Raw genomic sequence first — 41,994 nt, 5'->3', positions numbered from 1 at the left:
GGGTGGGGACTTTTATCTGGCCACCAGCGGGGACCTCGACCTGGCCACCAATGGGGACTTTCTCACGGCCATGGACAGCCGAGCTGTGTTGGCGTAACCGATTGTCGAGGTTTCGCGTGCTTCCGACGTAGTACTTCCCGTCCGCGCACTCGAGGATGTATACCCATGCCATCGCAGTATCGTCGAAGATTCTGGCAGCCCGAGGAACGTATGTACCCCTGCCTGTGGAGAGTTCGCGGCAGCTCGCGTCGCCTGTTTACTCCGACTTGCGGTGCCCTTCGTGGCTCGTCGCTTGCGCTCCTCGCACCTCAGGGAGCATGGGAAAGCGTCGCGCCTCAGGGAGCATGGGGAAGCGTCGCACCTCAGGGAGCCATCGGGTAGCTCCGCATCTTCGGTCTGCGGCCAGGTGCCGACCGGGGCTCGCCCTTCAGTACACGTCCCGCACATAGCGTTTGTCAGCTGCGAGTGCCTTGACGTACGACTCGGCGCTCGCGGGGGAGCGGCGACCGTACTGCGCGACAATGCCTTTCAGTGTTGCGTCGACGTCCTTGGCCATCCGAGTCGCGTCGCCGCAGACGTAGACGTGAGCGCCGTCGTGCAGCCACTGGTAGAGCTCTTCACCGTGTTCGCGCATCCGGTCCTGGACGTAGATCTTGCGATCCTGATCGCGCGAGAACGCGACGTCGAGGCGGGTGAGCAGTCCGTCGCCGAGCATGGTCGTCAACTCGTCGCGATAGTAGAAGTCGGTCGCCGAGTACTGCTCGCCGAAGAACAGCCAGTTCTTCCCGGTGTGCCCCAGGGCCTCGCGTTCGCGGAGGAAACCGCGGAACGGGGCGATGCCGGTGCCGGGGCCGATCATGATCATCGGGGTGTCGGGATCGGCCGGCGGCCGGAAGTGGCTCGTGGAGGTGACGAACACGCCGATCTCCTCGTCGGCGCGGTCGGCCAGGAAGGTCGAGCAGACTCCACCGCGCGGCGTGCCGAACAGGTTGTAGCGCACGGCCGACACCGTCAGTTGGATCTCGTCAGGACTCTCCAGGGGGCTCGATGAGATCGAATACGACCGGGGGGCGATCGATTTGAGGACCTGCATCCACTCCGCGGCGTCAGCGCTGACGGGATGATCGGCCAGGACATCGACCGACTGTCGCCCCCATGCCCAGTCGTTGAACTGCTGTTTGTTCCCGGGTGCGATGAGCGTCTTGAGGTCGGCGGAACCGGTACGGTCGGCGACGAAACGGACGAGATCCGGTGTCACGCGCGCGAATTCGATGCGGTCGCGCAGGGCGGTGTGCAACGCGACCTCATCGCCGCCCACGGTCACCGACGCGTCGGCGTCGAGGCCGGTACGGTCGAGGAACTCCTCGACGAGCGTTGGGTCGTTGCGCGGCCAGACCCCCAGCGCGTCCCCGGCCTGGTACGACATCGTGCCGGCGGGCAGGTGGAACCCGAAGTTGCGCACGTCCTTACCGGACCCCTCGGAGTTGAGCTTGACGTTCCGCACGAGCGAGGTGAGCAGCGGCTTCTTCCGCGAATAGGCCGGCGCGGAACGTACCGAGGGTGCCGCCGCGGAGTCGGCCGGTTCACTGACCACGGTCACCCGGTCGCCGGTCACCCCCGAGGTGGGTGCCCGGTTCGACATGCTGATCGCCCGGATGACCTCGGTCAGCCAGCCGCCCGCCGTCTCCTCGAAGTCGGGTTCGCAGTCGACGCGCTCGAGTAGGCGACGGCCACCCAGTTCGCCGATGCGGGTGTCGAGTTTGCGTCCGTGGCCGCAGAAGTCGTCGTAGTTGGAGTCGCCGAGCGCCAGCACCGCGTAGTCGACGCCGGACAGGTCGGGTGCGTCGTCGGAGTTCAGCGCATCCCAGAACGATGTACCGTTGTCCGGCGGATCGCCGTCCCCGGTGGTCGAGGTGACGAACAGGGCCGTGCCCTTCAGTTCGCCGACCTCGACATCGTCCATCGACCGGGCGTCGACCCGGAGGCCGCTGGCCTTGACGCGCTCGGCTGCTTCTGCGGCGAGCTCCTCGGCGTTGCCCATCTGCGAGGCCCAGAGCACCGTCACCGTGTCGGTGTCCGGTTCCGACGACGATGAGTCCGACCGGGGGACAGCGGGATCGGGTGCGGCGGCCGCGCGGGAGTACAGGCCGGCGAGAACACCCGACACCCAGATGCGGAGCTCGGCCCCCAGCGGCGCATCGGCCGGGACGACCGGACTGCCCACGGGCGAATCGCCCACGCCGGCCACGAGACCGGCCAGGTAGAGGCGCTCGGCGGGGGTCATCGCAGGCGCCTCGACACCCGAGACCCCCAGTGCGACGCCGAGGTCCGTCGAACCCGCGGCGACGACCGGCGCATCGTCGACGTCACCGCGCGAGCCGGGCACCCGGATCAGGGTCACCGCACAGACTTTCAGCTCCGGTTGCTGCGACAACGGATCCACCGCGTCGGAGGTGACGGCGTTGATCGCCAGGTGTTCGCCGAAGACGTCGTTCCAGTGAAACGGTACGAAGCAGTTGCCGGGTCGCACGCGGTCGGAGATCCGCGCGGGCAACACCGCCCGGCCGCGACGGGACGCCACCTCGACCTTGTCCGCGGCGGTGATGCCCAACCGGTCGGCATCGTCGGGATGTATCTCGACGAAGGGCTCCGGGTTGAGTTTGTTGAGCTTGGCCACCCGGCCGGTCTTGGTCATGGTGTGCCACTGATGGGGCAACCGGCCCGTGTTCAGCAAGAAGGGGTAGTCGTCGTCGGGCATCTCGGCCGGGTCGAGGTGGGGACGGGCGAAGAACTGGGCGCGGCGGCTGGGGGTGGCGAACGCGAGGCGCGGTGTCGACCCGTCGTCGAGGCGGTGGAGCGTCTGACTGCGACCGTCGTTGAGATATCGGATCGGGTTGCGGGCACCGGTGTCCACCGGATCGGGCTCGCTGTCGTCGGCCGGCGGGCACGGCCATTGCATCGGAGTGCGGCGGAGCCGGTCGTAGGTAACCCCGCGCAGGTCGTAACCGGTGTTCGGGTTCGCGAACCGTTTGATCTCCTCGAACACCTCCTCGGCGCTCGCATAGTCGAAGGCGTCGGCGTACCCCATCTCGGCGGCGATGCGCGCGATGAGCTGCCAGTCCGGGATCGCCTGTCCGGGGGCGTCGAGCGCGGGTTCGAACAGGGTGAGGTTGCGTTCGGAGTTGACCATCACACCGGTCGACTCCGACCACAGCGTCGCGGGCAGCACCACGTCGGCGTACTGGTTGGTCTCGGTGTCGACGAAGGTGTCCTGGGTGATCACGAGCTCGGCGCGCTCGAGTCCCTCGATGACGGTCTTGCGATTCGCCACCGAGGCAACGGGATTGGTGCAGATGATCCAGCACGCCTTGATCTCGCCGTCGGCCATCCGACGGAACATGTCGATGGTGCCGCCGCCCACGTCGGTGCGCAGGGTCCCGGCCGGAACACCCCAGACACCTTCCACGAACTCACGGTCCGCCGCGGACACGACAGCGCGCTGGCCGGGCAGTCCCGGGCCCATGTAACCCATCTCGCGCCCGCCCATGGCGTTCGGCTGTCCGGTCAGTGAGAACGGTCCGCTGCCGAGCCGGCAGATCGCGCCGGTGGCGAGGTGGAGGTTGATGAGCGCGTTGGTGTTCCAGGTCCCGTGGGTGGACTGGTTGAGGCCCATCGTCCAGCAACTCATCCAGTTGGCTGCGTCGCCGATGAGCTCGGCCGCGGCCCGCAGGTCCGACGCCGCGATCCCGGTGATCGATTCGACGACATCCGGCGGGTACTGGGCGGCGAAGTCGGGGATCTGGTCGAAGCCGTCGGTGAACGACTCGATGAACTCGGTGTCGGTGTGGCCGTTCTCGATGAGCAGGTGCAGCAGGCCGTTGAGGAAGGCGAGGTCGGTCCCGGACCGGATCTGCAGGAACAGGTCGGCCTTGTCGGCCGTCGCCGTGCGTCGAGGATCGACGACGATCAGCTTCGCCCCGGCCTTGACCCGGTCCATCATGCGCAGGAACAGGATCGGGTGACAGTCGGCCATGTTGGCACCGATGACCAGGAAGACGTCGGCGTGGTCGAAGTCCTGGTACGACCCGGGCGGCCCGTCGGATCCGAGCGACAGTTTGTATCCGGTCCCGGCGCTCGCCATGCACAGCCGCGAGTTCGACTCGATCTGATTGGTGCGCAGGAATCCCTTGGCCAGCTTGTTCGCCAGGTACTGCGCCTCCAGCGACATCTGGCCCGACACATACAGGGCCACCGCGTCGGGCCCGTGCTCGTCGACGATGTCGCGCAGGCGTCGCGCGGTGTCGGTGACGACGGCGTCGAGTGCGGCGGGCCGGAGCTGGCCGCCCCGATCGTCTCGGACCAGCGCGGTGGACAGGCGCCCGCCGGCGGCGAGCATGTCCGCGGTGGTGGACCCCTTGGTGCACAGTCGCCCGAAGTTCGTCGGATGATCGGGCCGGCCGATCGTCCTGGTGACGCGGTCGGAATCGTCGTCGAGCTTCATCTCCATGCCGCAACCGACACCGCAATAGGCGCACAGCGACATCACCGATCGGGACACGACAGATCGAGTCGGGGCAGACAGGGTCACGGGTTTCAGCGTCGGAGGTCGATGTTTCGCGACCCGAAGCCCGGCGTTACGCATCCATCAATTTGACCTCACAGAACTCGGTCCCCGATGTGAAAGGCCGCCGGAACCGCAGGTGAACGCCGACTCCGGCACTTGAACGGGTGGGTTTCGGCGTTGCTCAGCCGGATCTCAGCCGGGGTGGATAAGACTGTAGCCATGCGCATCCTCGTGGTCGATGACGATCGGGCCGTCCGGGAGTCGTTGCGACGGTCGCTCACCTTCAACGGCTACAGCGTCGAGACCGCGGGCGACGGCATCGAGGCACTCGAGAAGATCCTGGCCGACCGGCCGGACGTGGCGATCCTCGACGTGATGATGCCCAGGCTCGACGGCCTCGAGGTGTGCCGCCGACTCCGCTCCGCCGGTGACGACCTCCCCATCCTGGTGCTGACCGCACGCGACTCAGTGTCCGAGCGGGTGTCCGGGCTCGACGCCGGAGCCGACGACTACCTGCCCAAGCCGTTCGCCCTCGAGGAACTCCTCGCCCGGTTGCGGGCGCTGTTGCGCCGTGCCTCGCCGGACGAGGACGCGGATTCGGAGACCCTGACGTTCGCGGATCTGTCGCTCGATCCCGTCACCCGCGATGTCACCCGCGGCGAGCGCTCGATCAGTCTGACGCGCACCGAGTTCGCCCTGCTCGAGATGCTCATGGCCAATCCGCGCCGGGTGTTGTCGCGCAGCCGCATCCTCGAAGAGGTCTGGGGCTACGACTTCCCGACGTCGGGTAATGCGCTCGAGGTGTACGTCGGCTATCTCCGGCGTAAGACCGAGGCCGACGGCGAACCGCGACTGATCCACACCGTGCGCGGGGTCGGGTACGTCCTGCGGGAGACGCCGCCCTAGTGATCGGCAAGTCGTCGAACTCGACGTCGCGACACCCGAAGACCCGGGATCTCCTCCGCGACCGCCTCACCCGGGCGATCACGGGGCACACCACCGGTGTCGGGTCGGACGAGAAGGAGATGCGGGCGCCGATGCCGCTGATGCGCGCGGTGTCGCTGCGTACCCGCGTGACGATCCTGTCGGCGACCGTCGTGCTGGTCTCGGTGAGTCTGATGGCCGCGGCCGCGTATTTCGTCGTGTATCGCGCGATGTACAACGATGTCGACCAGCAGCTCGAGAGTCGCGCCGACGGGATGGCCGCGCTCGCCCGCGCGGGGGTCCTGCGTACGCAACCCGAGCAGCTGGTGGCCGGAACGGTGTTCTCCACCAACATCTCCATCGCGCTGGTGACCCCCAGCGGCGAGACGTATCTCATCGGTCAGGTGCCGTTCGACGACGTCGAGCGCGGCATCGTCCGGTCGCCGTCCGTGCCCGGTTCCACGCAGCAGAGCCTGCGCACCACGCGCAATCAGCGTGTCCTGACCCGCAAACTCGACGACGGCAACACCCTCGTGCTCGCACAGAGCCTCATCCAGACCGACCGGGTGCTCAAGCGTCTGGCCTGGGTGCTCTTCGTGGTCGGTTGCGGCGGGGTCGCCCTCGCCGCCCTGGCCGGGACGACGGTGGCGCGCGCCGGGTTGCGGCCGGTCTCGCGTCTCAACCGCGCCGTGGAGCGGGTCGCGCGGACCAACGACCTGACGCCCATCCCGGTGACCGGCAACGACGAACTCGCCAAGCTCACGGTCAGTTTCAACGCGATGCTGCGCGCCCTCGACGAGTCCCGGGATCGGCAGGCACGTCTGGTCGCCGACGCCGGACACGAGCTGCGGACCCCGTTGACCTCGTTGCGGACCAATCTGGAGTTGCTGATCGCCGCGAGTCGTCCCGGGGCGCGGGCGGTGCCGGAGGAGGACATGGTCGATCTCCGTGCCGATGTGATGGCGCAGATCGAGGAATTGTCCACGCTCGTGGGCGATCTCGTCGACCTCGCCCGCGAGGACGCGCCGGAAGTGGTCTACGAGGAGGTCGATCTCGCCGAGATCGTGGAGCAGGCCCTCGAACGAGTTCGACGCCGCCGCAACGACGTCGAGTTCGAGGTCGACCTCGCCCCGTGGTTCGTGTTCGGCGAGGCACATGGACTGTCGCGCGCGGTGCTGAACGTGCTCGACAACGCGGCGAAGTGGAGTCCTCCCGGCCGCACGGTGCGCGTCGGCCTGACCCAGATCGGGATGTCGACCGCGGAGCTCAACGTCGCCGATGCCGGTCCCGGAATCCCCGAGGAGGACCGAGGTCTCGTCTTCGAGCGGTTCTATCGGTCGACGCAGTCGCGGTCGATGCCGGGATCGGGTCTGGGACTGGCAATCGTGCGTCAGGTGGTCGAACGACACGGCGGCACCGTGGTCGCCGACACGTCGCCGCTCGGGGGAGCGCTGATCCGGATGACCCTGCCGGGCCGGGCAACTGCGGCGGAACCATCCCCGCAGGTGATTCGTCAGTAGAGGAGAAGCGGGTGGCGCCGGGCCGACGACTCGGTTGTCGACGACTGCGAACAGCCTTGAACTCGCCCGGTGTGACCTGGTCTCGGATCACCTAGGGTTGACCGAAGGCGCAGTTCGGGTACGACGATGCCGAGGTGTTGCGGTCCCGGCCCGGCCACTGACAACAAGCACCGGCGCATGGCCGGGCCGACGAGGAAGAGACGAAGATGACGACTGGCGGTTCGCACGGTGACAGCTCCTACGGGGGCGGTCAGCACGGCGGTGGTCAACACGGCGGTGGTCAGCACGGTGGGGGCCAACCGGGCGGGGGTCACCGCGCGGCGTCGGGCAACGAGGCGTCGGGACAGGGCGGTCCGTTCGGTCCGCCGTCGGGCTCCTTCCCCGCACCGGGCGGCCAGGGCTACCCGGGTACCAACGCGTCGACATCGTCGTACGGCAGGCCCGGGACGAGTCCGTTCCCGCCACAGGGCAACTACGGTCCGGGTCCCGCGTACGGACAGTCGGGCCAGCCGCCGTTCGGCTCCCAGCCCGGCTTCGGGAACCAGGGCCCGGACGGCCCCTCGGCCGCACCCGCCAAGAAGAAGAGTGGCGGACGCCTCGTGGCGCTGGGGGTGGCCGGACTCGTCCTGGCGTTGGTCGCGGGCGGTGTGGGTGGCGTGGCCGGATACAACCTCGCCGAGTCCGACGCTGGTTCCAGCTCCAGCAACGGTCCGCTGGGCGGCGATCCCGGCAACGACAACACGACGCCGGTCGCCGCGCCGGCCGGTTCCGTGCAGGAGGTCGCGGCCCGGGTCACCCCGTCGGTGGTCTCCATCGAGGTCGCGTCCGGCGGGGCGATGGGTTCCGGCTCGGGCGTCGTCCTCAGCGAGGACGGCGTCATCATGACGAACAACCACGTCGTCAGTGCCGGCGGCAACGGCCCGGCGTCGAGGGTCGCGGTCAACTTCGCCGACGGTTCGCGGGCCGAGGCCCGTGTCCTGGGGGCCGACCCGATCTCCGACATCGCGGTCATCAAGGTCGACCGCGACGACGTCACACCGATCACCGTGGGCAACTCGAACAACCTGGCCGTCGGGCAGGACGTGATCGCAATCGGTTCACCGCTGGGACTCGCGGGCACCGTCACCACCGGCATCATCAGTGCGCTCAACCGTCCCGTGCTGACCTCGCGTGACCCCGGGACCAACACCACCTCGGTCATCGACGCCATCCAGACGGACGCGGCGATCAACCCGGGCAACTCCGGCGGTGCCCTGGTGAACGCCCGGGGCGCGCTGATCGGGATCAACACCGCGATCGCCACCCTCGGTGGGGGTGAGCAACAGGCCGGTGGCAGCATCGGACTCGGGTTCGCGATCCCGATCGATCAGGCCATCCGGGTGGCCAGGGAACTCGAGTCCACCGGCAAGGCCAGCCACGCCAACATCGGTGTGTCGGTACGGCCGAGCGGCGCGTCCGACGCACCCGGGGCCGTCGTCACCGCGGTGACGCCCGGCGGTCCGGCTGCGAACGCGGGCATCCCCGAGGACGCGGTCATCACGAAGGTCGACGACCGCGTCATCTCCTCGGGGGACGCCCTCGTCGCCGCGGTCCGGTCGCACGCACCGGGCGACACGGTCACCGTGACCTATGTGGACAACGGCGCCACCAAGACCGCCCAGGTGAAGCTCGGCACGCTCGCGGCCGGCTGACCGACCACCACAACTGCATCGAGGAGGCTGTTCCGGCGCCCACCGCGGGCGCCGGCACAGCGCAGCACGAACGACCGTTTCGACGGTCCCACCTATCAAGAAAGGGCCTGTCATGTCCGACGCTGCTCCGCGCAACCCGGGTACCACCGCCGTCTCGGCCGAGACCGATCTCGACGAGAACTCATTGGACGTCCGCCTCGCGGGCGGGCCGGGTCCGGTCGACCCCGCCGACGTGGTCGCGGCCGACGCCGCGGCACGGGAGTTCGTCGCGCGCCACGAACAGGCCGCTCACCGCCCGCAGGGCGAAGAGATCGGTCGTGCGCTGGTCGTCGTCGTCGACGACGAGGCGGCCCACGGTGAGGACCAGCGTCTGCTCGGGCCGCTCGTGAGCGAACTGCTGGCCGAGGCGGGGTTCCACGTCGACGCCGCCGTGGTCGTCTCCGGGGACGAGGTGGAGATCCGCAATGCGCTCAACACCGCGGTGATCGGCGGAGTGGACCTCGTGGTCTCGGTGGGCGGCGTCGGCGTCGGCGCCCGGGATGTGACGCCCGAGGCCACCGAACCCCTTCTGGATCGGCGTCTGCGGGGTATAGAAGAGGCCGTCCGCAGCTCCGGTCTGGCGGCGGGAGCCACCGACGGCGGACTTTCGCGCGGGCTGGCTGGAATCTCCGGACAGACACTCGTGGTGAACCTGGCCAACTCGCGGGCTGCGGTGCGCGACGGCATGGCAACTGCCGCACCCCTCGCCAAGTACGTGATCGAGTCGATCAGCGAGTTCTGACCCGGTCGCTCCGCGAGGCCTCCGAGCGGCCCGGAAATCTGTTCAGCAATACAAAGAAAACTCCTGGTTAACAGGGTGACGGGCCACTTTCGATGGGATATCCGACCGGTGGGAACAGAGTCTTCAGAACCCCGGAAATTGCCGATGAGCAGCGATGATGACGCCGCGCAGCACCGAGCTGCGCGGCGTCGTCGTCTCGACGCGGTGTTCGGAAACACCCTTCCTGAACTGACTTCAGACGAGAGTGACGAACATCACACAGGGCGCTCTAAGGATTGGTACGAGGCGCAGCGGCCGCCGCATCACGGGTGATTTCGCTCTTTACGTACGTAGTCACATCAGCGTGTTTTCCTGTCGTTAACTTTCGCCGTTCTATCGTTGGCGAATCTGAGATTCACGCTGGTGCGTGCCCTCTTCGTGACACGGCCGAGTCCTCCTGTTGCCCGAGTTGAGACCGCTCCGATAACGTTCGGCTCGACGACGCGCGGTCCCCAGAGTCGGGGACCGGGGGAGTCCTGCGATCTGTCGCGAGTGACAACGCAGCAGTGACCACGAATTCGATGGATTCTTTACGACAGCTAAGGCATGCATAAGAGCTGGCTTGGTGGTAACTGTGTGGAAGCCCATCGAACGTCGTGGGTCATGACTTGCGGGTGTGAGTGCATTCCGCGGGGTAACAGCCGAATCCTGTGAGAGGGAACGAATGAGCAAGTTCAGCAAGCTTGGGCTGCGCCGCGCCGCGGGCGCGGTCGCGATCGCCTCGGCCGCGGTCGTGGGCCTGGCCGGCATGGGCGTCGGCGAAGCGGCAGGTGCGCCGCTGCCGAACGGTTACAAGAACGCCACCGGCATCGACGGCGAGTCCATCCAGACCTGGCGGACCGGTGAGAACGCCTACCCGATCCCCACCGTCGCGAACAACCCCGCGTCGCGTGGTTTCGTGCTTTCGGGTACTTACTCGGCCAAGGCATCTGCTGGCGTCGGCGGCAAGCTTGCCGTGAAGTACATCGTGGGCTGCCAGGTCGACGTCAGCGGCATCACGCTCGATCTGGGCGGCGTGATCAGCCTGTCTGCTGCCACGTTGTCCGGCTCGTTGAGTCTTCCCCTCGCTCCGGGGCAGGTCGCCGTTGTCGACCTCACCGACAAGGACTTCTCCGACTCAGGTGTTGCCGCCATCCAGCTGTCGCAGCTGTCGTTCAACCTCAATCAGTGCGGTGGCTTCGCCTCGGCGCGATCGGTGGCCAAGACCATCGGGGCCAAGGGCTACAGCACCGACGACGGGAAGCTCAGCGGCGAGGGCACCCTCATCCAGTCCACCCTGTACGGCAAGCCCTTCACCATCGGTTGATCCGGGCGCAGATAACAAGCTTTACCTGACTTATCTGCCCTGAGCAGATCGATATTCCACGAAGGGGAATCATGAAGAAGAACATCACGCGTCGCGTGGTTGCGGCGGCCGGTCTCGCCGGTGCCGTCGCGATGGGCCTCACCAGCCTCGGCGCCGGTGGCGCCACCGCCGGCCCGCTGCCGGGTGGCACCATCACCAAGACCCTGGTCGACGGCACGCCCGTCACCGTCCAGCTGTTCGACGAGTTCGTTAGCGTCCAGCGTCCGATCAGCAACGTCCCCACCACTCGCGAGGGCTGGTTGTCGGGCAAGGTTCGCGTGACCGTCGGCGGCAAGGCCGAGGGTGGCTCCATCAAGGTCGGCTACGACGTCGGCTGCCAGGTCCACTTCGGCGGTGGCGAGGCCCAGGTGCCTGGCGCAGAGGCCGGCATTGACTACTCGAATCCGGGTAACGTTACTGCGGGTGCAGGCCTCACGCCGATCGACGATGACGACAACCTCTTCGGCGGCGGCGTGTCGCTCGGCCCGGGCGAGGTCAAGCGTCAGTGGCTCATCAGCGAGACCTCCGGCTCGGACACGGCCTACTCGGACTACAACTTGAGTGCGTACACCTTCCAGGGGCAGAAGGGTGGCGTCGTCTACAGCCAGGAGCAGTTCAAGGTCGAGAGCTGCGCCGGCTATGCTTCGGCTCGCGCCTTCATCCAGGTGACCGTCAGCACCGACGCCGTCAAGGGTGTCGTGGCGCTCAACGGTAAGCCGTTCAGCCTCGGCTGATCGACTCCTCCACCACGCCGCGGGGCGGGAATCCGAACGGATTCCCGCCCCGCGGTCGTCATTGTGGGGCCGGTTCGGGGTCGCTGTGAGTCTCCTGTAACCGGCTGTCTGGCAGTGAAACTCATCGGTCCTCGGTCGTAGTCTCGGTGCCGGCGGTGCTCATCCCGCCGGTGAGGAGCCATCACATGTCCACCGCGACCGAGCCGCGACCGGTTGACGATCCGAGCGCGGGCGACGTGGGGCCACGCGTCCCGACGTCAGAGGTCCTACCGCCCACTCTCTCGGTGCCGGCGACCATCCGCCGTTTCGCGCCTTTGGTCGCCGGTCTGAGGTGGCGTCTCGCGCTCGCCGTGATCTGCCATCTCGTGCAGGTCGGCAACACGGTGGTCACCGTCGCGCTGTTCGCGCACATCGTCGACGACGTGCTGGTGACCGGCGATCTGAGCGCGCTGTCCACCCCGATGATGATCTGGGTGGGTGTCTCCATTCTCGGCGCCGTGTCGTCGTATGCGGGCGGGATCCTGACCGCAGGAGTGACCGAGACGGTACTGCTGCGTCTCCGGGGTCAGCTGTACGCGCACATCCAGCGACTCGCGCCGCACACGCGGGACCGGTTCGGTGACGGAGACCTGGTGTCGCGCACCACCGCCGACGTCGAGGCGGTCGACAGTCTCGTGTCGTCGGGTGTGGTCTCCGGCGTCGTCGCCACCGTGAGTCTCCTCGTCTACGGTGCCGCCGCCTTCGCGACCAACTGGCAGTTGGCCCTTGTCGCCGCCGTTCTCGCTCCGCTGCTCTGGGTGACGGCCCGCCGATTCGGCGCCGTGGTCAAACGTGCGTCGCGTCGCGAGCGGCAGGCTGCCGGCCGGATCAGTTCACTGGTCGCCGAGGGGATCGGCAACATGGTGGCGTTGCAGGCCGACAACCAGACCTCGCACCACCGAGCCCGGGTCCTGGAGCAGAACCGCCGATGGCGGGAGTCCCGGATGTCGGAGTCCCGGGCGGGGGCGGCCTTCGCCGAGGCGGTCACGGTCGTCGAAGTGCTCTGCATGGTCGTCGTCATCGCGTTCGGGGCGTGGCTCATCGCCGGCGGTGATGCGCAACTGGGCACGCTCATCGCCCTGACCGGATATCTCGGGTACCTCTATCCGCAGATCCAGGTACTCGGCGGTCTGCTCGTCGAGGTCACGTCCGCGACCGCGAGCGCCGAACGGGTGGCCGAGGTCCTCGACGCGCCGGCGGGTGTCGCCGAACCGATTGCGCCCGAATCGCTTGCGCCCGAACCAGGTGTCACTGACCCGATTCCGGCCCGTCGTCCGGTCGCGCCCGCCTCGGTTCGTCTGTCGTTGACCGGGGTGTCCTTCGCATACCCGGACAACGGGTCCCGAGTCTTCGAGGACGCCCACCTGGAGATCCGTGCGGGTGAGACAGTGGCGGTCACGGGTCCCAGTGGTGTCGGCAAGAGCACCCTGACCCGTCTGCTGCTGCGTCTGTACGACCCTGACGCGGGGTCGATCCGGCTGAACGGCACCGACATTCGCCATCTCGACGTGAGCGATCTGAGAGAGCATCTGTCGGTGCTGCATCAGCGGCCGGCGTTGATGCGCGGCACGATCGCGGACAACATCCGTTTCGGCTGCACCACGGCGACCAGAGCGGACATCGCAGCTGCCGCGCGGGCCGCAGGGGCCGCCGAATTCATCTCGCGGTTGAACGGCGGCCTCGACGCCGAGGTCGTCGAACGTGGGGAGAACCTGTCCGGTGGTCAGCAGCAGCGAATTGCGCTGGCGCGCACGATCCTTCGAAACCGCCCGGTACTGGTCCTCGACGAACCGACCACAGGTCTCGACGACGAGACCGTCAGCGGGATCCTCGAACCACTCGCCAGGGTCGCGTCACTGCGGACCACGATCCTCATCACCCATGATCCGCGTGTGCTCGAGCTCGCCGACCGGACACTCGAATTGCGCGACGGACGGTTCGCCGATGTGGCTCCGGTGGCGCCGTGGTCAGGCGAGGGCGCGCTCGTAGAACGACCACGAACGGTGCAGCTGGTCCTGCCAGTACAGCCATGAATGGGTTCCCGCGGGCGGGAGGTCCACCGTCGCCGGGATGTTCAACTGCCCGAGACGATTCAGGAGCTGGACGGTGCAGCCCAGGGTGGCGCCCTCGATGACTCCGCCCACGACGATCTGGTCGGCCAGGGTGTCCAGGTCCTTCACGTAGCGAGGATTGTCGTACTGCCCGGGCAGACCGCCGGCGTTCGAGATGTAGAGCTTCTGGCCACGCAGCTTGGCGGCGTTCACCACGGGATCGTGGGCGCGCCAGCCGGAGCCGCCGTACGGACCCCACATATTGGTGGCGTCGCCGTCCCCGCGGATCTCTACGACGAGTCTGATGTATTCCTGACCGAACGGGTCGGACGTCGTCGGACATCCGCTGTAGGAGCCGACGGCCTGGTAGAGATCGGGATGCTCGATGGCGAGGTTCAGCACCGACGTCGCCGACGAGGAGATCCCGCCGATGGCGTTGCGCCCGGAGGTGTTGTAGGTGGCATCGACGACCGCGGGGAGTTCCTTGCCCAGGAAGGTCGACCACTTGTGCACGCCGAGAACCGGATCGGGCTTCTGCCAGTCGGTGTAGTAGCTGTACTGGCCGGCGTTCGGGATGACCACGTACAGGTTCTTGTTGCGCGTGAACTCGACGATGTCGGTCTTCTCCAGCCAGTTGGCGCGATCCTCGCCGCCGCCGGCACCGTTGAGGAGGTAGAGCACCCCGCGCGGCTTGGACTCGTCGGCCGGCTTGATCACGGTCAGCGGTACATCACGGTTCATGGCGTCGGAATGCACGACGATGTCGGTCACGCGCCCGGGCGATCCGGCGTCGACGAGTCGTGGTGCGGCGCTCGCCCCGCCGGTCATTGGAGCGACGAGGGAGACACTGAGGGCGACCGCCGCTGCCATCCCGAGTTTGCGCAAACCTCTGTACACGTTTCCTCCTGATCGGGAGACGGCGGGCCGGTGGTCCGACTCGCGCTGGCTCCTGCCTTCTGTCACGGGTCCGACCTCGCGTCCGGACCGCTGGGACTGCTGCCGCTCACACTCGCGTCGTCGCCGGCCGTGGCGTCCGCCGGCGCGAGTCCGCACCGTCGGGCGTAGATCCCGCCCGCGGCGAGCAACTCCTGGTGGGTCCCTGCTTCGGCAATCACCCTATCGTCGAGGACGACGATCTCGTCGGCCAACGCCGCGGTCGCCATGCGGTGGGTGATGAGCAGGGTGGTGGTCCCCGCGCGTAGTCGGTGCAGGGCACGTTGAACGAGCAACTCGGTGCGGGGGTCGGCGGCGCTGGTCGCCTCGTCGAGAATGAGGATCTTGGGCGACGCGGCAATCGCGCGCGCGACGGTGACCAGCTGTTTCTCGCCGGCGCTGAGGTTTTCGGATTCCTGGCCGATCACGGTGTCGATGCCCTCGGGGAGTGCTGCGACGATCTGCGCGACGTGGCTGTCCGTAAGAGCCGCATCGACCGCACGGCCGTCCTCGATGCCGAAGGCGATGTTCTCGCGGACTGTCCCGGTGAACAGCCACGGTTCCTGGGTGACGACGGCCATGTCCGCCCGTACCCGGTGCGGTCCGAGTTCGACGAGATCGACGCCGTCGATGGTGATCGAGCCCCGACTGGGTGCGTAGAACGCCTGCAGGAGATTGGTCAGCGTGGTCTTGCCCGACCCGGTGGTCCCCACCACGGCGGTGGTCGTGCCGGGCGCCATCCGGAAGCTCACCGAGTCGAGAACGGGGTTGTCTTCCTCGTAGGCGAAGCCCACGTCGTCGAAGACGATCTCGGGCGGGAGCTGGTGCCGGCCGGACGAGACCGGCACCGGCTGGCCGGTGTCGGCGCCGCCGTCCTCGGGTGCTTCGAGCACCTCTCGGACCTTGCTCGCCGACACCGTTCCGGACTGGACCTTGGTGACGAAGCCGGCGAGTTCGCGAACCGCGCTCGTCAGCTGCTGTGCGAACACCACCACCACCTGAGCCGCCCCGAGACTGAGGTGCCCGTCGACCACCATGATCCCGCCGACGACCGCCAGGATCAGGAACACCAGGGCGTTGACCGCGGTGAGGACCGAGGGCAGGGAACCGCCGATCCACTGGGCAGAGCGCACCGACGCGAAGAGTTTGTCGTTGAGGTCGTCGAAGCGGCGCGCGGCGGTCGGTTCGGCGTTGTACGCCTGCAACATCCGGCGCGCGCTGAGTTCCTCTTCGATGTGCCCCGTGAGGGCGGCCGTGGTCGTCCAGCGGGACTCGAGGTGCGGTCGTGCCCGGCGGGCGAGCAGGACCGCGGCCAGCGCCGACACGGGTGCTGCGACCAAGGCGACACAAGCCAGCACCGGGGAGATGACGAACAGCACGGCGGTGACGACGACAAGCGTCAAGGCATTCGTCGGAACGGTCACCAGCACCGGTGCGATCACCGTCGCGGCGTTGTCGGTGTGGGCGGTCAGCTTGCTCACCCACACGCCGCGTGTGGTGTTCTCGAAGTAGCGCAACGGAAGACGGTGGATCTTGTCCTCAATGCGTGCGCGCAACCCGGCCACCGACCGCTGCACGGCGACGGTCAGCAACCGGCCCTGGGCGAGGCTGCAGACCGCGGCCGCCACGAACACCCCGACCTGGATCGCCAGCAGCGTCCAGAGCAGTCCCCAGTTCATCGTCGCGTCGCCGACCGTGCCGTCGACGATCACGTTGGTGACCGCACCGAACAGGATCGGCGCGACGACGCCGCCGACCGCGGCGAGGATCGCGAAGAGGGAGATGGCCGTCCCGCGTCCTCTGCTCAGGTCGAGTTGCCAGACGATCCAGCGCAGCGATCCATCGCGCCGTCGAGCCGTCGGTCGGTCTGCCGACGCCTGCTTCCCCCTCGGCCCGACCGCCGGCGCCTGCGATCTCTGGTCAAGCATTGGTCACCGCCTGCGCGTAGGCGATCTCCCGATAGATGTCGCTGCGGGACCGCAATTCCGAATCTGTTCCGAGGCCGACGATCCGTCCCGCGTCGAGCACCGCGATGACGTCCGCGTGCTGGACCGACGACACACGCTGCGCGGCGATCAGGACCGTCGCATCCGGATCGGTCCGGCGCAACCGTCCGATGATCTGGGCCTCGGTGTCGACGTCGAGAGCGCTGAACGGGTCGTCGAGGACGTACAGCGCGGGCCGGCGGAGAACGGCACGCGCGAGTGCGAGCCGTTGGCGCTGACCACCGGAGAAGTTGCGTCCCTCCTGCGCCACCGTGGCGTCGAGAGCGCCGGGGCGAGCCGAGACGAAGTCGGCCGCGGCGGCGACCTCCAGGGCGTCCCACAGCTCGTCGTCGGTGGCGGTCGGTCGGGCGATCCGGAGGTTGTCGGCGACCGTCCCGGTGATGAGCTCCGCACCCTGACCCACGAAGGCGCTGCGTGCGCGAACCCAGGCGGGCGCCAGGGCGGTCACGTCGGCGGCATCCCATCGGAGCACGCCCGACGTGGGGTCGGCGAACCGCAGGGGTAGGGACAGCAGCGTCGACTTGCCGCTTCCGGTTCCGCCGAGGACGCCGGTCACCGTGCCGGGTGCGCAGAACAGGGAGACCTGGTCGACGGTGGGGGACTCGGCGCCCGGATAGGCGACCGACACCGCGTCGAAGACGATCGCGGGCGGTGAGGGCGCCCGGCCGTCGCCGGGGTCGCCGGGGTCGAGCGGCTCGGTGTCGAGCACCTCGGTAATTCGTCCGGCGCTGGTCACCGCACGCGGGATGACCCCGGCGATCATGGTCAGCAGCGACACCGCCAGCAGGATCTGGGCGAGATAGCCGACCGTCGCGGTGATCTGGCCGATCTGCATCTCCCCGCGGTCGACGAAGATCGCACCCAGTGCGGTCACCGCGACCACGGCGAGGTTCGAGACCACGGTGACCAACGGCAGCATCAGGACCTGCAGTCGGCCGAGGCGTAGGGCCACGTGGGTGAGTTCGTCGTTCTCCACCGCGAACCGGGCGCGCTCCCGGTCCTCTCGCCGAAAGGTGCGGATGATCGCGATCCCACGCAACTGCTCGCGCAGCACCCGGTTCACGACGTCGAGACGACGCTGCAACTGCGCAGCCCACGGCACCAGACGCCGGACGAGGACGGCGACGAGGACGACCAGCACCGCTCCGGCGACCACCAGTACGGGCGCCATCCGCCAGCCCTGCGCCAGCGACAACACCAGCGCGCCGAACAGCATCAACGGCGCGGTCACCACGACGGTCAGGCTGATGAAGAGGAAGCCCTGGATCTGGCCCACATCTCCGGTGGAGCGCGTCAGCAGGCTCGAGAGGCCGATGGAATGCACCTGCGGATCGCTGAAGGCGCTGATCCGACCGTGCACGCGCGTGCGGAGGTCGCGCGCCGCCGTCGCCGAGATATGGGAGGCCAGGAATGTGGCACCGATCGACACCACCAGGTTGACCACGGCCACCACGACCATGAGCACCCCGACGCGCTTGATGGTCGCCACGTCACCGCGCAGGATTCCGTCGTCGATGATCGCGGCGTTGAGAGCGGGCTGGGCGAGCGTGGTGAACACCGACGCGAGCTGGAAGACGACGAAACCGGCGCAGGCCCAACGGGTTGTCCGGAGCGCGTCGAACAGGAGCGCGAGCAACGCGCGTACCTCATCTTTGCTCATCGAGCGGGTGACGGGCATCTGGTGAGGCTACTCCGGGTCGTCGTGACGCTGGCCTACCGTGGGTGCGGAACTCCCCACCGATATCGGTTTCGTGTGCGTGCCGTGAAGTGTTCCGAAGTCTACATGCGGCGGTTTCGTGCGGGGTGAGCCCGGATATGTGGGCCGCTGCTCTAGTCGCTTCATCGCTAAATGCGGATGAACAATACTTCGGGAGTTGCTGTCGGAACCATAACCGGAACAGACGAAACCGCCCCGGACGCGTGTCCGGGGCGGTCGAGTCTCGATTCGAGATCTACACGGGTGCTTCTTCCGAACCCGATTCGATTGAACCCGTGACCAGTTCGACGATCGCGTCGGTGATAGCGCCCTGAATGATTTCCGCCATGAGATCTCCTTCGTCAGTGATGAGATGCTGGACGGGTATCGCGTGCACGTGATCCACGCCCCCGTCGCAGACCTATGGATCATAAATGCTGAATTCGCCACAGCGCTCGACCGATTGATGAACGAATTTCAAATCTTTCGTTCATGATGTCGCTGCGTCGGCTAATCAGCGCGCAATGCCGACCCGGCCCCGGAGTGCAGCTGCGGAGCCACTTGGCATCGGGCAACTGTCAGGCAGGCGGAGGCGTCGGCTCTTCTTCCAGTGAACCGCTGAAAACGTCCTTGAACAGCTCGTTGAGGTTGATCTCGATGCCAGTGGCCATGTCGGTCTCCTTGAGTCGGTTTGCTCGTTGTGCGGGATCGGGTCGACGTCTCAGTCGACCTCGACCTCTTCTCCGTAGTTGTCATCCGAGCCGCTGAACAGCGCCTTCAGTGCGTCTTCGATGGAACCGCCGTAGATTTCGCCCATGATGTTCTCCTAGGTGTTGATCGCTTTCCGGAAATTTCTGACCGGAGTAGATGCTTGCGCCGTCACGATCGGAAACGATCGAAAACGGCGAGAGTCGCTGTGCTCGTCTTACTCCGCAGCGTACGATCCGAAGCCGTCGTCGCCATCGGAATCGGTGGCGATTTCCTCCAGGTAGAGGCGGATCCAGGAAATGCTGATCGCGTCGGACATGCGATTCTCCTAATGGGTGTCGACGATGTCGTTGTCTAGCACGGTCGTTCCGCCGCGAGGACGGCAACACGGCTGACAATACCCCACGTTTCTGCGCCTGTCCTGACCAGAGAAGGTTGAATTCTCGGTGAACTCATTCGGTTCTGACCCACGGAACGGTCCTGCCGGTCGCGAGTTGATGACTGGCCGTCGGCGATGTGAATGTGCTGGTATGAAACGGTGACGCAGCGCGTGGAGGTGGGAGGCACGACGTCCCGGCGATTGGTCGAATCGGACATGGAGACCGCGCTCGACTTGCTCGAACTAGGTCTACGCGAGGTCCCGGTCTACCGCTGGCTCATCGGCGCTGACGCGGCCGCCGAGGCGTACCGCTGGTACGGCGAGATCCTGTTCATCGAGTACCTACCTGGTCTGCGGGGTGCATTCGACGAGAGGGGAGAGCTGATCGCTCTGATCGCGGTCTCGGCCCCCACCGACGAGGCCGGGCGAATTGACGATGACCTCAAGGAGCGGACCAAGCAGATCGTGCAGGAGCTAGACGGCTTCATCCACCGCTTCACAGAGTTGCAGCGGAAGTCGGAGGAAGCGCAGGTCGCGGAGAATCCGATCAAGGTGATCTTTGCGCTCGTCCACCCCGAACATCGGCGAGGCGGGACCCTCGCCGGGCTGGTCGACCCGGTCATCGAGCGCGGCCGTCGCGAAGGCCTGCCGGTCACATGCAGCACGAGTGACGAACAGCTGTCGGCCCTCTACGCGCGCCGGTGGGACGCGCAGGTCCGGGCTCAGTTCGCCCTGACCGACGGGCCGACCGTCTGGGTGCAGCGCGTCGATCCGCCGGCGTGAACTGGCACTGCCCCTGAGGTGCCCTCCCCATGCTCCCTGAGGTGTGAGCGAAGCGCCCTCCCCATGCTCCCTGAGGTGTGAGCGAAGCGAGCCACGAAGGGCTGACGAGGTAAGTCGCCAAACCCTTCGTGGCTCGTCGCTTGCGCTCCTCGCACCTCAGGGAGCAAAGGGATCTGCTGGACTTCCCTGATGAGAAGCGGGTTTACCGAGTGTGGTCAGCTACCGAAGAACCACGGGAACGTCCTGGGGCGGGCCTGCGCACGCGGTTGGGTGCGCTGCTGCGGCCGCGCCGGACGCCGGTTCTGGTTCTGCGACTGACGGTTCGGTGCGGGCTTGTTCGGCATTCGTTCATCCTGTTCTCGTTCGGTCGCACCGGTCTTTCAGGTCCGGTGCGGTCGCACGTTCCGGCGACGAATCCCAAAGTAGGGGGCCGACCTTCGGGTTTGGATGGCTCCGGCTGTCAGCTTCCTGGGAGACGGGGCCCGCGTGTCAGCGGGAGTGACGCCCCGGCGCGTCCGGGTCCTCGCCCGGGAAGTCGCCCGGGTATTGCTCACCGGGATAACCGCTTCCGGGGCCGGGAGGCGGGTAGTTGCCCGGGCCGGGGTAGTTCCCGGGCGGCGGGTAGCTACCGGGTGCCGGCTGCGGCGTCGGATACGGCTGGCCTGACGGGCTTCCCGGTGGGCCCTGCGGCGGACGATTCTGCGGGACGGACTGGGACGGGACGTTCTGCGGCGGAACCGATTGCGGGGGAGTGGGGTGCGACGGCGGGCCCTGCGGTGCCGGCGGAGTCGAGATGCGTTGCGTCGTACCGGCTCCGGCGGGCGCTTCGTACGGGGCGAAGGATCCCGACGGTGTGCCGTAGGAGTCGCCGGCCGGTCCGGCCGGGTCGCTGAGATGCGGGGGCAGATCGCTCTCGGCCTCCGCCTTGGCCTTCGAGGTTCCGTCGGGGTCCAGCAGATCGCGGATCTCGGACAGCAGGGCGATCTCGGTGACCTCTGCCTTCTTGCCGAAACCGCCGAGCTCGGCGAGTTTGTTGTACGGCATGATGATGATGAAGTAGACGACCGCGGCGATGATCAGGAAGTTGATCACGGCGGTGATGACGCTGCCGAGGTCGACGAATGTCGATGGGTTGTCGGTGATCTGGAAACCGAGTCCCTGTGCGGCGTCGGAGCCGATAGGGATCGAGTTGATGATCGGCTGGACGATGCCGTCGGTGAACGCGGTGACGATCGCGGTGAACGCAGCGCCGACGATGACCGCTGTCGCCAACTCGACGACATTGCCCTTGAGTATGAAGTCCCTGAATCCCTTGAGCACGGTGTACGGCCTCTTTTCGGTGATGTCCTGCTCTTGTCCGGTGATTCTGCGCATGATCGGAGCAAATCCGACATGCGGTGCGCGAGCTCCTACTACCCTATCCACGATCGTGAACGAACCGATCCATTTGACTTGATTCGTCCGCCTGTGTCGTGATGCCGTGACCCGGCCGTTGTTCAGTGCAGGACCACTGCGAGCGCCGTATCGAGCCCTGCCGCCGCGACCCGATGGGCGGATGCGGCGTCCATCGCGAGCAGCACCGGGGCGGCCGCGGTCCCGCCGGGAGCGATACCACCCGACTGTGATTCGGCGGCGTGGAGTGCGACAACGGCGCGGCGGGCCAGCACTTCCGCCTCTTCGGTCAACACGTCGACAACGTCGCCGGGTCGCAGCAGCGCGGTCACGGCGTCGTCCGACAGTCGTATCGGTACGAGCCGGGCATCGTCGTCCCCGGTCAGGTCGGCGGGTAGACGTGACGACAGCAGGCGGGCATCGGTGAGGATTTCTCCTCCGCGGACACGCCCGGTCACGGTTCGCCCGAGTGCGGGTGCCGCCTCGGTGAGGACACCGTCGGGAACCGTGGCTTCCGCGACGCTCCGCGGCGCCAGATCGTCTATCTCGACCACCTGTCCCGGCAGCAGGTCATGCGCGGCAACCATGACCTCGACGTCGCCGTCGGCGCGTGTTCCGGCAACCCCCACCACCACGGCCGCGACGACCAGTCCGGTCGCGGCGACACGTCGGATCAGGACGCTGCGCGTCCACCCCGGTCGCAGCGCCGAACTCACCCGGTCACGAATTCGAGGCCCGAGTGAGGCTTTCGACGGAAGCTTCGACGGGGGAGACATGTGACGAAGGCTAGGTCCGTCTGCCCGGGTGATCGGCCCGTGGAACTCGTCTGTGGACAACATCAATCGGGCCGTCGACCGGTGTGGACAGCGGTCCGGCCGTGGGCCCGGAATGGCCCGCGGCATTGCGGTGGGGGAGAATCGATGTTCTGTGCCGGGAAGTCTGGTCGGCCGCTCGTCGCGCGGGCGGCGTCCGGCGCACCGCGTGCGATCGAGCAGAGGAGAGCCTATGGCCGATGAGCAACCGACAGCAGACAGCGCACGCAAGGCCGATCGCATCCGGCGCTGGGCGGCGCTAGACACGACCAGTGGGGGGCTGCTTCTGGTGGCCGCCGCTGTTGCAGTGTTCTGGGCGAACTCGCCGTGGCGGGAGGCCTACGATTCTCTGCTCCATGTCGAGGTGGGGCCTGAGGCGCTGCACCTACATCTGTCGCTGGCGCACTGGGCGTCCGACGGGCTGTTGGCGATCTTCTTCTTCGTCGTCGGAGTCGAACTGAAACACGAGTTCGTGGCCGGGAGCCTCCGGGATCTCAAACTCGCCGGTGTTCCCATTGCGGCCGCGGTGGGTGGCATGGTCACGCCCGCGCTCTGTTACGTCGTCGTGGTGGCGATCGGCGACCCGGACGGGCTGCACGGCTGGGCGATCCCCACCGCCACCGACATCGCCTTCGCTCTCGCAGTTCTCGCGATCTTCGGCCGCGGTCTCCCGCTCGCCCTGCGGACGTTCCTGCTGACGCTCGCAGTGGTCGACGACCTGCTCGGGATCATCGTCATCGCGACGTTCTACACCGAGAAGATCGACTTCGTCATGCTGGCGGCCGCCCTTGCCGCGGTGGCGCTCTTCGCCGTGCTGGTGCGGCAGGCGTGGCGGTGGTGGCCGGTCCTCATCCCGGTCGCCGTCGTCGCGTGGGGTCTGATGCACGCGTCCGGGGTGCACGCGACCGTTGCGGGCGTACTCCTCGGGTTCGTGGTGCCGGCCGTTGCGATCCGTGGTGAGGAGGAGCCGCGCACCGAGCGACTCGACGACGCGGTCCGCCCGTACTCCTCGGCGCTCGCCCTGCCGGTGTTCGCCTTCGCGGCCGCGGGCGTCACCGTCGTGGGTGGTGATGGTTCGATCGTCCAACCGGTGTCGATCGGAATCGTCGTCGGTCTCGTCGTCGGCAAGGTCGTGGGTGTGATGGGTTCGACGTGGCTGATGACCCGGTTCACGCCGTTGCGCCTACCAGACGCGATCGGCATCCGCGATCTGCTGCCCGTCGGATTCCTCACCGGAGTCGGTTTCACCGTCGCGTTGCTGATCGCCGAGTTGAGCTTCGAGGGCGGCTCCGACGACCACGCCGCCGCGGCCAAGGCGGCCATCCTCGTCGGATCTGTCGTCTCGGCAGTGCTCGCCGCGTTCCTGCTGCGGTGGGACGCTCGACAGGCCCGCGATTCGGACATGAACCGCGACAACATCCCCGACATCGACAAGGACGTCATCGGGGGATGAACCCGCGAGCCTCGGTCCGAGGCCCGCGGGTCGCGTGTCGACGGTCCTACTTCGCGACCGTGACCTCGTCGGTGCGTTCGTCGGCCCGGCCGTAGGACTCCCAGAACGTCGCTCCGACGATTCCGAGAGCGATCGGGTCGAAGATCGGGTCCTTGCCCTCTTTCTTCTGCTTCTCGTAGTCGCGCAGCGCTTTGAACGCGGGTTGCTGCAGGATGATGATGCCGACGATGTTCAGCCACGCCATCAGCCCGACTCCGATGTCGCCGAGGGTCCACGCCTCGCTGGCGGTCGAGACGCATCCGATGGCCACCGATACGAGGATCAGTGCCTGCAGGAGCATCGTGAGGTTCGAGCCCAGCGTGCTGCGCAGCGGACCGATGTAGAGGGTCGCCGCCTTCCCCATCAGGAACCGCAGGTTGGTCTCGGCCATGTAGTAGTAGGCGATGATCGTGGTCAGGCAGAAGAACATCAGTGACACCGCGACGAAGGTCGAACCGGCGCCGCTCCACATGCTGTCGAAGCCGATCTGGACGAAGGTGGGTCCGACGTCGGTGGCCGTCGGCAGCAGTCCGCCGTCGGCGATCACCGCGCCGTCGGCACTCTCGCCCTCGAACACCCGGTACGCACCGGTCGAGATGATGAGGAAGCCGGTGGCCGAGCACACGAAGAGGGTGTCGATGTAGACGGCGAACGCCTGCACGAAGCCCTGCTTCGCCGGATGCGAGACCTCGGCGGCCGCGGCTGCGTGCGGTCCGGTGCCCTGGCCGGCTTCATTCGAGTAGATGCCGCGCTTGACGCCCCACATGACCGCAGCGCCGACCACCGAACCGAAGACGGAGTCGATCCCGAAGGCGCTGGCGAAGATCATCCGGAGGACTTCGGGAATCTCGGACGCGTTGAGGAATACCACCACCAGCGCGAAGAGGATGTAGAGGACCGCCATGAACGGCACGACAACGGTGGCGAAGGTAGCGATGCGCTTGACCCCGCCGATGATGACGAAGGCGAGCACGATGACGACGCCGATCGCGACGGCCCAGTCCGCGATACCCCACGCCTGGTTCATCGCCAGGGCCATGGAGTTGGACTGCACGCTCGGGAGCAGCAGCCCGCAGGCGAGGACGGTCACGGCGGCGAAGATGAGCCCGTAGACCTTGAAGAACGGGGCCGCCTTGGTGTGGGCCAGCGCCTTGCTGAAGTAGTAGGCCGGGCCGCCGCGATACTCGTTCGTCAGCGGATCGCGGGTCTTGTAGATCTGGCCGAGCGTGCACTCGACGAACGAGGTCGAGGCCCCGAGGAACGCCATCGCCCACATCCAGAACAGTGCACCCGGACCGCCGAAGGCGATCGCCGTCGCCACACCGGCGATGTTCCCGGTGCCGACGCGACCGGCCAGCGAGATCATCAACGCCTGGAAGGACGAGACGCCATCGGGCGAACTCTGACCGTGGCGCATCACCCGGATCATCTCCGGTATGTGCCGGATCTGCAGGAACCGCGAGCGGATGGAGAAGTACACCCCCACTCCGAGGCATAGGTACACCAACGGATTGCTCCAGATGATGCTGTTCAGGTCGTTGAGGAAGTCGGTCATGGCGGCTCCAGCGATGGTGGGATCGGCCGCTCGTGGCGGTCCGACCCGGTGATCGAGCGGTGAACTGGTTGCTTCAGCTAGGGGAACACTTTGCACGACTGCACTCGGCGGTGCGCGCCAAGGTGCGAAATCCGTTGACGGGAAGCCGGCCTGAACCCGCGCTTAGCACTCGGAATGAGGGAGTGCCAAAGTCGGTTACACTGGTCATCGTTTACTGACATTCGGAGGTTTCGCGGTGCCCACCTACTCGTATGCCTGCACGGAGTGCGACAACAAGTTCGACATCGTCCAGTCCTTCTCCGACGACTCGCTGACCGAGTGCCCGCAGTGCGCAGGCCGCCTGCGCAAGCTGTTCAACTCGGTCGGCATCGTGTTCAAGGGCAGCGGTTTCTACCGCACGGACTCGCGTCCCGGCTCGTCCTCGGACACCTCGACGCCCTCGTCGGACAGCTCGTCGTCGTCGGGCTCCTCGTCGTCGGACAGCTCGTCGAGCAGCTCCAAGTCGGACTCCGCGAGTTCGGCGTCGTCGACCAAGAGCGAGACCAAGGCCGCGACTCCCGCCTGACCGGCGTCCCGCCACGACAACGTCATAGGCCGAACCCGGGCCGGTGTCACCCGACACCGCCCGGGTTCCGCTGTACCCCGGGTCAACCGAGTCGGCGGAACCCGTCTCCGGGAGTGAGAGTCCAACCGACCGGGACATCGTGGTCACCGGACGGCAGTGAGTCGACGACCTCGTCGTCATAGACCACGCCGACGAGGTCGGCCGACAAACCGTGCAGGGTCCGGTCGTAGTATCCGGCGCCGCGTCCGAGCCGCACACCGCTCTTGTCGATCGCGAGCGCCGGGACCAGGATCACCGACGCCGCGCGGATCGCGGTCACACCGACGCGGTCGGTGGTCGGTTCGAGAAGTCCCCAGCGTCCGGGAGCCAGCGAGTCCGGCCCCGTGTACGGCGCCCAGTCCATCGGTGCGGGATCGCCGTCGGGGACCACCGGGACCAGAACCGACACGCCTCGGTCGACGAGCGCGTCGAGCATCGAATCCGAGCCGGGTTCGTTGCCGACGGGGACATGCGCGGCGACCGTGACGTCGTATTCGAGCCGGAAGGGGCAGGAATACATCCATTCGGCGAGGGCGGCGGCGGCCCGGTCCCGCTCGTCGGCGGACCGACGCGATCGTCGATCCTCGATCTCTTGTCGCAGTTGCTGTTTCAGCGTTGTCAAGACCCGACCGTCCTTCGCGTCGTCTCGAGACCGGTGGCATGTGCGCCCCGGCCGGGACAGCCGGGACGCCCGCACTGTATCCGACCGTCGGAACGAGCGTGGTGAGGTCCCGGTCACCGCCGTCTGTCCGGCCGGGAACCGGCACCTGTCCTAGGGTGGATTCATGAGTGCGACGGATAAAGCTGGTTTCAGTGAGTACGAAGGTGTACCCAACACTCCGCCGATCCCGCGTACCGCGGTCGTCCCGGCAGCCGGGTTGGGCACGAGGTTCCTGCCGGCGACCAAGACGGTGCCCAAGGAGTTGCTGCCGGTGGTCGACACCCCCGGCATCGAACTCGTCGCCGAAGAGGCCAAGGCGGCCGGCGCCGATCGTCTCCTGATCGTCACCTCTCCGGGCAAGGACGGCGTGGTCGCCCACTTCGTCGAGGATCTCGTGCTCGAGAACACCCTCGCCACGCGTGGCAAGGAGTCGATGCTGGCCAAGGTGCGCAAGGCGCCAAACCTGCTCGAGGTCGCGTCGGTCGTGCAGGAGAAGCCGCTCGGCCTGGGGCACGCGGTCGGTTGCGTCGAGAGCTACCTCGACGACGACGAGGACGCCGTGGCAGTTCTGCTGCCCGACGATCTGGTGCTGCCCGGCGGTGTCCTGGAGGTCATGGCGCGCACCCGTCAGCGCCGGGGCGGCTCGGTGCTGTGTGCCATCGAGGTCCCCGAGGAGCGCATCAGCGCCTACGGCGTCTTCGACGTCGAGCCGCTTCCCGATGCCAACAACCCGAATGTCATGCGCCTCAAGGGCATGGTCGAGAAGCCCGAACCGCAGGATGCGCCGTCGAATCTGGCCGCCGCGGGTCGCTACATCCTCGACCGCAAGATCTTCGACGCGCTGCGCCGCATCGAACCCGGCGCCGGTGGCGAACTGCAGCTCACCGACGCCATCGCGCTTCTCATCGAGGAGGGCGAGCCGGTCCACGTCGTCGTCCACCACGGCACCCGACACGATCTCGGCAACCCCGGCGGCTATCTCAAGGCCGCCGTCGACTTCGCGCTCGACCGCGACGACTACGGTCCCGATCTGCGCGAATGGCTCGAGAAGCGTCTCGCCGACGGCTGATTTCCGCACGGGCGATCACCGGTCGCATCCGCGCGCCTCGCACGCTGCCGCGGGCGCGCTCGATAACGTTCTCCTGTGTTGTATCGAGTGCACGACGTGCCGAGCGCTGTCGGCCGCACGTCCCGGTGCACTGACCGGTTGAGACGGGAAGAGCGGTGAGATGCGGTCTGTCGAAGATCATCTGACGCTGGTGACCGCGGCGGCAGTGGCGCCGCGTCCGGTGCGCGTCGCGATCTCCGAGGCGCAGGGCCTGATGTGCGCCGAGGAGGTCGTCACCGAGCACCCGATGCCCGGCTTCGACCAGGCGGCCATCGACGGCTACGCGGTGCGTGCGGTCGACGTCGGTCTGGCCGGGGTGCTCGCACCCGAAGACCTGGAGGACTTCGACGCCAACGGCGCCGAGCTCGTCGACCTCGAACCGGGCGAACCGATGATCGTGTCCCTGCCGGTGGTCGGCGAGGTCGGGCCGGGCTCGCGGACACCGACGCGGCTGCAACCGCGTCAGGCGGTGCGCGTCGAGACCGGGGCCCCGATGCCGACGCTCGCCGACGCCGTGGTCCCGTTGCGCTGGACCGACGGTGGCGACCAGAAGGTCAAGATCGGACACGGCGTCGAGAGCGGCAACTACGTCCGGCGGGTCGGCGACGACGTGCAGCCGGGCGATGTCGCGGTCCGCGCGGGCTCGATCATCGGCCCGGCCCAGGTCGGGCTGCTCGCCGCGGTCGGTCAGGCACGCGTGATGGTGCACCCGCGCCCGCGCCTGTCGGTCATCTCGGTGGGCAGTGAGCTCGTCGACATCGACCGCACACCCGGTCCCGGTCAGATCTACGACGTCAACAGCTACGCGCTGGCCGCTGCCGCCCGCGACGCCGGCGCCGACGTGAACCGCGTCGGCATCGCCGAGCGCGAGGCGTCGCGGATGCGGGAGGTCGTCGAGGCGCAGCTCATCCGCTCCGAGATCGTGGTGATCTGCGGTGCGGTGGGGGGAAGTGCGTCGACCGCTGTTGCCGACGCCCTCGCCGACCTCGGCGACCTGGAGATCGTGCGGGTGGCGATGCACCCGGGGTCGGTCCAGGGCTTCGGGCGCCTCGGACGCGACGAGGTGCCGACGTTCCTGCTCCCCGCCAACCCGGTGAGCGCTCTGGTGACCTTCGAGGTGATGGTCCGGCCGCTCATCCGGATCGCGCTGGGCAAACGGCAACCGATGCGGCGGATCATCAAGGCGCGCACCATCGGACCGATCGCGTCGGTGCGCGGCCGCAAGGGTTACCTGCGTGGGCAGCTGATGCGGGACGAACGGTCGGGGGACTACCTGGTGCAGGTGCTCGGCGCCTCACCGACCGGGTCGTCGCACCTGCTCGCCGAACTCGCCGAGGCGAACTGCCTGATCATGGTCGACCCCGATGTCGAGGAGATGGGCACGGGCGACGAGGTCGAAGTGGCGTTCCTCGCGCAGCGCGGGTGACCCCTGCTGAGCAAGCAACGAACGAGCGCGTCGAGGTCGAGGCGCCTCCACCCCCGCTGGTTGAGCCGGCACCGAGCGGAGCGAGGCGCCGAGTCGAAACCACCACCCCGACGCGAGATCCAGGTCTCACGCCGTGGGCGCTGTGACAGCGCATAAACTTCTTCTCGTGTTCAGGTGGTTGAGCGGCAGTCAGGGAAGTCCGGGATGGCCGGCCACCCTCGGGCCGCTGCGCACCCGGACCGGCACGGTCACCCTGCGGCCCGTGAAGGTGCGGGATGCCAAGACGTGGAGCGAGTTGCGGATCCGCAACCAGAACGCCCTGTTGCCCTGGGAACCGACGGGTGTCGGAAGCTGGGCTGAACGCCATCAGCCCGGGTCGTGGCCGCCGCTGTTCGCGGTGCTGAAGTCGGAGGCCAAACGAGGTGCGCTGCTCCCGTTCGTGATCGAACTCGACGGCCGCTACGTCGGGCAGCTGACGGTGGGCAACATCCAGCGCGGTGCCGTCCGGACGGCGTGGATCGGCTACTGGGTGGACGCGGCGTACGCCGGGAACGGCATCGCGACCGCCGCGGTGGCGCTCGGGGTGGACCACTGCTTCGGTCCGGTGGGCCTGCACCGGCTCGACGCGACGGTGCAGCCGACCAACGAGGCATCGCGGAAGGTGTTGACCAACATCGGGTTTCGGCAAGAGGGTCTCCTGCTGCGCTATATGGACGTGAACAAGCGCTGGCGCGACCACATGCTGTTCGCGCTCACGGCCGAGGAAGTGGTCGGCAGCGCCGCCGAGGCACTGGTCCGGGCGGGCCGGGCGTCGTTCCAGTGAGTCGGGGCGTCGAGGTCACCGCGTGATCACCACGACCGGCTCGCGCCGTCTCACGCTGACCGTGGCGGCCGCGTTCTTCGCCACGGGGTGCGCGATCCACGAGACCGGACGCGCCGTGAACGGCGTGCCGGTCTCCGAGCAGGTCGCGACCGGCAGCGACACGGACCCCTGCGACGTGCCTCGAAATGTTCTGGAAGAACTCGGTGTACAGGACATGCCTTTGCAGCGGGCCGCGGTGTCCCGACCGACGTGCGCCTGGGAGATCGGTGCCTACCGGGACCCGAGTATGTACTACTGGGTGTCGGGTCCCACCGAACCCGACCACCTCAACGACACCGTGGTTCTCGCCGGCACACGGGCCGAGATCTTCTATGAGTCAGAGGGACTGGCGCGCTACATCGTGCGCCTGGACCGCCACACGTTCGATGTGGCGTATTCGGCCGACACCTCGCCGGACACCCCGACCGGGCCCGAAGGGGCGGGGCTCGTGGTCACGGCATTGCTCGACAAGTACGGCTACCGCTAGCCCGAATCGCCATGCGGTCGCCGGCTTCTTCAGCGCCTACGTCAGCGCCCGGTCTCGATGGGGAAGTCCCGCGCGCGCATCTCGGATTCGATCGCGGCTCGGGTGCGGAGATAGGAACTCGTCCGGATGGAGTCGTCGGCCGTGTACAGCGAGGGCAGGAACGTCGAACCGCGCTGATCCCGGTGCGCGCCATCGGCGCCCGCGCGCAACAGGACGAGGCAGTGGTCGATGTTGAGCACGTCTGCCGAGGTGAACAGCGGCGTTCGGCCGGCGAGCGGTTGCACCGAGTTGAGGTCGGCGCCGCGGTCGATCAGCAGGCGCAAGGCGTCCCCGCGACGATGGCGGACAGCGGTGTGCACGACGTTGCCGCTGATCCGGTCCGACGCCCCGACCAGCCCTTCGTCGAACTCGATGATGGTGCGGAAGGCGTCGAAACGGTCGAGCAGCACGCTGTAGGCGACGGCGTTGTAGCTGCCGGCGCCTGGCAGATGCGGGTCGGCGCCCGCGCGGAGCAGGGCACCCACGGCCGCCGGCGGCCCGAATTCCACCGCCCACTGCAGTGGCGTGATGTCCACGCGCCGCGGGTCGGTCTCCGGATCGCCGCCGAGTTCGTCGAGGTCGGCGCCCGCGGCGACCAGGGATTCGATCGCGGTCTGATCGTCTCGTCGGGCTGCGTCGAGCACTCGGACGGTGGGGGCGGTGAAGTAGTCGGCCGCGTCGACGCGCGTCGAGACGACGTCCGCGATCCACCCGCACCCGGCGACCACGCACGCGGACAGTGCTGTCGCAACCACCGCCACGAGTCTCTTCATCCGCACCATGCCGTCCCTCCGTGCCTCATGTCCGATTTTTACGATAACCCGCCTCAGTCGACGCATAGGCTCTCGGAATGACCGAACACAGTGACGAACTGGAGATCGTGGTCCGCGGCCAGGCACGCGGTCGGTATCGGCCCGAGCGCGGAATCATCCACCTCGTGGTGCGCGTGGAGGGTGCGGACAAACCGGCGGTCTACACGCGCGCGGTCGAGGTGCACACCGATCTGACCCGTGCGCTGACGGGACTCGAGTCGGCGGGGGCAGTGACCCGATGGACGGCCGACTCGGTGCGGGTCTATTCCTATCGTCCGTATTCGGAGACAGGCGAGCGTCGAGAACTGGTGTACAACACCCGCATTCGCATCGAAGCCGAGTTCGTCGACTTCGAGGGGTTGTCAGAGTTCATCGACCTCTGGGCGTCGGTCGATGCCGTCGAGGTCGGTGACATCGACTGGGATCTCCACGAGCAGACGCGGCGCGAACGCGAGCGGGAGTTGCGTCGGGACGCTGTCGAGGACGCGATTCTCAAGGCCCAGGCCTATTCCGATGCGGTGGGTCGGGGACCGGTGACGCCGGTGCTCCTGTCCGATCCGGACCTGGCCTCGAATGTGCCGACGGCGAGGCGACGGGCCATGCCGATGGCGGTCGCCGCCGGTCCGCCGGCCTCGCCGTCGCTGGAACTGCGCACCGACGACATCGAGATCGCCGTCGCGGTGGACGCCCGGTTTCGGGCGCAGTGAACCCTCACGGCAACGGTGATGCTGAGAGGCGCGTGTGAAACCCGCGCCGATTCGCCTGTGACACGGCGCGTCTACCCGGGGCCGACCTGTCGTCGTCCTAGATTGTGGAGTGGCTTCGTGTGACCAGAGTGAATGAAGGGAGAGTCGCATGCCCAACTCCGTACTGTGGGTCTGTCTCGTCGCGGTCTGGCTCTTCGTGCTGGTCCCGATGGTCATCAAGGGACGTCCGCAGATCCTGAAGTCGACCGACGCCGCGCGCAAGACGCGACTGCTGCACCGCGGTGGGTCGCGCACCGCGACGGCCTCGGGAAGTCGACGCCGGTCGTCGGCCCGTCATCCGCACGATCCGTCGTGGAAGTCCTCGCGTCGCAGCGCCACCGCGACGCTCGAGGCCGACAGCGACGTCGACACCGAGGACGACGCCGACGTCGCGAAGAGTGAGTCCTCGACCCGAGTGCGTCGTTCCGGCAGTGCGAAGGTCGAGAAGCCGACGGCAGAATCCGTGGACGACGACGATGATTCGGTCGACACCGCACTCGGGGACACCGATGACGAGTCCGTGGACAGCCACAGCGAGAGTGACAACGACGCCGTCGCGGAAACCGATGACGACATCGAGGTCGACGTCGAACGCGACGAGACCGCAGACGACGAGTCGGACACCACGTCCGAGGAAGCCGAATACGACGACGACTTCGAGGACGTCGACAGCGAATACGAGGACGGCGAGTACGACGACGACCTCGAGGACGAGGACGCCGAATACGAGGACGCCGAATACGAGGACGCCACAGACGAACTCGACGAGGACGAGTACGACGACTACGCCCGCGCGTCGCGGCGCAGTGATCGAGCCGAGTCGGTCGACGAGGACGAGGCGGACGACGCCGAGGCCTATGTAACCGATCCCGACGAGGTCGAGGACAGCCGCCCGGCGGCGCATTCGTCGAGCAGTCGACGGTCCGGACGCAGTGTCTATTCCTCCGAGAAGGAACGCGAGCTCAAGTACCGGGAGCGTCAGCGCGTCACGCTGGGGTTGTTCGTGCTGGTCTTGCTGGCGATCGCGGCCGGCTTCGTCGTCGGGACGCCCGGTTGGGTGGCCACCGGCGTGCTCGGTCTGCTCCTGGTGGGCTACCTCGCGTACCTGCGTCGTGCGGTGAAGACCGAGCAGCAGATCCGGGCACAGCGCCTTGCGCGCGCCAAGCGGTCGGCGCGTGCCGAGGAGGAGCGTCGTCGACGCGCCGCCGCGGTCCCGGAGTTCGCCGCCGCACCCCCGCCGCCGCGACTTCGGCGGCCCGGTGGCGCAACGGTTCTCGAGATCGACGACGAGGACCCGGTGTTCGACCACCTTCCGCCGTTCCAGCGTCGCCGCATGGACCGCGAAGACCTGCAGTACCGCCGCGTCGGCTGATCTCCACACCCGTTCAGCAGTAGGTGTCGCTCAGCGAGACCTACTGCTGAACTGTTTCCCGGCTACTTCGTCACAGCCGGCTTGCCGTGCGAATCCAGCCACGCCTGACCGGCTTTCGCCGCCTTCGACAGCGCGATGCGCTCGCCGAGATAGGTCGCGGGCGCCCCGACGACGGGGACATACGCGAGCATGCGGAACGGCGCCATCGGCTGCGGTCGTTTGTCGAACTCGTCGTCGACGGCACGGAGCAGCTTCGCCGCATCCCAGATGGCGGCGAACAGCGACCTCTCCCGCTCCTCGGGTTCGGACGGCAGCGACGTCCCGGACTCGGCGGTGACATCCGGGTTCGTGAGATCACGTTTACAGAGCACCGACGCGAGCAGCTGCACCTGTCGTTTGCGATCGGTGACCTCGTACTCGCGGGCGATCGCGACCAGCACCATGGCCTGGTTGGCGAACCCGAGGTACGGGGTGATCGGCAACCGCTTCGCCCACACGCCGAAGACCCCCGGGAACGCCACGGCGCCCGTGTTCAAGGTGCCGATGCGGGTCACCCACCAGCTGGCGCGCTTGTGCATGGACCGCTCGGACCAGCCCTTGGTACCTGGCCATTCGGCGGCGTCGAGCAGCTTCGACGCGGCGTGCTGGGCCTGCCGCAGGCGCGAGTCGGGGTGGTCGTCGTCGTGGAAGGTGTGGCCCTTCAGGCCGAGCGGGTCCCGCTCGGCGAGTGCGTCGAGGACGGGGTTGATCACCCCGACCACGTTGTCGAGAACGCCGGCCAACTGTTGATCTGACATCCGAGGCACCCGCCCAGCCTAGTGGTGGGCCGGCCGTTTGGGAGTCGACGACCCCGGGCTGATAAAGTAGCTCGCGGATGGTCGCAAGACCTCCAGGGGCTATGGCGCAGTTGGTAGCGCGACTCGTTCGCATCGAGTAGGTCTGGGGTTCGATTCCCCATAGCTCCACCGAAAACGGCAGCTCAGACGGCTCCGCCCGGAACCCGGGCGGGGCCGTTCCGCATCTAGCAGACCGGCCTCGTTCCGAGATCAGGAAGCGCAGGGAGTGAAGTGGGAGGCGGCGTGATCGCCGCACAGCGGCACCGACATCTCGGGAGATATCCCGGCAGGCGTCACCATCTCCCAGTGGGTGGCCCGGCGATGGCAGTCGACGACGTAACAGGCGGGGGCGAACGAGTTTTCCACGCCTGAGCAACGTGTCAGTACGCTCGGCAATTCCCGGGACGGGGGGTGCCACCACCGGGTCCACAGCGTCGACAATCAGTGGAGGGTGACCGAGGGTCCCGACACCGACGTGCTCGTCGCGTGTCCGCAGTAGTTCCTCCGCGATTGTCGCTCGGCGAGGGTGCAGACAGATCCGCGCCCGGGGCGGTACCCCGGACGCGGATCTCTGACCGTCGCAGTCGACCTGCTACGTTGCCGTATCGTCCGATCCTGATTCAATCGCGCCCGTGACGAGTTCGACGATCGCGTCGGTGATTGCGCCTTGAATGATGCTTGCCATCTGTGACCCCGATTTCTTGATGGATGAGTGCCTTGCCGTCAATACATTACGGTAGAAACATGGGCCTCGCGAACTGAGTAGGCCATGATGAAAGTAAATTCTTGGTTGATGGAGTGTTATTCGCCTGACAACCGACGAACCCGAAGTGTTTTGTCGAACCCACGGTGTGGCAGATCGATATTGCATGGTGGCCGACAGATTGCCTTGCCATGATCAGGACGTTGCAATGAACAGCTCGAAATCTAGTATCGATGAACGAATCAGTGATAGCGAACTGGCATCTCCTTGATGCCGTTGAGCCAGCCGGACCTGACTCGAATCGGCTCGCCGGTTTTGGTGAGGTCGGGGATGATGTCCGCGACGGCGTTCATCATGATGTCGATTTCCATCTTGGCGAGGTTGGCGCCGATGCAGTAGTGCGCCCCACTGCCTCCGAACCCGAGATGCGGGTTGGGGTTTCGTGTGATGTCGAAGGTGAATGGATCTCGGAAGACAGTGTTGTCGTAGTTGGCTGACCCATAGAAGAGGCCTACGCGTTGGCCCTCGCTGATGCGCGTGCCGTTGAGTTCGGTATCCTGCGTAGCTGTTCGCTGAAAACAATTGACCGGGGTTGCCCAGCGAACGATCTCGTCGGCAGCCGTGGACGGACGTTCGCGGCGAAATATATCCCACTGCTCGTGGTCGACGAAGAACGCGCCGGTGAGGGCGACCGCGACGAGAAGGACGACGGTGGCCCGATCCATCAGCTTCTCGGCCGCGGCGGACACCGAGATACGTTTCCGCAGAACAGGTCCGGCAGCGCGCATTGCGTAGGTGCCGACTGCGAGGAGTGTGATCCCGATGGCCAGGGAGACGCCGGCGCTCATCGCGATGTCCGAACGGTGTCGTGCTCGAGCGTGTCATTCGGCTCGGCGTTCCGGGCGTCGGCGCCGGTCCTCGTGCGGGGCAGATCCGGTGCCTCCGCGGATGCCGACCGAAGGCGGCGGACCACCTCGAGGGCGGCGAAACCGCCGAGTGCACCCATGATCGGCAACCCGGCCGGTAGGAACGGCGTCGAGGAGACGGCCACCGCCGCGCCGACGGTCACCGCCGCCCAGGTGGCGCCGTCGCGAAGGGCGGGGATGGCCAGCGCGGCGAGAAGGGCGGGGAAGGCGGCGTCGAGGCCGAGGCTCGCGGGGTCGGCGACCACGCCCCCGAGGGCGGCACCCAGGGCGGCGCCGACGGGCCAGGAGATGAGAACTCCCAGCCCGCACAACAGGAACGCGGCGCGTGCGCGCCGGGGATCGGTCTCGGCCGTCGCCAGGGCTGCCGTCTCGTCGTTGATGAGGTGGGAGCCGAGCAGGATCTCGGGCGTGCCGCGCAGGTGCTTTCCGACGGCGAGGCCGTATCCGAAGTTCCGGGTGTTGACCAGCAGGCCGGCCAGCGCGGCCAGGATCGGCACCCCGCCCGCGGCGAGAATCCCGACGAAGACGAACTCCGACGATCCGGCGAGCACGATAGTGGCGATCAGGACGATCTGCCAGAGAGTGAGGCCCGCGCCGTGCGCGGCGACCCCGTACGACGTCCCGATCACGAGCACCGACAGCGACATCACCACGACAGCGCGCAGGGTTGCCGAGTCGAGTGTTCTCCAAGCCGAACGCATGACTATCATAGTGAACAGTGGAGGAGTGTTCGTCAAGATGGACGATCGGACGGTTTGATGAACGAAGCGCGCTCGGTGAATCCGAAAGAGCTCGTCGCCGCGTCATTGAAGCGAGAACGCGCACGAGCCGGTCTGTCGCTGACCGAACTCGCCCGGCGCGCCGGTATCGGCAAGTCGACGCTGTCCCAGCTCGAATCGGGGGAGGGGAACCCCAGTGTGGAGACGCTGTGGGCCCTGTCCACGGCTCTGGGGGTGCAGTTCTCGGCGCTTCTGGATTCGCCTACGCCCACGGTCGAGGTCATCCGGTTCGGTGAGGGACCGGTGATCCCGGCCGCGGACGCCGATTACTCGGCCACGCTGCTGTCCACCGCGTCGCCGGGTTCCCGGCGCGACATGTACGTGATCCGGGCCGAGCCGGGTAAGCCCAGGGTCTCCGCCCCGCATGCGCGCGGGATCGTCGAGCATGTCGTGATCAGTTGCGGCCGAGCGCGTCTCGGGCCCACCGATGCCACCGAGGTGCTGTCGGCCGGTGACTACATCTCGTATCCCGGTGATGTCGAGCACGTCTTCGACGCGCTCGAGCCGGGCACCGTCGCGGTGATGCTCAGCGAGGCGTTCTGAGGTTGCGGGACAAAACCTTTCAAGTCCGGACAGGCCTGGGAAGCGCCGGTGAAAACCGCCCTCGAGAGGCGCGGCGTCGACCGCATGCCGTCGTGAGCACTGTCCTGGGCGGTCTTCGGTCGGATTTCCGACGACCCTGCCGGTGTGGGCGAAACGCGACGTGCATCACAGCGATTCGCGGTATCGATCACCGACGCGTACTGTTGCCAGAAGTGATGCGCCCGTACAGGCCGCGTCTAGCGTCGTAGAACGCCTCTCTCGCAGGTCCGGACATTCCGACACCGGTCGGCCACCTGCCATTGACTTCATACGGCGAACGAGCTCGCGCACCCGCGTGTTCGCCACCGGCACCGCCCTTGCACGTCAGTCGTGCTGTTCGCGTGCCAAGCACAGGAAGAAGCCTGCACACCACATGACTGCTGTCCTCGAAAACCCGGCCACCTCCACCGATGCTGCTGCGTCGGCGCCCGGTGTGTCGTTCGAATCCCTCGGTGTCCCAACCGAACTCGTCAAGGTTCTCGTCTCTCAGGGCAAGACCGACGCCTTCCCGATCCAGAAGGACACCCTCCCTGACACCCTCGACGGCAAGGACGTCCTGGGCCGCGGCAAGACCGGCTCGGGCAAGACCCTCGCCTTCTCCATCCCGCTCGTCGCCGGCCTGGCCGAGATGCAGGTCAAGCGCTACGTGGGCGCACCCACGGGACTGATCCTGGCGCCGACCCGCGAACTCGCGACCCAGATCGCCGCGGTCGTCGAGCCGCTCGCCGCCTCCGTGGGACTCACCGTCACCACCGTGTTCGGCGGCGTCAAACAGACCCGCCAGGAGCAGGCGTTCCGGCGCGGAGTCGACATCGTCGTCGCGTGCCCCGGACGTCTCGAGGACCTGATGCGTCAGGGCATCGTCCGGCTCGACGAAGTCGAGATCACCGTGATCGACGAGGCCGACCACATGGCCGACCTCGGCTTCCTGCCCGTCGTGACCAAGATCCTCGCCGCGACCCCCGCCGACGGTCAGCGGATGCTGTTCTCGGCCACGCTGGACAACGGCGTCGACAAGCTCGCCAAGCGCTTCCTCGACAATCCGGTGCAACATTCGGTGGATTCGGCGGAGTCGCCGGTCGCCGCGATGACCCATCATGTCTTCGAGGTCTCCTCGGCGGGCAAGCAGGACCTCGTGGCCGAGTTGGCCTCCGGCACCGGTCGTCGAATCCTGTTCATGCGCACCAAGCACCAGGCCAAGAAGCTCGCCAAGAAGCTGACCGAGGCCGGGATCCCCGCTGTCGACCTCCACGGCAATCTCAGTCAGGCTCAGCGCGACCGCAACCTGGCCGCCTTCGGTGAGGGTGAGGTCCGTGTCCTCGTCGCCACCGACGTCGCCGCCCGTGGCGTGCACGTCGACGGCATCGAACTCGTCGTGCATGTCGATCCGCCGGCCGAGCACAAGGCGTATCTGCACCGCTCGGGCCGCACCGCCCGCGCCGGGTCGGCCGGCGACGTCGTGACCGTCTGCCTGCACGAGCAGCGTCGTGAGGTCGCACAACTACTGCGCAAGGCCAAGATCAAGGTGACACCCATCGCTGTCGACGCATCGTCGGCAGCCGTCGACGAGCTCGTCGGCGAGCGCGCCCCCCGCGTGTCCGCGGCGGCACGCGCAGCCGCCGAGGCCGCTCGTGGTGGCGGTGCACAGGGCGGCCGGTCCCAGGGCGGTCGTTCGCAGGGCGGTCGTTCGCAGGGGAGTCGACGCGGCGGTCGTGGCCGAGGCCAGGGCGGCAACGGCGGCGCTCGTGGCGAGAGCCGGAGCGCCGGAACCGGCGGCGGCCGGAACGCCACCGGCGGTGACTCGCGCGGTACTCGCGGCGAGGGCCGCGGCCGTCCGGCTCGGAGCGACTCGCGCGCGGGCGGTTCGCGCTCGTCGGACGCACGAACCGGAGGCCAGGGACGCGGCGCCGGGCAGTCGCGCAGCGGCGACCAGCAGCGGGCGGGCGCCCGCGGGCAGGGACGCCGGGCGAGCCGTCCCGCTGGCTCGCCGACCGGTCGCTGAGCCGAGCACGGCGCGGGTGTCACCGCCCGCACACCATTGACGTCGCATGCGACATCAATCCGGCGGCGCGACCTCGATCGAGGTCGCGTCAACGGAATGATGTCGCATGCGAGTTTTTCCTGGAGCGCGGCGTGCTGTCGTCACCCGCGCCCCTGCGCCGCGGCGCCCGCTCAGGCGGGCAGGAATTTGTGCTGGAGGCGAGGAGCGAGCCACGGCCGGGCACCCCAGGCGATGCCCTTCCCGGTGAGGCCGACCCACCCCGGGGACAGGCGACCGTAACCGGCGAGGAGAGCGGTCGCGGGGTCCACGCTGATGTGGACGTCGGGCCGGCGTGGCTCCGGCGGATCGATGTGCAGCTCGCCGTCGGTGAATTCGTAGACGTGCCGTTCGCCGCACCCGCGGAGCCGGATGTCGTAGGTGCCGGAGTGCCCGGCGGCGTGCAGCGGATCGACCCAACTGGGCAGGATGTGTTGGCGTGCCCGGATGATCATCAGCACCACGTCCGGTTCGACCCACCAGCGGGCCCCGACAGCGCGTGCGATGTCGCGGGCGTGCACCACGAACTCGCCGATCAGCAGGCCGAGAGCGGCGTCGGCCCGGATGACGCGGTCGCCGTCGAAGTGCATCTTCGGGACCTGCGCGTGGAAATGCGACACCTCGTCGACGAGTTCGCGGAGGTCGTCGGTCAATCGTCGGCAGAGCACTGTCACGTCGCGCGTCGGCAAGTTGGCGATCTGTTTGGCATTGAAGTCGGGTACGTCGACCGCCGAACAGCACCACTCACCTTCGCCGCGCGCGAGTTCGAGAAAGCGCGACGGCGCCATCGCGACATGGCCGACACAATCGGTCAACATCCAGGCGGGGGTGTCGGGGAGCCGGGTGTCGGGGTCGCCGACACCGAGCACGAGATCGGTGAACCGATCCGCAGTCGTGAGCGCGGCGTCGATGTAGTCAAACCTCGAGAACATCCCCGTCGCGCGTGGTTCCTCCCCCCACATGGCGTACGAGATTACCCCGGCCCGTTGCGACGTGCGACACATTCCGTGCCAACACGTCGAACCTGTGGACAGATGTGCAAGGTGCGCAACATTATTCACAAACGCGCACGATGATTCTCAGTCACGTGACACCGCCGGGGCGGCTTCGCCGAGCCGTACGCAGACGACGCCGAGCACGATGAGCAGGCCGCCGGCGAGTTGAATCGGTGCCGGCAGTTCGTCGAGCACGAGCCAGGCGAAGACCACCGCGAACAGCACCTCGGACAACGCCACGAAGGACATCACCCGGGCCCCGAGCAGCCGGCCGCCTGCGATGCCGAAGCCGTAGGCCATGGCGGCCGAGACCACACCCAGCAGCACGAGCGGGATCCACCAGGCCACCTCGAGCGCACCGACCTCGACCGGGTCCGTGGTCATGGTCATCGGCAGGATCCCGGTCAGCCCCGCGACGACGAGGGCCAGTGCGCCGATGAGCAGGCCACCCGCGGCCAGGCTCAGGGGCGGCCAGCCCGTGCGGTCGTCGGCGGAGATCACGAAGTAGGCGGCGGCCCCGACCATCGCGGCGAGCGCCCACAGCACCCCGATCGCGCTGATCGGGACGTCGCCGGTGAGGTCGAGGACGAGCGCGAGTCCCCCGATCGCGAGTGCCGCGCCGAGCACGGTGACGCGACCCGGACGCTGACCGTGGCGCAGCCACATCCACACCAGCACGGCGACCGGGGCGGTGTATTCGATGAGCAGCGCGACGCCGACCTGCAGGTAGGTCACGGCATAGAAGTAGGCCAGCTGACAGCCGGCCACCGCGAGGAGTCCGTAGGCGACGAGCACCGTCCAGGACCGTCGGCCCGGCTGCTCGGGCAGCGGCTGCCGACGGTCGCGAAAGGCGAGGAAGCCGGGAATGGCCAGGACCAGACCGCCTAGTGCGATGCGGACGGTGACGGTCGCACCGGCCGTCCATCCCGACTCGATCATGGCCCGGGCGAGCACCCCCGAGATGCCGAAACAGGCCGACGAGATCAGCGCGAGTGTGAGACCCAGCGCGGGTCGCGAGAGCGGCGCAGTGTGGTCCGCGGTCCTCACGGATTCTTGGCGGCGACGATGGCCGAGCGAACGGCCTCCCGGCATTCCGTGCCCGTCGGCTCACCCGTTCCGAGGTAGAAGCTGCCCGGACGTCCTTCATGACCGGCAAAGCCGGTCACCGAGAATCCGTCGGATTCCGGAACATACGGGGTCGACGACATCGACGCGGCGGCGAGCGGACACGACAGCGCCGACACCCCACGTTCGGCCCCGGACACCACGACGATCAGGTGGGTCGGATGCAGCACGATGAGCGTCTGGTGCTCGGAATCGGGGTCGACGGGGTTGCTGCGTCGTCCGAAGAGCTTGCCGAAGAACGTGGTCGACGGTGGGTTGATGCTCCGGGTGATCCACGCCGGCAGGTCGTCGGTGACGGTGAGCTGTGTCGAGTCGGCATGGTCGCGCAGCGTGGCGGCGACGTCGGCGGGTAGATCGGACAGATCGGCGCGCACGGTGGTGCGCTGGTACGCGGGGAGCCCCATGGCTGAAATCTAGCGCAGCAGTCCGTCAATCGAGGCCGGCGACGG

Annotated in this window: 34 protein-coding genes, 1 tRNA gene and 1 pseudogene (1 of these 36 only partly in view); 19 read left to right on the top strand and 17 right to left on the bottom strand. The window is 67.5% G+C overall.

Annotation, left to right across the window (positions count from 1 at the left end; genetic code table 11):
• The coding region (locus KB201_RS24725) for a GIY-YIG nuclease family protein (protein WP_249145014.1) at window positions 1-172 on the bottom strand (172 nt) is incomplete at its 3' end.
• A 255-nt stretch (window positions 173-427) separates the two neighbouring features.
• Window positions 428-4,543, bottom strand: a complete 4,116-nt coding sequence (locus KB201_RS02490; protein ID WP_211538260.1) for a bifunctional nitrate reductase/sulfite reductase flavoprotein subunit alpha — start codon at window positions 4,541-4,543, stop codon at window positions 428-430.
• Between the two features lie 240 nt (window positions 4,544-4,783).
• Between KB201_RS02490 and KB201_RS02485 the strand changes: the two genes are divergently transcribed.
• The 7 genes from KB201_RS02485 (at window position 4,784) to KB201_RS02455 (ending at window position 13,670) form a co-directional block, all read left to right on the top strand.
• The gene (locus KB201_RS02485) at window positions 4,784-5,470 is read left to right on the top strand and encodes a response regulator transcription factor (RefSeq protein ID WP_058251501.1); all 687 of its coding nucleotides are present in this window, start codon (window positions 4,784-4,786) and stop codon (window positions 5,468-5,470) included.
• Window positions 5,470-7,008 carry a HAMP domain-containing sensor histidine kinase gene (locus KB201_RS02480; protein WP_078112187.1) on the top strand — a complete coding sequence of 513 codons (1,539 nt, stop codon included), beginning with the start codon at window positions 5,470-5,472 and terminating at the stop codon, window positions 7,006-7,008. The genes KB201_RS02485 and KB201_RS02480 overlap by 1 nt, the downstream gene beginning before the upstream one ends.
• A gap of 206 nt (window positions 7,009-7,214) precedes the next feature.
• Window positions 7,215-8,699, top strand: coding sequence for a S1C family serine protease (locus KB201_RS02475; protein WP_058251499.1), 1,485 nt, complete (start codon window positions 7,215-7,217; stop codon window positions 8,697-8,699).
• Window positions 8,700-8,811: 112 nt separating this feature from the next.
• Window positions 8,812-9,480 carry a molybdenum cofactor biosynthesis protein B gene (locus KB201_RS02470; RefSeq protein ID WP_058251498.1) on the top strand — a complete coding sequence of 223 codons (669 nt, stop codon included), beginning with the start codon at window positions 8,812-8,814 and terminating at the stop codon, window positions 9,478-9,480.
• A 703-nt stretch (window positions 9,481-10,183) separates the two neighbouring features.
• Complete coding sequence (locus tag KB201_RS02465) at window positions 10,184-10,825, top strand: MspA family porin (protein WP_078112186.1); 642 nt, start codon at window positions 10,184-10,186, stop codon at window positions 10,823-10,825.
• Between the two features lie 71 nt (window positions 10,826-10,896).
• Window positions 10,897-11,598 carry an MspA family porin gene (locus KB201_RS02460; protein ID WP_078112185.1) on the top strand — a complete coding sequence of 234 codons (702 nt, stop codon included), beginning with the start codon at window positions 10,897-10,899 and terminating at the stop codon, window positions 11,596-11,598.
• A 185-nt stretch (window positions 11,599-11,783) separates the two neighbouring features.
• Window positions 11,784-13,670, top strand: a complete 1,887-nt coding sequence (locus KB201_RS02455; protein WP_078112221.1) for an ABC transporter ATP-binding protein — start codon at window positions 11,784-11,786, stop codon at window positions 13,668-13,670.
• Here KB201_RS02455 and KB201_RS02450 read toward each other — a convergent pair.
• From KB201_RS02450 to KB201_RS02440, 3 genes are all read right to left on the bottom strand, one after another.
• Window positions 13,605-14,558 (bottom strand): alpha/beta hydrolase family protein, encoded by a 954-nt coding sequence (locus KB201_RS02450; protein WP_249145010.1) that lies wholly within the window; start codon window positions 14,556-14,558, stop codon window positions 13,605-13,607. The genes KB201_RS02455 and KB201_RS02450 overlap by 66 nt on opposite strands.
• Before the next feature lie 89 nt (window positions 14,559-14,647).
• A complete protein-coding gene (locus tag KB201_RS02445; RefSeq protein WP_211538243.1) occupies window positions 14,648-16,549 on the bottom strand; it encodes an ABC transporter ATP-binding protein in 1,902 nt (633 codons plus the stop codon).
• On the bottom strand, window positions 16,542-18,305 hold the full coding sequence (locus tag KB201_RS02440) for an ABC transporter ATP-binding protein (RefSeq protein ID WP_211538242.1): 1,764 nt from the start codon (window positions 18,303-18,305) through the stop codon (window positions 16,542-16,544). Before KB201_RS02440 ends, KB201_RS02445 begins: the two co-directional genes overlap by 8 nt.
• A gap of 1,264 nt (window positions 18,306-19,569) precedes the next feature.
• Here KB201_RS02440 and KB201_RS02435 point away from each other — a divergent pair.
• A complete protein-coding gene (locus KB201_RS02435; RefSeq protein ID WP_374193869.1) occupies window positions 19,570-20,193 on the top strand; it encodes a hypothetical protein in 624 nt (207 codons plus the stop codon).
• 489 nt (window positions 20,194-20,682) lie between these two features.
• Here the strand turns inward: KB201_RS02435 and mscL are convergent, their stop codons facing one another.
• Together mscL and KB201_RS02425 are read right to left on the bottom strand one after the other, a co-directional pair.
• Window positions 20,683-21,513, bottom strand: coding sequence for a large conductance mechanosensitive channel protein MscL (gene mscL / locus KB201_RS02430; protein ID WP_211538259.1), 831 nt, complete (start codon window positions 21,511-21,513; stop codon window positions 20,683-20,685).
• Window positions 21,514-21,689: 176 nt separating this feature from the next.
• The gene (locus tag KB201_RS02425; RefSeq protein WP_065630203.1) at window positions 21,690-22,361 is read right to left on the bottom strand and encodes an SAF domain-containing protein; all 672 of its coding nucleotides are present in this window, start codon (window positions 22,359-22,361) and stop codon (window positions 21,690-21,692) included.
• 229 nt (window positions 22,362-22,590) lie between these two features.
• On the opposite strand from KB201_RS02425, the gene nhaA reads away from it, so the two are divergent.
• Window positions 22,591-23,850, top strand: a complete 1,260-nt coding sequence (gene nhaA, locus KB201_RS02420) for a Na+/H+ antiporter NhaA (protein WP_211538240.1) — start codon at window positions 22,591-22,593, stop codon at window positions 23,848-23,850.
• Window positions 23,851-23,896: 46 nt separating this feature from the next.
• On the opposite strand, the gene KB201_RS02415 is transcribed toward nhaA, so the two are convergent.
• On the bottom strand, window positions 23,897-25,444 hold the full coding sequence (locus tag KB201_RS02415) for a sodium:alanine symporter family protein (protein WP_211538239.1): 1,548 nt from the start codon (window positions 25,442-25,444) through the stop codon (window positions 23,897-23,899).
• A 235-nt stretch (window positions 25,445-25,679) separates the two neighbouring features.
• On the opposite strand from KB201_RS02415, the gene KB201_RS02410 reads away from it, so the two are divergent.
• Entirely contained in the window at window positions 25,680-26,009 is a 330-nt protein-coding gene (locus tag KB201_RS02410; protein ID WP_078112178.1) for an FmdB family zinc ribbon protein, read from the top strand.
• A gap of 82 nt (window positions 26,010-26,091) precedes the next feature.
• Here KB201_RS02410 and KB201_RS02405 read toward each other — a convergent pair whose 3' ends face one another.
• The gene (locus KB201_RS02405; protein WP_211538238.1) at window positions 26,092-26,670 is read right to left on the bottom strand and encodes a 5-formyltetrahydrofolate cyclo-ligase; all 579 of its coding nucleotides are present in this window, start codon (window positions 26,668-26,670) and stop codon (window positions 26,092-26,094) included.
• A 163-nt stretch (window positions 26,671-26,833) separates the two neighbouring features.
• Between KB201_RS02405 and KB201_RS02400 the strand changes: the two genes are divergently transcribed.
• From KB201_RS02400 to KB201_RS02385, 4 genes are all read left to right on the top strand, one after another.
• A complete protein-coding gene (locus tag KB201_RS02400) occupies window positions 26,834-27,778 on the top strand; it encodes a UTP--glucose-1-phosphate uridylyltransferase (protein WP_211538237.1) in 945 nt (314 codons plus the stop codon).
• A gap of 160 nt (window positions 27,779-27,938) precedes the next feature.
• On the top strand, window positions 27,939-29,243 hold the full coding sequence (gene glp, locus KB201_RS02395; protein WP_058251484.1) for a gephyrin-like molybdotransferase Glp: 1,305 nt from the start codon (window positions 27,939-27,941) through the stop codon (window positions 29,241-29,243).
• Window positions 29,244-29,409: 166 nt separating this feature from the next.
• Entirely contained in the window at window positions 29,410-30,066 is a 657-nt protein-coding gene (locus KB201_RS02390) for a GNAT family N-acetyltransferase (RefSeq protein ID WP_058251483.1), read from the top strand.
• Between the two features lie 22 nt (window positions 30,067-30,088).
• Complete coding sequence (locus KB201_RS02385) at window positions 30,089-30,592, top strand: hypothetical protein (RefSeq protein WP_205333069.1); 504 nt, start codon at window positions 30,089-30,091, stop codon at window positions 30,590-30,592.
• 41 nt (window positions 30,593-30,633) lie between these two features.
• On the opposite strand, the gene KB201_RS02380 is transcribed toward KB201_RS02385, so the two are convergent.
• The gene (locus tag KB201_RS02380; RefSeq protein ID WP_205333070.1) at window positions 30,634-31,404 is read right to left on the bottom strand and encodes an ankyrin repeat domain-containing protein; all 771 of its coding nucleotides are present in this window, start codon (window positions 31,402-31,404) and stop codon (window positions 30,634-30,636) included.
• A gap of 77 nt (window positions 31,405-31,481) precedes the next feature.
• On the opposite strand from KB201_RS02380, the gene KB201_RS02375 reads away from it, so the two are divergent.
• Together KB201_RS02375 and glpR are read left to right on the top strand one after the other, a co-directional pair.
• Window positions 31,482-32,150, top strand: a complete 669-nt coding sequence (locus KB201_RS02375; protein ID WP_058251480.1) for an SIMPL domain-containing protein — start codon at window positions 31,482-31,484, stop codon at window positions 32,148-32,150.
• 148 nt (window positions 32,151-32,298) lie between these two features.
• A complete protein-coding gene (gene glpR, locus KB201_RS02370) occupies window positions 32,299-33,561 on the top strand; it encodes a gephyrin-like molybdotransferase receptor GlpR (RefSeq protein ID WP_205333071.1) in 1,263 nt (420 codons plus the stop codon).
• A gap of 62 nt (window positions 33,562-33,623) precedes the next feature.
• Here the strand turns inward: glpR and KB201_RS02365 are convergent, their stop codons facing one another.
• Window positions 33,624-34,367: a hypothetical protein gene (locus tag KB201_RS02365; protein WP_082652911.1), complete on the bottom strand. Its 744-nt coding sequence runs from the start codon at window positions 34,365-34,367 to the stop codon at window positions 33,624-33,626.
• An 86-nt stretch (window positions 34,368-34,453) separates the two neighbouring features.
• Between KB201_RS02365 and KB201_RS02360 the strand changes: the two genes are divergently transcribed.
• Window positions 34,454-34,526: transfer RNA gene (locus KB201_RS02360), tRNA-Ala, on the top strand.
• Window positions 34,527-35,342: 816 nt separating this feature from the next.
• Here the strand turns inward: KB201_RS02360 and KB201_RS02355 are convergent.
• Both KB201_RS02355 and KB201_RS02350 read right to left on the bottom strand, forming a co-directional pair.
• Window positions 35,343-35,771: pseudogene (locus KB201_RS02355) on the bottom strand (cytochrome P450); the annotation flags it as partial.
• 173 nt (window positions 35,772-35,944) lie between these two features.
• Window positions 35,945-36,727 (bottom strand): AzlC family ABC transporter permease, encoded by a 783-nt coding sequence (locus KB201_RS02350; RefSeq protein WP_078112171.1) that lies wholly within the window; start codon window positions 36,725-36,727, stop codon window positions 35,945-35,947.
• 57 nt (window positions 36,728-36,784) lie between these two features.
• Between KB201_RS02350 and KB201_RS02345 the strand changes: the two genes are divergently transcribed.
• Both KB201_RS02345 and KB201_RS02340 read left to right on the top strand, forming a co-directional pair.
• Window positions 36,785-37,348 (top strand): helix-turn-helix domain-containing protein, encoded by a 564-nt coding sequence (locus tag KB201_RS02345; protein WP_058251475.1) that lies wholly within the window; start codon window positions 36,785-36,787, stop codon window positions 37,346-37,348.
• Window positions 37,349-37,760: 412 nt separating this feature from the next.
• Window positions 37,761-39,389: a DEAD/DEAH box helicase gene (locus KB201_RS02340; protein WP_211538236.1), complete on the top strand. Its 1,629-nt coding sequence runs from the start codon at window positions 37,761-37,763 to the stop codon at window positions 39,387-39,389.
• A 170-nt stretch (window positions 39,390-39,559) separates the two neighbouring features.
• Here KB201_RS02340 and KB201_RS02335 read toward each other — a convergent pair whose 3' ends face one another.
• The 4 genes from KB201_RS02335 to KB201_RS02320 form a co-directional block, all read right to left on the bottom strand.
• Window positions 39,560-40,387 (bottom strand): maleylpyruvate isomerase N-terminal domain-containing protein, encoded by an 828-nt coding sequence (locus KB201_RS02335; RefSeq protein ID WP_211538235.1) that lies wholly within the window; start codon window positions 40,385-40,387, stop codon window positions 39,560-39,562.
• Between the two features lie 117 nt (window positions 40,388-40,504).
• Window positions 40,505-41,512, bottom strand: coding sequence for a DMT family transporter (locus KB201_RS02330; protein ID WP_058251474.1), 1,008 nt, complete (start codon window positions 41,510-41,512; stop codon window positions 40,505-40,507).
• Window positions 41,464-41,949 (bottom strand): hypothetical protein, encoded by a 486-nt coding sequence (locus KB201_RS02325; RefSeq protein WP_058251473.1) that lies wholly within the window; start codon window positions 41,947-41,949, stop codon window positions 41,464-41,466. The genes KB201_RS02330 and KB201_RS02325 overlap by 49 nt, the downstream gene beginning before the upstream one ends.
• A 25-nt stretch (window positions 41,950-41,974) precedes the next feature.
• Window positions 41,975-41,994: the final stretch of a 4Fe-4S binding protein gene (locus KB201_RS02320; RefSeq protein WP_058251472.1), read on the bottom strand. The gene runs 1,561 nt beyond the window's last position; the window shows 20 of its 1,581 coding nt (coding positions 1,562-1,581); the start codon falls outside the window, past its right edge; it ends in the stop codon at window positions 41,975-41,977.

The organism is Gordonia sp. SCSIO 19800 (genome assembly GCF_018132775.1).
Classification (GTDB): Bacteria; Actinomycetota; Actinomycetes; order Mycobacteriales; family Mycobacteriaceae; genus Gordonia; species Gordonia hongkongensis.
This window is presented reverse-complemented; position numbering and strand designations above follow the sequence as displayed.

Excerpts from the sequence above, each read along its gene's own strand:
- KB201_RS02490 (WP_211538260.1), bottom strand. The coding sequence starts at position 4,543 with ATGTCGCTGTGCGCCTATTGCGGTGTCGGTTGCGGCATGGAGATGAAG.
- KB201_RS02485 (WP_058251501.1), top strand. The coding sequence starts at position 4,784 with ATGCGCATCCTCGTGGTCGATGACGATCGGGCCGTCCGGGAGTCGTTG.
- KB201_RS02475 (WP_058251499.1), top strand. The coding sequence starts at position 7,215 with ATGACGACTGGCGGTTCGCACGGTGACAGCTCCTACGGGGGCGGTCAG.
- KB201_RS02470 (WP_058251498.1), top strand. The coding sequence starts at position 8,812 with ATGTCCGACGCTGCTCCGCGCAACCCGGGTACCACCGCCGTCTCGGCC.
- KB201_RS02465 (WP_078112186.1), top strand. The coding sequence starts at position 10,184 with ATGAGCAAGTTCAGCAAGCTTGGGCTGCGCCGCGCCGCGGGCGCGGTC.
- KB201_RS02460 (WP_078112185.1), top strand. The coding sequence starts at position 10,897 with ATGAAGAAGAACATCACGCGTCGCGTGGTTGCGGCGGCCGGTCTCGCC.
- KB201_RS02455 (WP_078112221.1), top strand. The coding sequence starts at position 11,784 with ATGTCCACCGCGACCGAGCCGCGACCGGTTGACGATCCGAGCGCGGGC.
- KB201_RS02450 (WP_249145010.1), bottom strand. The coding sequence starts at position 14,558 with ATGGCAGCGGCGGTCGCCCTCAGTGTCTCCCTCGTCGCTCCAATGACC.
- KB201_RS02445 (WP_211538243.1), bottom strand. The coding sequence starts at position 16,549 with ATGCTTGACCAGAGATCGCAGGCGCCGGCGGTCGGGCCGAGGGGGAAG.
- KB201_RS02440 (WP_211538242.1), bottom strand. The coding sequence starts at position 18,305 with ATGCCCGTCACCCGCTCGATGAGCAAAGATGAGGTACGCGCGTTGCTC.
- KB201_RS02425 (WP_065630203.1), bottom strand. The coding sequence starts at position 22,361 with ATGTCTCCCCCGTCGAAGCTTCCGTCGAAAGCCTCACTCGGGCCTCGA.
- nhaA (WP_211538240.1), top strand. The coding sequence starts at position 22,591 with ATGGCCGATGAGCAACCGACAGCAGACAGCGCACGCAAGGCCGATCGC.
- KB201_RS02415 (WP_211538239.1), bottom strand. The coding sequence starts at position 25,444 with ATGACCGACTTCCTCAACGACCTGAACAGCATCATCTGGAGCAATCCG.
- KB201_RS02400 (WP_211538237.1), top strand. The coding sequence starts at position 26,834 with ATGAGTGCGACGGATAAAGCTGGTTTCAGTGAGTACGAAGGTGTACCC.
- glp (WP_058251484.1), top strand. The coding sequence starts at position 27,939 with ATGCGGTCTGTCGAAGATCATCTGACGCTGGTGACCGCGGCGGCAGTG.
- KB201_RS02380 (WP_205333070.1), bottom strand. The coding sequence starts at position 31,404 with ATGAAGAGACTCGTGGCGGTGGTTGCGACAGCACTGTCCGCGTGCGTG.
- KB201_RS02375 (WP_058251480.1), top strand. The coding sequence starts at position 31,482 with ATGACCGAACACAGTGACGAACTGGAGATCGTGGTCCGCGGCCAGGCA.
- glpR (WP_205333071.1), top strand. The coding sequence starts at position 32,299 with ATGCCCAACTCCGTACTGTGGGTCTGTCTCGTCGCGGTCTGGCTCTTC.
- KB201_RS02350 (WP_078112171.1), bottom strand. The coding sequence starts at position 36,727 with ATGCGTTCGGCTTGGAGAACACTCGACTCGGCAACCCTGCGCGCTGTC.
- KB201_RS02345 (WP_058251475.1), top strand. The coding sequence starts at position 36,785 with ATGAACGAAGCGCGCTCGGTGAATCCGAAAGAGCTCGTCGCCGCGTCA.
- KB201_RS02340 (WP_211538236.1), top strand. The coding sequence starts at position 37,761 with ATGACTGCTGTCCTCGAAAACCCGGCCACCTCCACCGATGCTGCTGCG.
- KB201_RS02335 (WP_211538235.1), bottom strand. The coding sequence starts at position 40,387 with ATGTGGGGGGAGGAACCACGCGCGACGGGGATGTTCTCGAGGTTTGAC.
- KB201_RS02330 (WP_058251474.1), bottom strand. The coding sequence starts at position 41,512 with ATGCCGGGAGGCCGTTCGCTCGGCCATCGTCGCCGCCAAGAATCCGTG.
- KB201_RS02325 (WP_058251473.1), bottom strand. The coding sequence starts at position 41,949 with ATGGGGCTCCCCGCGTACCAGCGCACCACCGTGCGCGCCGATCTGTCC.